This is a genomic window from Wenzhouxiangella sediminis, assembly GCF_003410055.1.
In the GTDB taxonomy this organism is placed as follows: domain Bacteria; phylum Pseudomonadota; class Gammaproteobacteria; order Xanthomonadales; family Wenzhouxiangellaceae; genus Wenzhouxiangella; species Wenzhouxiangella sediminis.
Genome location: NZ_QUZK01000051.1, coordinates 1 through 57,671, shown reverse-complemented (window position 1 = coordinate 57,671; position 57,671 = coordinate 1). Strand labels below are relative to the sequence as shown.

43 protein-coding genes and 1 tRNA gene (1 of these 44 running past the window's edge) are annotated in these 57,671 nt (G+C 64.8%); 24 read left to right on the top strand and 20 right to left on the bottom strand.

Features of this window, described 5'->3' with window-relative positions; all coding sequences use genetic code 11:
* Together DZC52_RS14000 and DZC52_RS13995 are read right to left on the bottom strand one after the other, a co-directional pair.
* On the bottom strand, positions 1 to 352 hold the beginning of the coding sequence (locus tag DZC52_RS14000) for an efflux RND transporter periplasmic adaptor subunit (RefSeq protein WP_116651769.1). 893 nt of this gene lie to the left of the window's left edge; 352 of the gene's 1,245 nt are visible here — the first part of the coding sequence; the start codon lies at positions 350 to 352; its stop codon lies off the left edge, out of view.
* Between the two features lie 116 nt (positions 353 to 468).
* On the bottom strand, positions 469 to 1,917 hold the full coding sequence (locus DZC52_RS13995; protein ID WP_116651768.1) for a sodium:solute symporter family protein: 1,449 nt from the start codon (positions 1,915 to 1,917) through the stop codon (positions 469 to 471).
* Between the two features lie 135 nt (positions 1,918 to 2,052).
* Between DZC52_RS13995 and DZC52_RS13990 the strand changes: the two genes are divergently transcribed.
* Positions 2,053 to 2,748 (top strand): esterase/lipase family protein, encoded by a 696-nt coding sequence (locus tag DZC52_RS13990; protein ID WP_116651767.1) that lies wholly within the window; start codon positions 2,053 to 2,055, stop codon positions 2,746 to 2,748.
* Between the two features lie 78 nt (positions 2,749 to 2,826).
* Here DZC52_RS13990 and DZC52_RS15410 read toward each other — a convergent pair whose 3' ends face one another.
* The 6 genes from DZC52_RS15410 to DZC52_RS13965 form a co-directional block, all read right to left on the bottom strand.
* Positions 2,827 to 3,105 carry a hypothetical protein gene (locus tag DZC52_RS15410; RefSeq protein WP_147307715.1) on the bottom strand — a complete coding sequence of 93 codons (279 nt, stop codon included), beginning with the start codon at positions 3,103 to 3,105 and terminating at the stop codon, positions 2,827 to 2,829.
* Between the two features lie 87 nt (positions 3,106 to 3,192).
* The gene (locus DZC52_RS13985; RefSeq protein ID WP_116651766.1) at positions 3,193 to 5,019 is read right to left on the bottom strand and encodes a DUF885 domain-containing protein; all 1,827 of its coding nucleotides are present in this window, start codon (positions 5,017 to 5,019) and stop codon (positions 3,193 to 3,195) included.
* A gap of 111 nt (positions 5,020 to 5,130) precedes the next feature.
* A complete protein-coding gene (locus DZC52_RS13980) occupies positions 5,131 to 6,105 on the bottom strand; it encodes an NADPH:quinone oxidoreductase family protein (RefSeq protein ID WP_116651765.1) in 975 nt (324 codons plus the stop codon).
* A 97-nt stretch (positions 6,106 to 6,202) separates the two neighbouring features.
* Positions 6,203 to 6,769: a hypothetical protein gene (locus DZC52_RS13975; protein WP_116651764.1), complete on the bottom strand. Its 567-nt coding sequence runs from the start codon at positions 6,767 to 6,769 to the stop codon at positions 6,203 to 6,205.
* 119 nt (positions 6,770 to 6,888) lie between these two features.
* Positions 6,889 to 8,235: an ATP-binding protein gene (locus DZC52_RS13970; protein ID WP_116651763.1), complete on the bottom strand. Its 1,347-nt coding sequence runs from the start codon at positions 8,233 to 8,235 to the stop codon at positions 6,889 to 6,891.
* Positions 8,232 to 8,930 (bottom strand): response regulator transcription factor, encoded by a 699-nt coding sequence (locus tag DZC52_RS13965; RefSeq protein WP_116651762.1) that lies wholly within the window; start codon positions 8,928 to 8,930, stop codon positions 8,232 to 8,234. Before DZC52_RS13965 ends, DZC52_RS13970 begins: the two co-directional genes overlap by 4 nt.
* Positions 8,931 to 9,132: 202 nt before the next feature.
* Between DZC52_RS13965 and DZC52_RS13960 the strand changes: the two genes are divergently transcribed.
* The 5 genes from DZC52_RS13960 (at position 9,133) to DZC52_RS13940 (ending at position 14,878) form a co-directional block, all read left to right on the top strand.
* Entirely contained in the window at positions 9,133 to 10,614 is a 1,482-nt protein-coding gene (locus DZC52_RS13960; protein WP_116651761.1) for a SulP family inorganic anion transporter, read from the top strand.
* A 12-nt stretch (positions 10,615 to 10,626) separates the two neighbouring features.
* The gene (locus DZC52_RS13955; RefSeq protein WP_220338396.1) at positions 10,627 to 11,511 is read left to right on the top strand and encodes a universal stress protein; all 885 of its coding nucleotides are present in this window, start codon (positions 10,627 to 10,629) and stop codon (positions 11,509 to 11,511) included.
* A 167-nt stretch (positions 11,512 to 11,678) separates the two neighbouring features.
* On the top strand, positions 11,679 to 12,809 hold the full coding sequence (cfa, locus tag DZC52_RS13950) for a cyclopropane fatty acyl phospholipid synthase (protein ID WP_116651826.1): 1,131 nt from the start codon (positions 11,679 to 11,681) through the stop codon (positions 12,807 to 12,809).
* Between the two features lie 3 nt (positions 12,810 to 12,812).
* Positions 12,813 to 14,150 carry an FAD-binding oxidoreductase gene (locus DZC52_RS13945; protein WP_116651760.1) on the top strand — a complete coding sequence of 446 codons (1,338 nt, stop codon included), beginning with the start codon at positions 12,813 to 12,815 and terminating at the stop codon, positions 14,148 to 14,150.
* A 203-nt stretch (positions 14,151 to 14,353) separates the two neighbouring features.
* Positions 14,354 to 14,878 carry a hypothetical protein gene (locus DZC52_RS13940; RefSeq protein ID WP_147307714.1) on the top strand — a complete coding sequence of 175 codons (525 nt, stop codon included), beginning with the start codon at positions 14,354 to 14,356 and terminating at the stop codon, positions 14,876 to 14,878.
* A 4-nt stretch (positions 14,879 to 14,882) separates the two neighbouring features.
* Here the strand turns inward: DZC52_RS13940 and DZC52_RS13935 are convergent, their stop codons facing one another.
* Both DZC52_RS13935 and DZC52_RS13930 read right to left on the bottom strand, forming a co-directional pair.
* Complete coding sequence (locus DZC52_RS13935; RefSeq protein WP_116651758.1) at positions 14,883 to 15,431, bottom strand: DUF1697 domain-containing protein; 549 nt, start codon at positions 15,429 to 15,431, stop codon at positions 14,883 to 14,885.
* A gap of 13 nt (positions 15,432 to 15,444) precedes the next feature.
* Positions 15,445 to 16,614, bottom strand: a complete 1,170-nt coding sequence (locus tag DZC52_RS13930; protein ID WP_116651757.1) for a choice-of-anchor D domain-containing protein — start codon at positions 16,612 to 16,614, stop codon at positions 15,445 to 15,447.
* 266 nt (positions 16,615 to 16,880) lie between these two features.
* Here DZC52_RS13930 and katG point away from each other — a divergent pair, with 266 nt between their 5' ends.
* Positions 16,881 to 19,073, top strand: a complete 2,193-nt coding sequence (gene katG, locus DZC52_RS13925) for a catalase/peroxidase HPI (RefSeq protein ID WP_116651756.1) — start codon at positions 16,881 to 16,883, stop codon at positions 19,071 to 19,073.
* A gap of 164 nt (positions 19,074 to 19,237) precedes the next feature.
* Positions 19,238 to 22,183: an AraC family transcriptional regulator gene (locus tag DZC52_RS13920; RefSeq protein WP_116651755.1), complete on the top strand. Its 2,946-nt coding sequence runs from the start codon at positions 19,238 to 19,240 to the stop codon at positions 22,181 to 22,183.
* Positions 22,184 to 22,235: 52 nt separating this feature from the next.
* Here DZC52_RS13920 and DZC52_RS13915 read toward each other — a convergent pair whose 3' ends face one another.
* Both DZC52_RS13915 and DZC52_RS13910 read right to left on the bottom strand, forming a co-directional pair.
* Entirely contained in the window at positions 22,236 to 22,982 is a 747-nt protein-coding gene (locus DZC52_RS13915) for a hypothetical protein (protein ID WP_116651754.1), read from the bottom strand.
* Positions 22,983 to 23,058: 76 nt separating this feature from the next.
* On the bottom strand, positions 23,059 to 23,634 hold the full coding sequence (locus DZC52_RS13910) for a glutathione S-transferase family protein (protein WP_220338395.1): 576 nt from the start codon (positions 23,632 to 23,634) through the stop codon (positions 23,059 to 23,061).
* A 65-nt stretch (positions 23,635 to 23,699) separates the two neighbouring features.
* Here DZC52_RS13910 and DZC52_RS13905 point away from each other — a divergent pair, with 65 nt between their 5' ends.
* Complete coding sequence (locus tag DZC52_RS13905; RefSeq protein WP_116651753.1) at positions 23,700 to 24,611, top strand: AEC family transporter; 912 nt, start codon at positions 23,700 to 23,702, stop codon at positions 24,609 to 24,611.
* Positions 24,612 to 24,680: 69 nt separating this feature from the next.
* On the opposite strand, the gene DZC52_RS13900 is transcribed toward DZC52_RS13905, so the two are convergent.
* Together DZC52_RS13900 and DZC52_RS13895 are read right to left on the bottom strand one after the other, a co-directional pair.
* The gene (locus DZC52_RS13900) at positions 24,681 to 25,811 is read right to left on the bottom strand and encodes a beta propeller repeat protein (protein ID WP_116651752.1); all 1,131 of its coding nucleotides are present in this window, start codon (positions 25,809 to 25,811) and stop codon (positions 24,681 to 24,683) included.
* 112 nt (positions 25,812 to 25,923) lie between these two features.
* Positions 25,924 to 28,821 (bottom strand): tetratricopeptide repeat protein, encoded by a 2,898-nt coding sequence (locus DZC52_RS13895; RefSeq protein ID WP_181918962.1) that lies wholly within the window; start codon positions 28,819 to 28,821, stop codon positions 25,924 to 25,926.
* 272 nt (positions 28,822 to 29,093) lie between these two features.
* Between DZC52_RS13895 and DZC52_RS13890 the strand changes: the two genes are divergently transcribed.
* The gene (locus tag DZC52_RS13890; protein WP_116651750.1) at positions 29,094 to 29,615 is read left to right on the top strand and encodes a DUF3592 domain-containing protein; all 522 of its coding nucleotides are present in this window, start codon (positions 29,094 to 29,096) and stop codon (positions 29,613 to 29,615) included.
* A gap of 255 nt (positions 29,616 to 29,870) precedes the next feature.
* Positions 29,871 to 33,878 (top strand): choice-of-anchor D domain-containing protein, encoded by a 4,008-nt coding sequence (locus DZC52_RS13885; protein ID WP_147307713.1) that lies wholly within the window; start codon positions 29,871 to 29,873, stop codon positions 33,876 to 33,878.
* A 245-nt stretch (positions 33,879 to 34,123) separates the two neighbouring features.
* On the opposite strand, the gene asnS is transcribed toward DZC52_RS13885, so the two are convergent.
* A complete protein-coding gene (gene asnS / locus DZC52_RS13880) occupies positions 34,124 to 35,524 on the bottom strand; it encodes an asparagine--tRNA ligase (protein WP_116651748.1) in 1,401 nt (466 codons plus the stop codon).
* Positions 35,525 to 35,580: 56 nt separating this feature from the next.
* On the opposite strand from asnS, the gene DZC52_RS13875 reads away from it, so the two are divergent.
* The 3 genes from DZC52_RS13875 to guaA all read left to right on the top strand — a co-directional run bounded on the left by DZC52_RS13875 (position 35,581) and on the right by guaA (position 39,292).
* The gene (locus tag DZC52_RS13875; protein WP_116651747.1) at positions 35,581 to 35,952 is read left to right on the top strand and encodes a HesB/IscA family protein; all 372 of its coding nucleotides are present in this window, start codon (positions 35,581 to 35,583) and stop codon (positions 35,950 to 35,952) included.
* 194 nt (positions 35,953 to 36,146) lie between these two features.
* Entirely contained in the window at positions 36,147 to 37,604 is a 1,458-nt protein-coding gene (gene guaB / locus DZC52_RS13870; RefSeq protein ID WP_116651746.1) for an IMP dehydrogenase, read from the top strand.
* 119 nt (positions 37,605 to 37,723) lie between these two features.
* Entirely contained in the window at positions 37,724 to 39,292 is a 1,569-nt protein-coding gene (gene guaA / locus DZC52_RS13865) for a glutamine-hydrolyzing GMP synthase (RefSeq protein ID WP_116651745.1), read from the top strand.
* Positions 39,293 to 39,307: 15 nt separating this feature from the next.
* Here guaA and DZC52_RS13860 read toward each other — a convergent pair whose 3' ends face one another.
* From DZC52_RS13860 to DZC52_RS13850, 3 genes are all read right to left on the bottom strand, one after another.
* Positions 39,308 to 40,774, bottom strand: coding sequence for a sulfatase (locus DZC52_RS13860; protein WP_116651744.1), 1,467 nt, complete (start codon positions 40,772 to 40,774; stop codon positions 39,308 to 39,310).
* On the bottom strand, positions 40,734 to 41,516 hold the full coding sequence (locus DZC52_RS13855) for a class I SAM-dependent methyltransferase (protein WP_116651743.1): 783 nt from the start codon (positions 41,514 to 41,516) through the stop codon (positions 40,734 to 40,736). Before DZC52_RS13855 ends, DZC52_RS13860 begins: the two co-directional genes overlap by 41 nt.
* 63 nt (positions 41,517 to 41,579) lie before the next feature.
* The gene (locus tag DZC52_RS13850; RefSeq protein WP_116651742.1) at positions 41,580 to 42,713 is read right to left on the bottom strand and encodes a sulfotransferase family protein; all 1,134 of its coding nucleotides are present in this window, start codon (positions 42,711 to 42,713) and stop codon (positions 41,580 to 41,582) included.
* Between the two features lie 98 nt (positions 42,714 to 42,811).
* Between DZC52_RS13850 and DZC52_RS13845 the strand changes: the two genes are divergently transcribed.
* Positions 42,812 to 44,434, top strand: a complete 1,623-nt coding sequence (locus tag DZC52_RS13845) for an alkaline phosphatase family protein (protein WP_116651741.1) — start codon at positions 42,812 to 42,814, stop codon at positions 44,432 to 44,434.
* Positions 44,435 to 44,452: 18 nt separating this feature from the next.
* Here DZC52_RS13845 and DZC52_RS13840 read toward each other — a convergent pair whose 3' ends face one another.
* Positions 44,453 to 45,511, bottom strand: a complete 1,059-nt coding sequence (locus DZC52_RS13840; protein WP_147307712.1) for a hypothetical protein — start codon at positions 45,509 to 45,511, stop codon at positions 44,453 to 44,455.
* Positions 45,512 to 45,514: 3 nt separating this feature from the next.
* On the bottom strand, positions 45,515 to 46,930 hold the full coding sequence (locus DZC52_RS13835; protein WP_181918961.1) for a GMC oxidoreductase: 1,416 nt from the start codon (positions 46,928 to 46,930) through the stop codon (positions 45,515 to 45,517).
* 139 nt (positions 46,931 to 47,069) lie between these two features.
* Here DZC52_RS13835 and DZC52_RS13830 point away from each other — a divergent pair, with 139 nt between their 5' ends.
* From DZC52_RS13830 to cysN, 9 genes are all read left to right on the top strand, one after another.
* Positions 47,070 to 47,330, top strand: a complete 261-nt coding sequence (locus tag DZC52_RS13830) for a hypothetical protein (RefSeq protein ID WP_116651738.1) — start codon at positions 47,070 to 47,072, stop codon at positions 47,328 to 47,330.
* A 3-nt stretch (positions 47,331 to 47,333) separates the two neighbouring features.
* Positions 47,334 to 49,259, top strand: a complete 1,926-nt coding sequence (locus DZC52_RS13825; protein WP_116651737.1) for an alkaline phosphatase family protein — start codon at positions 47,334 to 47,336, stop codon at positions 49,257 to 49,259.
* Complete coding sequence (locus DZC52_RS13820; RefSeq protein ID WP_116651736.1) at positions 49,256 to 50,053, top strand: hypothetical protein; 798 nt, start codon at positions 49,256 to 49,258, stop codon at positions 50,051 to 50,053. The genes DZC52_RS13825 and DZC52_RS13820 overlap by 4 nt, the downstream gene beginning before the upstream one ends.
* An 11-nt stretch (positions 50,054 to 50,064) precedes the next feature.
* Entirely contained in the window at positions 50,065 to 50,523 is a 459-nt protein-coding gene (gene tadA / locus DZC52_RS13815; protein WP_181918960.1) for a tRNA adenosine(34) deaminase TadA, read from the top strand.
* Positions 50,524 to 50,736: 213 nt separating this feature from the next.
* Entirely contained in the window at positions 50,737 to 52,965 is a 2,229-nt protein-coding gene (locus tag DZC52_RS13810) for a M3 family metallopeptidase (protein WP_220338394.1), read from the top strand.
* 118 nt (positions 52,966 to 53,083) lie between these two features.
* Positions 53,084 to 53,168: transfer RNA gene (locus DZC52_RS13805), tRNA-Leu, on the top strand.
* An 81-nt stretch (positions 53,169 to 53,249) separates the two neighbouring features.
* The gene (locus tag DZC52_RS13800; protein WP_116651822.1) at positions 53,250 to 54,602 is read left to right on the top strand and encodes a UDP-glucose dehydrogenase family protein; all 1,353 of its coding nucleotides are present in this window, start codon (positions 53,250 to 53,252) and stop codon (positions 54,600 to 54,602) included.
* 46 nt (positions 54,603 to 54,648) lie between these two features.
* Positions 54,649 to 55,560: a sulfate adenylyltransferase subunit CysD gene (gene cysD / locus DZC52_RS13795; RefSeq protein WP_116651735.1), complete on the top strand. Its 912-nt coding sequence runs from the start codon at positions 54,649 to 54,651 to the stop codon at positions 55,558 to 55,560.
* 3 nt (positions 55,561 to 55,563) lie between these two features.
* Entirely contained in the window at positions 55,564 to 57,462 is a 1,899-nt protein-coding gene (gene cysN, locus DZC52_RS13790; protein WP_116651734.1) for a sulfate adenylyltransferase subunit CysN, read from the top strand.
* Positions 57,463 to 57,671: the final 209 nt, after the last annotated feature.

Below are 57,671 nucleotides of genomic sequence, written 5' to 3'. Positions count from 1 at the left end.
CCTCGGTGTCGAATCGCGCAAGGACATCGCCGACGGCGACCCTGTCGTTCTCGTCGACATTCACTTCGCGAATCAGGCCGGAGATTTCGGCGCCCACCGTGACTTCCCGCCGCGGTTCGAGGTTTCCGGTGGCGGTCGCCGTGAGCAGCATGTCGCCGCGATCGATGACCTGGGCCTGCCATTCGATCGACTCCTCGTGGGGCCACAGCCACCAGGTGATGAATGCAAGGAGGACGACAGCGGTCAATATCCAGGCCAGCTTGCCGATCCAACCGCGGCGCTGTTGCGAGCGGATCGCCGAGCGAACCTCGTCGGCCATGTCGTCGGGAGCCGGTTCGTGCGAGACGCTCATGGTCTTGCTCCGGTGAGATGCTTCTGGAAGATGGCGTGCTCAGGACCGTGACGATCCGGGGCGATCGCCTCCACCGCGCCAATGCCTGCACGCGCGAGTATACACCCGCCTTGCGATCAGCCCACGTCATCCAGGGCCGGGTCGCGAGCGCCCGGCGGCGTTATCAGGGAAACCACGACGTACAGCAGCAGCGAGGCCAGTGCACCCGTAGCGATAACCGGGAATCCACCGATCAACGGCAGGCTCGACAGCTCGATCCAGTCGAGTTCTCCCGCTACGCCCAGACCGGAGCCGCCGAGGATCCCGGCGATGGCCCCGGCAGCATTCCCGCGTTGCCAGTAAAGGCCGAGCACGACCGGTATGAACACGCCGGCTGCATAAAGCGTATACGACATCAACAGCAGGTCGATGATCGCCTCGAAGGCCAGGGCCATCCACAGCGCCAGCACGCCTATGATGACGGTGACGATGCGAGAGATGAGGAGTAGGCGGCGGTTGTTCCGTTCGGCCTCAGGGTTGATGAGCTGCACGTAGAGGTCGTTGGTCACGTGGGCCGTGCCCGCCATCAAGAGTGAGTCGGCCGTCGACATGATTGCGCCGACGATGGCCGCGATCACGATCGCCGCGGCCGCCGACGGCAGGACTTCGGTGATCAGTTTCGGAATGGCCTGGGCGGCCTCGATCTCGCCGCCGAACAGGGCCCGGGCGGCCATGCCGGTGATCACGGGAAAGACAGCGAACAACACCAGCAACACCCCGGCCAGGACGGCCGCTCGCCGCGCGGTGTTCGCGTCGCGGGCGGCGAACAGGCGCTGGTAAAAGTCCTGGCCGATCAGGGTGTACATCATGGTGGGTACGATGGCGGCGAGCACCATGCCCAGGCCCGCACCGAGCGGGTGAAAGAAGGCGTCGGTGGACACGGACAGGTCCAGGCCTTCGATGCCCGCCCGGATGCCCTCGAGGCCGCCTGCTTCACCGAGCGCCATGACCGCGGCAACCGGCACCCCGACGAAGATGATTGCAAGCTGTACGGCGTCGGTCAGTGTCACACCCCACAGACCCGAAAGCGCGGTGTAGACGATGAACAGCCCGGTGGCGGCAATGGCCGCCCAGGTCGGATCCAGGCCGACGATCGACAGCGCGCCCTGCGCCGCCCAGACCTGGGCACCGATGATGCCGATGATGGCCACCAGCGAAAGCACGGCGCCCAGCACGCGTACGACCTGGCTGTTGTAGCGCAACGCCAGGTAGTCGGGCACCGTGAACATGGCCAGCTGCCGCATGCGGCGCGCCGCGACCAGGCCGAGGACGATCAGCGAAAGCCCGACGCCGGCCGCATAGGCCATGCCGGTCAGCCCGAAGTCGAAACCCCATTCGCCCGAGCCCATGACGAAGCCGCCGCCGAAGTGGGTCGCACAGAGCGTCGCCGTGGCCAGCAGCAGCCCCAGGCGGCGGCCGGCCAGAAGGAAGTCGGTCGTGTCGTCGATGAATCGGGTGGCGTAGACGCCCACCCCGAAGATCACGATGAAGTAAGTGACGAGTACGGCGATTTGGAGGTCGGGCATGATCGGGATCCGGGTAGGGCGTCGTCGCCCGCGCTTTTCTTTCAGAGTACACGCTCCACCCCTCCCTTTGGTCCAATTGAGCGAAGCGGGCGGGCGGCGCGAAGCTGTCGTGGAACTCAATCGAGGGAGAGCGCTATGAAGTATCGATCGATCAGCCTGCTGGCGCTGGGCCTGCTGGCCCTGGCGGCCGGCCCCGCCCTGGCCTGCAAGGACGCCGTCGTGCTGGTTCACGGCAATGCCGGATCACCGGGAGACTGGAGCGAGACTTACGGCGAGTTGCTTGCATCGGGTTATGCAGCCGGTGAAATCCAGCGGCCGGACTGGGGAAGCAAGACCTGCGCGGCCTGCAACAACCACAGCGGGAGCGAAGAGGAACCGGTGGTCGACGCCATCGTCGAAGCGTTGGCTGTGTCCTGCTCGGGCAAGATCGACATCATCGGTCACTCCATGGGTGCAACGCTGGCGGCCAAACAGGTCGTCGACTACGGCCTGGCCGACGACGTGGATGCGTTCGTCGGTGTGGCCGGCGCCTTTCGCGGCTTGTGGACCTGCGGCACCTATCCCTGGAACGTCTGGAACAGTACCTGCGGCTACTGGGGATTGTCGGTTGGCAGCCCCTTCCTCGATTGGCTCGACGGCAAGCCGCTCGGCAATCGCGTCTACTCGATCAAGTCCTGGTCGGACCAGGTCGTCTGCACGACCGGCGTGTGCACGGTGGGTGGCGTCCACAGCTCGCGGATCTCGGGCGAAGATGCAAGCTACAGCTTCCCCTATGGCCATTTCGGCCTCCAGGCCTACACGGCCGGTTTCCAGGTCGACCTGGTCGACTAATCGCCCCCGCCCGGGTCGGGGCGGCTCGCCCCGGCTTGGGACGAGCGGCTACGCAAATAGCGCGCGTGTCCGCGAGGCTCAGCGAGTACCGATCAGGACCGCTCCGTCCGGCAAGGCGGCCTGAAGCGCCCGGCAATCGCCGGTGTTCGACATTCTTGAGGTGGACGGGCCGGGATCCCAGGCCGGTGTCCGGCCCGGTTGAGGTTGGATCGGCACCCAGATTCGGCAAGGCCCGGCCGACTCCCACCAGGGCGTATCCTGCGCCAGTTCGACCGCGCTCGGGGGCGAGGTCGCGCAGCCTGCTGCCAGCAGTGCGGCGGCCCCGATCAGTAGTGCTTTCGTCATGCGTGCTTGCATGGGTGACTCCTGGTAAGACTCCCCTCGTATCCCAGTGTACGCCTGTTCCGCCGCTCGCCCCTTGACGGAGCGAGCGGCAGGTCGTCGTCAGGCTGCGCGCTTGCGCTCGATCCAGTCGTCGACGACGCGCTCGAGAAGCGTCAGGGGCAGGGCGCCGTTGCCGAGCACCTGGTCGTGGAATTCGGGCAGGCTGAAGTCCTCGCCCAGTTCGCGACGGGCCCGTTCGCGCAGCTCCAGGATCTTCATCATGCCGACCTTGTAGGACAGCGCCTGGCCCGGCATGACCAGGTAGCGCTCGATCTCGGCGGTGACTTCGCCTTGGCCCATGCCGGTGTTGGCCAGCATGTAGTCGATGGCCTCCTCGCGCGTCCAGCGCTTGTGGTGCATGCCGGTGTCGACCACCAGGCGGACGGCGCGGAACATCTCGGCCTGGAGGCGTCCGAGGTTGTCGAGCGGGTCGTCCTGGAATCCGATCTCCCAGGCCAGACGCTCGGTGTAGAGCGCCCAGCCTTCGGAGTAGGCGGTGAAGGGCACCAGGCGCCGGAACATGGGGATGCCCTCGAGCTGCTGGGTGATGGCGATCTGGAAGTGGTGGCCGGGGATGCCCTCGTGATAGGCGAGGGTGCGCATGCCGAACTTCGGCACTTCGGAGACATCGCGCAGGTTGGCGAAGAACGTACCCTTGCGCTTGCCGTCCAGGGACGGGCGCTGATAATAGGCGCCGGCCGAGGTTTCCTCGGCGAATTCCGGCACGCGCTTGACTTCGACGCCGGTCTCGGGCCGCAGGTTGAAATACTCGTCCATCGCCGGATCGATCTCGTCGAGGATCGCCTGGTAGTCGGCCAGGATCTGTTCCCGGCCGGCTTCGGTGTCGGGGTAGAGCTGGTCCGGCCGCTTGGCCAGTTGCTGCACGCGCTCGCCGATGGTGCCCTCGGTCAGGCCCTCGGCGCGCAGGATGGCGTCCATCTCACGACCGATTCGCTCGACCTCGGCCAGGCCGATCTCGTGGATCTCCTCGGCCGTCATATCGGTCGTCGTGTGCTGGCGAATCGCCTGCTGGTAGAAGGCGTCGCCGTCGGGCAGTCGCCAGACGCCGCCGTTGCTGGTGGCCTTGGGCTCAAGCTCGCGCAGATAGGCGAGCAGGTCTTCATAAGCCGGGTAGACCGAGCGCTCGACCGCCTCGACGGCCTGCGCATGCAGTTCTTCGCGGCGTGCGGCTTCGAGCTCGGCCTCGTCGATCTCGTTCATTTTCCCGTCGAGGCTGGACACCAGCAGGTGTTCTTCGGGCGCGCTGTCGAGGAAGCCCTCGATCTGCTCGATGACCTTGGTGACGGCGAAGGAGGGCGGCAGGATGCCGCGCTCTTCGCGAATCCGCAGGCCTTCGAGTACGCCGTCGAATTTCTCGTCGAACTGGTTCAGGCGCGCAATGTAGTGCTCGGCGCCGAGTTCGTCCTCGACGACGTGTTGCTGCACCATGAAGTCGGGCAGGTTGCTCTGCACGCCGAAGAGCTGGTTGACCGGGAAATTGTGGAAGCGCCAGCGGTCGGCATCGGCCATCTGGTTGGACATGAAGAAGTCGAACACGTCGTAGGAGAGCAGCCCCTGGCCCTCGTAGTCGGCGCGGTCGTAGCGCTGGAAGGTTTCGTACTCGTCGCGCCAGTAGGCCAGCATTTCCTCGCCGGCCTCGGGCGAAGCGTCGCCGAGCTCGGCGTTGTGGCCGCGAATGCCGAATTGGTCGAGAATGCGCAGCGAAGTGAGCATCTCGGGCTGCTGAAGGCTGAACTTCAGGAAGGCCCGGCTGTAGAACCAGTCGATGGAAAGCGGCTTGAAGTACCAGAAATTGACGAACAGCAGGCCGCCGATGAGCATCAGGGCTGCCAGGCTGACGCCGCCCCACTTGAGGAATTTTTTCATTGTCTTCCCGGTTTTTGTTGACTCGACCGGAAACTGTAAACTCCCGGCGCAGGCAAGGGCATGCGCCAGAAGTCATGTTTCGACCCCGGCCCGGAGCGGGCCAGTGAAGCCTCAGGGCCTGACGACCAGGCTGCCGGTCGAAGTGCGGCCGAACAGTGCTTCGAAGGCCTGGCCGGCATCGGCCAGGTCATAGACCCGGGTCGGCGTGGGATCGATCCGCCCCGACAAGGTCCATTCAGCCAGCGTCTTGATGACCGGCGGGACCACGGTGGGATCGGCCATGACCGTGCCGCCCCAGTTGACGCCGTGGATGGAACAGCGCTTGAGCAGCGGCAGGTTCATCGGGAGCTTCGCCATGCCGGCGACGAAGCCCACGACCAGGAAACGTCCGCCGGGGGCCAGCAGTCGCAATGCGGCCTCCGAGGTATCGCCGCCGACCGGATCGTAGACGATGTCGACGCCGCGCTTGCCGGTGATTGCCTTGACTTCGTCGCGCCAGCCGTCGGCCGTGTAGTCCACGACGGCATCGGCCCCGTGGGTCAGGCAGTGATTCCTCTTGTCCTCGCTGGAGGCACAGGCGATTACCTTTGCTCCCAGCGCCCTGGCGCACTCGATGGCCGTGGTGCCGGTGCTTCCCGATGCGCCGAGAACAAGGACGGTCTCACCTTCCTTCACGTTGCCGATTTCGCGCAGGCCGAAGAGACTCGTGGCCCAGGAAATGAAGAAGTTGGCGGCCTGCACCGGCTCAAGGTCCGGCGGCAGCGGCGCACAGGAAGCAGCCGGCAGGGTCACCTGCTCCGCCAGGCCGCCGTGGAGGGCGAAAGCGGCGACCCGGTCGCCGGGCCTGACATGAGCGACGCCTTCACCCACCGACTCGACGGTGCCCGCCATCGAACTGCCGGGCACGAAAGGCAGCTCGGGCCGGATCTGGTAGTCGCCGCGGATCAGGAGACCGTCGAAGAAGCCGACACCCACGCCGCCGACGTCGAGACGGACCTCGCCCGGGCCCGGCTCGGGCGGCTGCGGCAATTCGCTGACGCCGATGGCCGCCGGATTTCCGAATTCCGTGATCTGAATCCCTCGCATTCCTCAACTCCCGAAACAATGTGTCCGGCCATTATCCATATCGGGAATGCGGCGGGCTTCGCACGCCCAGTGGACGCGCGAAGCCCGCGGTTCGCGTTCAGCGGTTGCGGCGTCCGCGATGCGCTTCGCGCATGGTCTCGAGTTCGGCCAGCTGTTCCTCGGTCAGGATCGAGGCCAGCTCGGATCGAAGCGCTCCGCGCTCGTGCATGCGCTCGGCTCGGTGCTCGGCCATGAGGGTCTGGATCGCCTCCTTTTGCTGGTCGCTCAGGTCGAGCTGGCCCAGTGCATAGGCCAGGCGATTGCCGCGACGCTTGTCGTGACCTGCGCGTGCATGGCGGCGTTCCCGGTGCTCCTTCATCTGTTCGAAGCGGGCCGCCTGCTCCTCGTCGAGCACGGCCAGGATCTCCTGGTGCAGGGCTTCCCTGGCCGCGCGGACTTGTTCCCGGGCCTCCGGATCGGGATTGCCGTCGGCGTCGCGCCACTGGATCTCGTTGTGCATGTAGTCGCGGTGCTCGTCGAACAGCGCGGTGATCGTCGCGACCTGCTGTTCATCCAGGTCGAGCCGCTCGGCCAGGTTGTCCACCGGGCCGCGGGCGAGAGCCAGCGAGGACAGGCAGAGCAAGGCCAGGCCGGCGATGGTTTTGGTCAGTCGGGAAGTCATCATTGCGCTTTCTCCATGGTTCGGGTTTGGGGCGTGACCGAACGTTGTCCGATCACGATTCCAGTCTGCGCGCGGCGCGCGACAAGTTGGGTCAAGCGGTTGTTCGAAGTGTCAAGAAACGTCTACTGCGGCAAGTCCAGCGTGACGACCAGCCCGCCGTCGGGCGCGTTCTCGGCGATGATCTCGCCGCCGTGCCGCTCCACGGCCGCCCGGGCGATGGCCAGGCCGATTCCGCCGCCGACGCCGGATTCGCTCCGGCCCGGACTGAGCCGCACGAAGGGTTCGAAGATTCGTTGCAGGTCGCCCGGATCGACGCCCGGGCCCCGGTCGGTCACCCGCAAGCGGATTCGATCTCCATGCTGTCGCAGCACGACGTTCACGACGGCATCCGCGGGGCTGTGGCGGACGGCGTTGCGAATCACGTTCTCGATGGCGTGACGCAAGGCTTGTTCATCGCCTTGGGCCGGCAGCCGCTCCGGGGCCTCGAACTCGACCCCGACCTTTCGCGCCCGGCCTTCCAGGCGGGCGTCGGCGACGATATCGGTAACGCACTCGACCAGGTCGAATGTCCGATCCGCCAGCGGATCGGCATGCTGCAGCCGCGCATAGGCGAGAATTTCGCCGACCAGTAGGTCCAGGCGCTCGCCCTCGACGCGGATCCGTTCAAGGTGGCGGGGATCGTTGTCGCGCTCGGCCAGCGACAGCGCCACCTGGATCCGTGCCAGCGGCGAGCGCAGTTCGTGCGAGACATCGCGCAGCAACTGCTGCTGGCCGCTGATCATTTGTGACAGCTGGTCGGCCATGCGGTTGAAATCGCGGGCCAGGCCGCCGATCTCGTCGCGTCTTCGGGTGAGCCGCCCGGGCAGGCGCGCGGCCAGGTCGCCGCTGCCCAGCGCGCTGCCGGCTTCGCGCATGCGCTGCATCGGGCGGGCGATGTAGCGGGCCAGCGCGAAACTGATCAACCCGCTGATGAAAATCGCGACGACGAGCAGGCCCAGTGGACCGAAGGGTCCGAACAGGCGGAAAAGGAAAGGTCGGGGCGGTCGCGAGATGATCAGCAGGTAGTCGCGGCCGCCCGGTGCCTGGAGTTCGCGCACCCAGCGGTGGGTGCCCCCCGCATGGCCCAAATCCCGTCCGGATCGCCAAGCCTCGACCAGTGGACGGCCGTGCCTGGGCAGCCGCTCGCCGAGCAGTTCCACGCCGTTTGCGTTCACGACGTGCAGGTCCAGCACGCGGGAGCGGGCCCTTGCGGCCATCAGCCATCTTTTCAGGCCGCGCTCACCGTGCCGGTTCAGCGCCGCCCGGGCCGGGGCAACGACCCGCTCTTCGATGAACTCCGTGCGCTCCTGTTCGAATTCCTCTCCGCGTTGGTAGCGGTGGATCTGGGAGTTGATCAGGACCACCGAAACCAGGGTCAGGACGATGACCGCCCAGAAAGCCAGGAAGACGCGGACCGAAAGCCGGTTCACGGCGCATCCCCGTCCGCCGTCAGGCAGTAGCCGCGCCCGCGGACGTTGCGAATGCTGACGCCGGCACCCGCTTCCTCCAGCTTGTGGCGCAGCCGGCTGACGTGCGTGTCCACGCTTCGATCGAAGGGCATCGCCTCGCGCCCCAGGGCATACTGCGACAGCGCGTCCTTGGAGTGGACTTCGCCGGGTGTGCGCGCCAGCATTTCCAGCAGTGCGAACTCCGCGCCGGTAAGGACGATCCGGCCGGCGGCCCCCTCGGCATTCCGGTTCTCCGGATCCAGGCGCAGGCGGCCGACCTGGGCGGGACCTTGTTCTGCCGGACCGGGTCGGCCGCGCCGCCACACGGCGCGCAGACGCGCAGCGAGTTCGCGCGGATTGAAGGGTTTGGGGAGGTAATCGTCGGCACCCAGCTCGAGCCCGACGATCCGGTCGGTGTCGTCGCCCCGGGCGGTGAGCATGATCACCGGCACGTCGCCGTGGCGCCTGATCTCGCGCAGTACATCGAATCCGTTGGCGCCGGGCATCATCACGTCGAGGACCACGGCGTCGGGTGGCTGCGGCTGCGTCGCCCGGGTGCGGCCCGTTTCGCCATCATGGACACTGGTGACGCTCATACCTTCGCCCGCGAGAAACTCCTCGAGCATCGCGCAGAGCTCGACATCGTCGTCGACGATCAGGACGCTGGGCTGCTTCATGGCGCCAATTTAGCGCGATCCGGGGCCGATTGTCCGTCCCGAAGTGTCAAGAACCGCAAACTGGTTTACAATGCGCGCCGCTTCGATTGCGGTTCACCCGGGTCCGGTCATGGCTTCTACAGTCGTACCGTTCCGCTGAACCAGCTCCCAGACCTATCCCACAGTCCGGACATCGCTGTTCGGGCCATAAGGTTTTGCCCGAATGAATGTCCTCTATGCCATCCGGCGCGACTGGCTTTCCAATGTCCGTGCCGACGTACTGGCCGGCCTGGTGGTTGCGCTGGCCCTGATCCCCGAGGCGATCGCCTTTTCCCTGATCGCGGGCCTGGATCCCCGGGTCGGGCTGTACGCTTCTTTCTGCATCGCCGTGGTGATCGCGTTCACGGGCGGCCGTCCCGGCATGATTTCGGCGGCCACGGGCGCCATGGCCTTGCTGATGGTGACCCTGGTCCGCGACCACGGCCTGCAGTACCTGCTGGCCGCCACGGTGCTGACCGGCCTGCTACAGATCGTCGCCGGCTACCTCAAGCTGGCCGATCTGATGCGCTTCGTGTCGCGGTCGGTCGTGACCGGTTTCGTCAATGCGCTGGCGATTCTCATTTTCCTGGCCCAGCTCCCGGAGCTGATCGGTGTGCCCGGGATGGTGTACCCGATGGTTGCCGTCGGTCTTCTGATCATCTATGGCCTGCCGTATCTCACCCGCGCCGTTCCGTCTCCGCTGGTGGCGATCGTGCTGCTGACGGCTGCGGCGGTCGCCATGGGCATCGAAGTGCCGACCGTGGGCGACAAGGGCGAGCTGCCCGATTCCCTGCCCACTTTCCTGCTGCCCGACATCCCCTGGACGCTCGAAACCTTGATGATCATCCTGCCGGTCTCGACGACCATGATGGTGGTGGGACTGCTCGAGTCCTTCCTGACCGCGCAGATCGTCGACGACCTGACCGACACGCCCAGCGACAAGCACCGCGAGGCCAGGGGGCAGGGGCTGGCCAATATCGTCTCCGGTTTCTTCGGCGGCATGGCCGGCTGCGCCATGATCGGGCAGTCGGTGATCAACGTGAAATCCGGCGGGCGCGGGCGGCTTTCGAGCCTCGTCGCCGGTGTCGTCCTCCTGCTGATGGTGGTCTTCCTGGGCGACTACGTGGGCATGATTCCCATGGCGGCCCTGGTGGCGGTCATGATCATGGTGTCGATCGGGACTTTCAGCTGGCAGTCGATCGCCAATCTCAGGCACCATCCCAGGACATCGAGCCTGGTGATGATCGGAACGGTCGTGGTCACCGTGTTCACTCACGACCTCGCCAAGGGCGTGCTGACCGGTGTGCTGCTCTCCGCGCTGGGCTTCGCCCGCAAGGTCGGGCAGGTCCTGGTCGTGGCCAGGCACCAGGAAGACGAAGGGCGCACCCGCCGCTATACCGTCACCGGGCAGGTCTTCTTTGCTTCCGCTGCAGAGTTCCTGGGCGCCTTCGATTTCCGGGAAGTGGTGGAGCGGGTGCGAATCGACGTCTCCAACGCGCACTTCTGGGATCTCAGTGCCGTTGGCGCGCTGGATCGGGTGATACTGAAATTCCGGCGCGAAGGGGTCGAGGTCGAGGTTGTCGGAATGGACGAAGCCAGCCGAACGCTGGTGGACCGCCTGGGTGTGCACGACAAACCCGATGCCGAGAAACTGCTGGGGCACTGAGGAGACGCCGCGATGAGCAACACTGACTACACCATTCCTCAAGACGGCAAGGTCATGGCCTGCCTCGATACCTCGATCTATGCCGATTCGGTGATCGACTATGCCGCCTGGGCTTCGGCACGACTGGACGCCGCGCTGGTCTGCCTGCACGTCCTCGACCGGGAAACGTCCGGAGCGGTTTCGGCGGACTACAGCGGCAATATCGGCGTCGATACACAGTCGGCCCTGCTCGAGGAGCTCGCCGAACTCGACGCCCAGCGCTCGCGCTTGGCCATGCAGCAGGGCCGCGCGCTGCTGGAGCGCGCGACCGAACGCGCTGCGAAGGCGGGCGCCCGGGAGCCCGAGAGCCTGCAGCGTCACGGCACCCTCGTCGAAACCGCCACGCAGCTGGAGCAAGACGTCCGCCTGTTCGTGATCGGCAAGCGCGGCGAGTCGGTGGATTTCGGCAAGGGCCACCTGGGCGCCAACCTCGAGCGCACCGTCCGCGCGGTGCATCGTCCCTTGCTTGTCGCCTCGCGGCGGTTCCGTCCGGTCCGGTCCTTCGCCATCGCTTACGATGGCAGCGACACCAGCCGCAAGTGCGTGGCCATGGTCTGTCAGAGCCCGCTTCTGCATGGGCTCGACTGCCACTTGATCGTAGCCGGCAGCGAAGACGGGCCGATGCGCGACAGGCTGGAGCGGGCCTGCCGGGAACTGGAAGCCGCCGGCTATGCGCCGCAAGTCGTGGTGCGTCCGGGCAATGCCGAAGACGTGATTGCAGAACAGGTCGAACTGTTCGACATCGACCTGCTGGTCATGGGTGCCTACGGACACTCGCGCATCCGCCACCTGATCGTCGGCAGCACGACGACCGCCGTGCTGCAGAACTGCACGATTCCCGTGTTGCTGTTGCGTTGATTGTTTGATGACACCGCCGCCTCGTCTGCCTGGATCGTGGCAAACCCGGCACCTTGACCGGCCCGGCCCGGACGACTAGGCTTTCTGGCAAGTGCCGATCAGGCGGAAGGGGGTTGTCTGGCGGTTGCGATTCGACTGGAAACCACCGTGACAGAGGGAGCGGCGTGGTGTCAGCGAAACGGAAAGTGGCAGAACTGCTCGAGTCGGCCGATGTGCAGATCGACGGCGATCGTCCCTGGGACCTGAAGGTTCATGACGACCGCTTCTATCGGCGTGCACTGGCTGAAGGGTCGCTCGGCGTGGGCGAGGCCTACATGGACGACTGGTGGGATGTCGAAAAGCTCGACGAGTTTTTCGTTCGCGTTCAGCGCGCCCGCATCGAAGACCGTATCCGCACGCCGTCGACCATCGCCCAGGTCCTGCTGAGCAAGCTGGCCAACCAGCAGAGCCGCCGGCGCTCGCGCCAGGTGGCCGAGCAGCACTACGACCTCTCCACCCGTCTCTACGAAGCGATGCTCGGTCCGACCATGCAGTACACCTGCGCCTACTACGGCCGGGAAGGGCAGATCGGGTCGCTCGATGAGGCTCAGCGCGCCAAGCTGGCGCTGGTGGCGCAGAAACTGGATCTGAAACCGGGCATGCGGATTCTCGAGCTCGGCGGCGGTTTCGGCGAACTGGCGCGCTACCTGGCCGCCGAGCACGACTGCGAAGTGGTGAGTTTCAATATCAGCCGTCGACAGGTCGAGTATGCCCGCCGGATCTGCCAGGGGCTGCCTGTGGACGTGCGCCTGCAAGATTACCGGGAGGCCATCGACGAGCCCGAGACCTTCGACCGGGTCGTCAGCGTCGGGCTGATGGAGCACGTCGGCCCCAAGAACTATCGCGGCTTTTTCGAGCTGGTTCGTGCGCGGCTCAAGGCCGGCGGCCTGGCCCTGCTGCACACCATCGGCGGCAATGTCAGCCGAACGACCGCCGATGCCTGGATCCGGAAGTACATTTTCCCGGGCGGCGTGATTCCTTCCGAAGCGCAGCTGACTCGCGCCAAGGAAGGTCTCCTCGTCCTCGAGGACTGGCACAATTTCGGCCCGGACTATGATCGAACCCTGATGGCCTGGGAGTCGAATTTCCTCGGCGCCTGGCCGGAACTGTCCGAACGGGACGGCCTGGACGAGCGCTTCTATCGGATGTGGCGCTTCTATCTCAACTGTTCCGCCGGCGCCTTTCGTTCGCGCGGTCTGAATCTCTGGCAGCTGGTGCTCAGCCACGGCGATATCCCGCGCTATGTTCCGGTGCGCTGAAGCATGAGCACGGATGTCCGGGAGGCACATCGTCGCCGCACTGAAGCGCTCTCGAAGGCGTTGACCGGCTCGCGCGGTCCGGTTCGCCTGCGCAAGCGCACCAGCAATCTCTTTCGTCCACGCGAGGAGATCGAGCGCACGCAGCTCGACGTGGCTTCGCTCGATCACGTCATCGAGATCGATCCCGACGCGCGCGTCGCCGAGGTCGAAGGCATGACGACCTACGCCGACCTGGTCGACGCGACCTTGCCTTTCGGGCTCGCGCCGGCCATCGTGCCGGAATTGAAGAGCATTACCGTCGGGGGCGCGATGACCGGCCTGGGCATCGAGTCCATGGCTTTCCGACACGGCCTGGTGCATCACACGGTCAGTGAAATGGACGTGCTCGTCGCCGACGGTCGGGTGCTGACCTGTTCTCCCGACCAACGAAGCGAACTGTTCTTCGGTTTTCCGAATTCCTTCGGCAGTCTCGGCTATGCCATGCGCCTACGCGTCGAGCTGGTGCCGGTGGCCCGTCACGTTCGCCTGGAACACACGCGCTTCAGCGATCCGGGCTACTTGTTCGCCGCGATCGCCGACGAATGCGAGCAGCCGACTTGCGACTACCTTGACGCGGTGTATTTCGCGCCCGGCGAATTCGTGCTGACCAGGGCGGGATTCGTCGAGGAGTTGCCGCCCGACACGGCCCCCAGCGACTACACCTGGATGCAGCAGTACTGGAAGAGCTTGCGGGACAAGCGCGAAGACTACCTCTCGATCCACGATTATCTGTGGCGTTGGGATACCGACTGGTTCTGGTGCAGCAAGAACCTGGGCATGAACTTCAAGCCCCTGCGTTTTCTCATGGGGCGCAAGCGGCTCAACAGCATCACCTATCAGAAAGTCATGCGGGCCAGCAATCGCTGGCCCCTGAGCATGATGTGCCACGTCCGTCCCCGCACCGAATCGGTCATCCAGGATGTCGACATTCCGATCGACAATGCCGCGGCCTTCCTGGTCGAGTTCGAAGCCCGGATCGGCATCCGCCCGGTCTGGATCTGTCCGTTCGTCGTGCCCGACGGCCGCTTCTCGCTTTTCGAGCTGCGCACGGATACGCCCTACATCAACTTCGGTTTCTGGGACATGGTGCGCAGCGACGAGCCCGACGGCCATTACAACGCTTTGGTCGAAGACCTGGTCGCCAGGCACGGCGGCAAGAAGAGCCTGTATTCGCGCAGCACCTACGACGAACAGCGCTTCTGGCAGGAGTACAACCGCGAGGCCTACGAATCCCTCAAGCGGGAATACGACCCCGAGGGTCGGTTCCCGGGGCTCTACGAGAAGGCCGTAAAGAGCCGATAGCTGCATTGCTCCCACCGACGCGCCAGGATGGCGCGCGGAAAGGGTTGGTTGGAAGCGGTGCGGGTGGCATGGCTCATCGCCGGGCAGTTTAATCGCTGCGAGTTACCAAGCGGAGGGCTGAACTCGGTTGGCCGATGGCTGAACTTTTTTGGTAGCTTGGGGGCATTGGGCTTTTGCACAGGGAGAAAGTAGTGGAGAAGGGAGTGGCTCTCGACTTCGATGGTCTCGTTCGTGTCGTCTTGAAATTGTTCGGGCTCGTCCTCGCTGTCTATGGCATCTCTACCTTGGCAGCCTATGCACCCTTGGTTCTGTCCAGCTCCGGCGCATTGCAGTTGCTCAACTTTCTGAGCGGCCCCGCCGTATTCATCGGCGCGGGACTGTTCCTGTGGTTCTTTCCCGCCCCGATAAGCAATACGGTGATTCGAGGGGGTGGAGAGCAAGGTGAAGAGTCGGTGTGGGTAGCCAGACTGGTCGAGGCGGGATCAGTGCTCATTGGTTTGTGGCTGTTCGTGGTGGCGATCTCCGATCTAGTGTTTCAACTGCTCGCAGAGCGCAGCCAGGCCGAACGATTGCCGTATGAGCAGGGTCCCAGCGAATTCGGGGCTTACGTCAGCGCCACGCTCGTAGAGCTCGCGCTGGCGCTCTTTCTCATTTTCGGAGCCCGCGGTATTGCCGTACTGGTGCGTCGCGTTCGATACGGCGGCCTGGAAACGAGTCGAAGGCAATAGACGGTCAGCTGCCGGCGCCTTTGAGCATCTCCATCAGTTTCAGGGCAGTACGCCAGTTTCGCGTCGTCACCGGCGATCCGGCCAGCCGGTCGAGGGCGACCGGGGTGAGCTTGCTGCGCGCAGAGCCGTTCGGGAAGTGAAGCCACAGGGCCCCGTTGCGCTGCTCGGCGCGTTCGTCAGCCGTGGCGCGGGCCTGGAGCGCCTCGGCCGCGCGCGGGTCGAGCGGCGCTTTGGAAAGCCCGAGCATGACCCGGTTGGCCTCGGCCTCGCTGGCCTCGGGAAACGGGTTGGAAGACAGAAGGCTGGTCCATTCGCGGCCGGTGCGAACCAGCGTGTGGACATCGTGCCCGAAGCGATCGCGAATTGCGGCCTGGAGTTCGTCCTCGAGCGTGCGCGCTTCCCGGTCGGACGCGAAGACGATATTGCCGCTCTGGATGTAGGTTGCCACCTCACCCCAGCCGATTTCGGAGCACAGCTCGCGCAGATCGGCCATCGGGATGCGGTTGTGCCCGCCAACGTTGATCCCCCGCAGCAGGGCGACGCGCCGATTCATGCCGAAGAAGCCTTCATGGCTCGAAGCGGTCCGAGAAGATGAACAGGCCGGGCGCGCTCAGCTGGTATTCGAATTCGGGCAGGTCGAGCGCGTTCGATTGACAAGTGATCGTGGCGGTCTGCTCCTCGCCGCTGGTCGGCGTGAACGTAAGCGTGAAGTCGACGCTGTCCGAAGGTGCGACATCGGAGAAGCTGAGGGGAACGGGGACTGTCTGAAAGTTCTCATCGGCCGGTGCCAGGCTGCAGTCGATGTCCAGGGGCGCGCTCCCGTCATTGGTGAACTGCCCGTCCACGGTGGCGCTGTCGCCGACGCCGACCACGCCGAAATCGATCGTTCCGGGTGCCGGGGTGGGGGCCAGGCCCGCCGCAGTGCCGGTTCCGGTCAGGGAAGCGGCGATGGTGCCGACATTGGTCGCAACCGACAGCGAGTCGTTCAGGGCGCCGTCGGTGGTGGGCGCAAAGACAACCTGGACCGAGCAGAATTCTCCCTGCGCCAGGCTGGTCGATGCGCAGTCATCCTGGCTGATGGCGAAATCGGCGCTTGCAGTCGATACGGTGCTGATCTGCAAGCCGTCCGCGTTGCCGCTGTTGCTCACATGGACGGTCCGGGCCGGGCTGGACTGGCCGGCTTCGATGTCGCCGAAATCCAGAGATGACGGTGAGAGGTCGACCTGCGGCCCGTCGCTGATGATCGAAACCAGGCCGTCGACGCTGGCGCTCGGTGTGAACAGCAGATCCTGATCCTGGGGCGCATTCCATTCCAGCAAGACATCGGTGCCGCCCGGGGCATCGGGCGCAATGCTGAGTTCTAGCGTGCCGGTGAACGAGGCGATCGGAGTGCCCGACAGGTTCGCGGCGGATACGACCAGTCGGTTCGTATCGTTGAGCACGCAACTGACGATCAGGGCGGCAGACGAGTCGCAGAGATTTCCAACGTCGACCGCGCTGAAGGCATCGATGCCCTGGATGCGGGCGCGGGCTTCGAGTACGTCGGCGTCTTCGGTGTTGTCGAACTCGAATGCGACGGACACCGTGGTGCCGGGCGCGCCGCTTGCCGTTCCGAGACTGACGCTGCCGCCGCCCTGTTGGGCCAGGGCCGGACCGACTGTCAGGGCGAACGTGACCAGCACCAAGGCCGAAAGCGCGGGGAATTGCCGGGGTAAGGGGCGCTTAGCAGGGGGCATTCCGAATCTCTCCGTTTAATCCCCCTTGGTCTCGGAGAAACCTTAGCACTTTCTGATTCTTGGTCCCGTGATGCGGTTGGCGAAACCGGAAAAAAGCCCGGCTTGTTTTCTATAAGCGCAGACTATCGAAGACATGAAAACAATGTATTGTAGAAATTCACGCTGAGCCGATATGATCACAGGGCTGATCCGGATGCAATCCGGCCCGAACTCGTATCTCAGGCCCCGCGGGGCCGCGTGAAGTTGCTGACAAGAGAGGAGAGACTATGGATACCGAAGCCAAATGCCCGTTTGCACCGGCAAAATTCCGACACACCGCGAGCGGAAGTCTTTCGAACTCCACCTGGTGGCCTGAAAGCCTCAACTTGAGGATTCTCAACCAGAACTCGCCCAAGGTGGACCCGATGGGCGAGCGGTTCGACTATGCCGAGGAGTTCAAGAAGCTCGACTACGATGCGGTCAAGAAGGACTTGCACGCCCTGATGACCGATTCCCAGGACTGGTGGCCGGCCGACTACGGCCATTACGGCCCCTTCTTCATCCGCATGGCCTGGCACGCCGCCGGCACCTACCGCGTGGCCGACGGCCGTGGCGGCGGATCGACCGGTAACCAGCGCTTTGCGCCGCTCAACAGCTGGCCGGACAACGGCAACCTGGACAAGGCGAGGCGCCTGCTGTGGCCGATCAAGCAGAAGTACGGCAAGCAGCTTTCCTGGGCCGACCTCTACATTCTCACCGGCAACGTCGCCCTCGAATCGATGGGCTTCAAGACCTTCGGTTTCGGCGGCGGCCGAGAGGATATCTGGGAGCCGGAAGGCGATGTCTTCTGGGGCCCCGAGAGCGAGTGGCTGGGCAATGAGCGCCACGAATCCGACGGCGAGCTGATGGGCAACCTGGCCGCCGACCACATGGGCCTGATCTACGTGAATCCCGAGGGCCCGAACGGCAATGGCGACCCGGAAGACGCCGCGTTCTACATCCGCCAGACCTTTGCCCGCATGGCGATGAACGACGAGGAAACCGTCGCGCTGATCGCCGGCGGCCACACCTTCGGCAAGTGTCACGGGGCGGCCCCCGATTCTCACCACGGCCCGGAACCCGAGGCGGCACCGATCGAACAGCAGGGCCTGGGCTGGAAGAGCGACTACGGCACCGGCATGGGCAAGGACACCATCACCAGCGGCCTGGAAGGCGCCTGGACGATGGAGCCGACGAAGTGGGACATGAATTACTTCGAGAACCTGTTCAACTTCGAATGGGAACTGACCACCAGCCCGGCCGGCGCCAAACAGTGGAAGCCGGTCAATCCGGAAGCCCAGGACACCGTTCCCGACGCGCACGATCCCAGTGAGCGACACGCGCCGATGATGGCCACGACCGACATTTCCCTGAAGGTCGACCCGGCGTATCGGGAAATTTCCTTGCGATTCTGGAAGAACCCCGAGGCGTTTGCCGATGCCTTCGCGCGAGCCTGGTACAAGCTGACCCACCGCGACATGGGCCCGATCGATCGCTATCTCGGCCCCGAAGTGCCGGACGAAGAGCTGATCTGGCAGGACCCGGTGCCGAAGGTCGACCACGAGTTGATCGACGACTCCGACATTGCCGAACTCAAGAGCAAACTCCTGGACAGCGGCCTGTCGGTCTCCGAGCTGGCTTTCGTGGCCTGGGCCTCGGCTTCGACCTACCGTCACACCGACAAGCGCGGCGGCGCCAACGGGGCACGCATCCGTCTGACGCCGATGAAGGACTGGGAAGCCAACCAGCCCGAGAAGCTCGGCGCCTGGCTCGACAAGATCGAGGGCGTGCAGAAGGCTTTCAACGACGCCCAGTCGGGCAACAAGAGGGTCTCGCTGGCCGACCTGATCGTGCTGGGCGGTGCTGCCGCCGTCGAGAAGGCCGCGAAGGACGCGGGCTTCGACGTCACCGTGCCGTTCCATCCCGGTCGCACCGACGCCAGCCAGGATCAGATCGATGTCGATTCCTTCGAATGGCTGGAGCCGAAGGCGGACGGTTTCCGCAACTATCTCGGTCACGGACATGATCGTCCGCAGGAGGAAATGCTGGTGGACCGGGCCCAATTGCTAGGGCTGACCGCACCGGAGATGACCGTGCTCGTCGGCGGCATGCGCGCCCTGGGTGCCAATCACGACCAGACCTCGCACGGCGTGTTCACCGACCAGTCGGGCAAGTTGACCAATGAATTCTTCGTCAACCTGCTCGACATGAAAACGGAATGGAAGGAATCAGACCGCGAAGGCATCTACGAAGGCCACGACCGTGAATCGGGCCAGATCAAGTGGACCGCCACGCGCAACGACCTGATCTTCGGTTCCAACTCGCAGCTGCGGGCCGTCGGCGAGGTGTACGCCAGCGAAGACGGCAAGGAAAAGTTCGTCCGCGACTTCATTGCCGCCTGGAACAAGGTGATGGACGCGGACCGCTTCGATCTCGCCTGATCCAGCGAGATCTGTCAGCAACTTGACCCCGGCTCCCCCTGGGTGCCGGGGTCTTTTTTGTCTCCTGGATCGATCTCGATGCCGGCGTGTGCTTTCGTTCAGAAGGTCACCTGCTCACGCCGTGATCAACTTCCGTGAATCCGGCTGCTGTAGATGCCGGTAGAATGTTGCGCTTTGCCTGGCAGGTCGTTTTCTGCATGCCCGTCAACCGTCTCGGTCTGATCGCTCTGTTCATCTGCTTTTGCGATTTGATGACCGGCGCGCCGGCGCAGGCGCGGCCGGAGTGGCTGTCCGAGGGATACCTGCTGGATCGCTGGACCAATGCCGACGGGCTGCCCGTCAACGGGACGACCGACGTGCTGATGGGCAAGCACGGCTATCTCTGGGTCGCCACCTTCGATGGCCTGGTCCGCTTCGATGGTCACCGATTCAAGACATACAGTGCCGGCAGCCATCCGGGTCTGCCCGGCAATCGTCTGACCCGCCTGATCCAGCAGGACAATGGCCTGATCTGGCTGCTCACCGAGCAGTACGCACTGGCCAGCTTCGATGGCCGGGAGTTTCACGCTGCCGGGACCGAGCAGGGGTTGCCTGCCCCGCGTGTGCTGAAGCTTCATCTCGACCGTCGGGATCGACTCTGGTTGGGCACCGAGCAGGGATTGGCCCATGCCTGCGGCGGTGCCTGTTTCCAGAGCGTTGGCGAATCCGCGCTGCAGGGCGAGGCTGTCCAGGCCTTTGCCGATGCCCCGGAGGGCGGCATCTGGGCAGGAACCGGCACGGGCAGGGTAATTCGCGCCGGCATTGGCGGCGTCGAGCAGATCCTGAATGCCGAAGACGGCATTGCGCTGCGTGATGTTCGCGCACTGGCGGTCGATTCAGACGGGGTCGTGTTCGCAGGGGGGCAGGGCGGCCTGGTCCGAATCGAAGGCAACAAGGGCCGTATGCTGCGCCTCTTCGAGGGCAAGACCGTCAACGATCTGGAGTTTGCCCCTGGCGGCGAACTGATCGTGCAGTCCTACGAGCGCACCTGGCGCTCGAGCGATGACGGATGGCGCGTCGTCAACGAGGGGCCGATTGCAGGCTACGTCCGCCTGGTGGCTGACGGTCCGCATGGATCAGAGTGGCGGGTGCGCCAGTACGACCTGCTCGAGAACGGCGAGTCGGTAGTCCGGGCGCCATGCCCCATCCGGGACTTCGCGTTCGACTCGACCGGCGGCGTCTGGCTGGCCACGCTCTGTGACGGGCTGTGGCGGGTCAGTCAGCGTCGATTCGACACGATTACCACGCAGCACGGACTGCCTGAGGGTCCGGTATACGGCATGGCCCAGGGCGCAGACGGCACAATCTGGGCCAGCGTGGGCGCGGGAGCCCTGGCCGAGATTCGCGGTGGCGTGGTTCGGGGTGTTCACGCTGCCGGTTCTCCCGGGCAGGTCGTGGGCACGGTGACCGTCACTCGGCAAGGGCGCGTGCTGGTGGGACAGGGTGGCTTCTGCACGATGCAGGCGGGTGAATGTGAAGTGCCGGAACGATTGCCCCGGGTGCTCGGGAATGTTCTTGTGCGCAGCATTTTCGAGGACCGTTCCGGCGGACTCTGGATCGGCAGCCAGACCGGCGTTTGGCTCCGATATGACGGCCGCTGGCGAAGCATGCAGGAAGCGCTGGCCCTGCCGGAGTGGGTTCAGGTGCAGACCGTTTACCAAGCCGAGAGTGGCAGTCTCTGGTTCGGGACGGACTCCGACGGTTTGCGTCGCCGGTCGCCCGGTGGTGAAGTGTTGGCGTTCGGCCGGGGTGACGGTCTGTCAAGCGACCGGATTCGCGATCTCTACCAGGACTCGAGCGGCCATCTCTGGGTCGTAACCGCCGACAGCGGTGTTTGCCGCTCCGATCGACGCGAGCATCGCCCCGGGCTTGTTTTCGACTGTCTCGACAGCCGTCAGGGTCTCTATGCCGACAGCCTTCATCGCCTGCTGGCCGACGGCAAGGGACGATTCTGGTTCAACAGCAACAGCGGCGTGTTCTGGCTGCACCGACAGTCGCTGGAGCGCGTGCTCGAAGGGCGTGCGGAGCGCGTCTATTCGCGCGTATTCACCGAAAGCGATGGCCTCCCCGACCGGGAAGGCAACGGCGGTGTGCAGAACGCCGGCATTCGACTTCTCGACGGACGCCTGGCGTTTCCCGGCCAGGGGGGCATTGCCATATTCGATCCAGGCGTCGTGGAGGAGCACCAGGGGGCACCGCGCGTGATCATCCAGCAGCTTCGCCTGGCCGACGGGACCGCCCTGCCGGCCGGAAATCGCGTCGAATTGCCGCTTGGCGAACGCGTGTTCTCGGTGCAGATCACCGGTATCAAGCCCGGCTTGACCGGGGAGATCTACTTTCGCTACCGCTTCGACGACGGATCCTGGATGGAGGTCGGCGAAGACCGTAACCTGGGTTTCGACAACGTTCGGGCCGGCCGGCATCGGCTCGAAATCGCAGCCGTCGACGCCAACAGCGGCTTGTCGGGTCCGGTCGCGAGCATGGATATCGAGGTGCCGCCTCATTTATACGAGCGGACGAGCGTTCGCGTTGCGAGTATCGGAGCGATTGTGCTGCTGGCGGCTGTCTGGCTCGCACGACGTCATCGCGCGGCCATTCGGCTGCAGCAGTACCTGCATCGGGAAGTGGACCGCCGGACGAGCCAGGTGCTGCGCGAGCGGCACCGGGCCGATGCGGCCGTGGCAATCGCGGGTGAACGATCGGAAGGCGCAGAGGCGTCGACTGCGGAGAGCGCCGTCGCCACGGCAACCACCGAACCCCTGCTGGCCGACGATGTGCGAACTTGGATCGAACGAAATGTGCAACACGGTGGTCTTTCGGTGGCCGCCCTGGCAGAGTCGATGCACATGTCGCGCAGCAAGCTGCACCGGCGCCTGGTCCGGGAGACTGGCCGTTCGCCCGGCGAGTTCATTCGCGATGTGCGGCTCGGGCTGGCTCGCCAGATGCTGCAGGGTGACGGCAGGAGTGTTTCAGACGTCGCTTATTCTGTCGGTTTTTCGAGTGTTTCCGGTTTCAGCCGCGCCTACCGCAATCACTTTGGCGAGTCGCCTTCCCAGACCGGAAGCGAATGAGGGCTCCACGGCAGCGGGCCCGGGCACCCGGCCCGGGCCCTGCAGGTTTTCGTCACTCGGTCATGTGGCTGAGTTCGTCGACGCGGACCCAGACATCGGCGTAGTAGTCAGCGATCGCTGCGCGATCGATCTCGCGCATCCTCTTGAACTCCTCCTCGCCGAAGTGCTCCTCGAGCATCTGCCAGAAGCCGTTATCGCCGTCGAATTCGCTGAAGCTCGCCGCCGGTGACACGACATAGATGCCGCTGTGGTGCTCGCCGCCCACCGACGAGTAGAAATAGAAGGGCTCGTGCCAGTCTTTCTCGCGGGCGGCTTCAGCATATTTCTTGACGTTTTCCAGGAAGGCCCTGGAGTCCTCGAGCTCGAAGGTCGTCACCCAGGCGATCTTGCGGTCCTTGTCGTCATCCACGTGGTAGCTGTGCTCGTCCATGTAGATATCGAACGAGGCGTAGACCTTGTCCACGGCAGCGTGATAGCGGTCCTTGAACTGCTCGTAGCAGGCGTCCAGTTCCGGGGTCTCTGAATCGAATTCGGACCATCGCTGGTTGCCCAGCACAAAGGCGTAGCGGTTCATGTTGCCGGTCTCCGCGCGGAAGACCCACCACTCCATGCTGTCATCGGCTTCGGTGATGCATTCGTTCCAGTCGCCGACGACTTCACGATATTCGTCGTGCATGTCGCCCTTGACGTATTCCAGGTAGACGCGCTGAACCCAGTCTTCAGCCTCCCCGTTCTCGTCGGCGAAGGCCGGAACGAAAGCGAGTGCAAAGCAGGCAATGCCGATCGATGCGAATTTCATGGTTTCCCTCCCGAAAATGATCTTGTGGAAGGGGCAATTCAGCACCGAAAGCCCGGAAATACCTGTCGAAAGTCTTTCAGGTCACCCTGGGCGGTGTGTTGGCGAAGCACGGGTATTCCTTCATGCGCTCGAGGAAGGCGGCTAGCTCGATGTGCTCGGTCAGGGTGATTCGCTCGCGGAAGAGGGCCCAGTCCAGGAAGCAGCCGAGTCGCAGCTCGCCGTCGGTAAAGCGGTCGGTTTTCGCGGGCAGTGCGCCCGCTCGCCCTTCCAGCGCCTCCAGAATGTCGTGTACCCGCGCGGCTTGTCGGGCCAGATAGCCGCTCTGCGCGGGCCCGAGTCCGTCTTTCTCGAGCAGGAACAGGTTGATGGCCGTGTCCAGGGCCGTGTTGGTCAGCGCGAACAGGTCGCAGTCCTCCACATCGGGGAGGAATGCCCGGCGTGCCGACTCGCGGATGAACTTCAGAATGGACAGGGAGTCGTTGAGTACGAGATCGCCGGCTTTCAGGAACGGTACCCGTTTTGCCGGCGCCAACCGGGCGCTCTGCGCGTAATCGGTTTCGATCAGCTCGTAATCCTGTCCCGTCTCGGCCAGGGCAATGCGGCAATGGCGCACGTAGGGCGAGGTGTAGGTGCCGTAGAGTTGGATGGTCATGAGATTTCCCGCTTTGTGCCATGGGATTGCCTTGCGACGGCCAATCTACCGTATGATCTGCGGCCATGTCGGCCTATTTCGTCATCATCTCGCTGATCGTCGTCGGTCGCCTGTTGGCACGTGTTTTCCCGGCGAGTGCGCCGGAAGTGCTCAACCGCGTGGTCATCATGCTGTGCCTGCCCGCGCTCATTTTTATCCACGTGCCCACGCTGGAGGCCAGCACGGCGCTGTTGCCGCTGGTGATCGTGCCGTGGACCTTGCTGGCGGTGAGCGTGGGCCTGGTGCTGCTGCTCGCGCGCTGGCTGGAACTGCGGCGCGAGGCGGTCGCCGTTCTGCTCCTTCTGCTGCCGCTGGGCAACACTTCGTTCCTCGGGTTTCCGTTGGTCGAGGCGCTTCTGGGCGAGGAGCAGGTGCGTTACGCGGTGGTCTACGACCAGTTCGGATCCTTCCTGATCGTATGCACGCACGCGCTGTTCGTGCTGGCCTGGTTCGGCACCGGCCAGCGTCCGGCCGTGGGCGACATGGCCCGGCGAATCGTCACCTTCCCGCCCTTCATTGCCCTGGTGGGCGCACTGCTGCTCGGCAACGCCTGGTTCCCCGACTGGCTGATGGAGCTGGCGCGGAATTTCGCCGACATGCTGCTGCCCCTGGTCACGCTCGCCATCGGCATGAGTCTCCATTTGCGGCTGGTGCACGAGTACCGCCGGCCGCTGTTCATCGGCCTTGCCAGCAAGTTGCTGATTTTGCCGGCGGTCGCGCTGGGCCTGATCCTGCTTCTCGGGACCCGGCCGGACATCGCCCGGGTCGCCCTGCTGGAGTCGGCCATGCCGCCGATGATCACCGCCGCGGCCCTGCTCTCCTCAGCCCGCCTGGCACCGCCGCTGGCCTCGGCGCTGGTGGCCTGGGGTGTCCTGCTGTCGGCACTCACCGTGCCTGCCTGGTACTTCGTGGCTGAATGGGTGTTTGGAACGGCCTAAACGGGGCCGCGCAGTGACTTTGACGCGCGAGTTCCAGGCTTGGTGGCGGGATGACATGGGGTGGATGCCTTACTGGAATCGATCTGCAAAAAGGACATCACCCGCCACCAGGCCGTCGAAGACGCCGATGAAGCCACCGGACCCGAATACGGTCAGCTCACCATCCGGGGCGATAACGCACTGGCTGAGGAGGGCGCCGGAGCCTGTCGGGGAGATGTCGAAGAAGCTCAAGCCGCCGTTGGTCGAGGCCAGGGCGCGTGATCCCGACGGGAAGCGCCGGCCGACGACCACTATGCGGTCGCCGCGCATGCACACGCCGTGCGCCCAGCTGTCGCCATCGTCTCGGAACTCGTGCACGGTGTAGTTGGCCGGGTTGTAGGGGTCGCCGCTGCTGACGTAGATCTTGCCCAGGGTCGGGGTGGTCTGCCGGCCCACGGCGACGACGCGCTCGTTGCTGACCGCGATGCCCCACAGCTCGCCATCGTAGCTTGGGTCGAGGATCACTTCGACCAGATCTGAAGGCAGGGCACCGGGTGTCTGGGATGGCAGGAAGATCCGCGGCGCGACGCTGTTGCGGCTGCCCGAGCCGTAGAAGCCGCCGTCGTGGGCAATCAGGCTGGTGAATGGCTCGATGCCGTCCAGGCGGGTCCAGTCCTGGGCTGAACTGCCGACGGTGGAGTCGGGGCGGAACAGCTTGGTCCAGCCGGTCTGCGAGGCGGTCAGGGCTGCGCCGCTGTCGAGTTCGGCGTAGTGGCCGATGGTGTCGTTGAGGCCGGCCACCGGCGCGCCGATCAGGGCGGCCTCAGCAGGGTAGGGTTGGGTACCACTCGTATCGAGTCGGATGATGCGGTATTGAGTGCCGGCATCGGAGATCGTCCCGGCCAGGTACAGGGCGCCGTCGTGGCCCCGTTCGATATCGTGAACACGAAAGGTATCGATGATGCCGGCGGGGTTGGTCGTCGGTACCTGCCAGCTCTGACCGCCGTCGGTGCTTCGGTGCAGCCCGAACCCGCTGCTGCCGGTGCCGCAGCCGACCCACAGGGTGGCGTCGTCGTCGCGGTGCAGCGCGTGCTGTTGGGAGGCATCGCAGCCGACGTTGTGGATTGACCAGCTGCCGGGCCCGGCCTGTGTGGTAGTGGTGGGAAGCAGACAGGCCGCAAGCAGGACAAGCTGAACGAGCGATGCGGAACGATGGGTCATGATGCGATCTCCGGAATGATGAACAGAACAGTCGTCATCATTCCGGGTGGGGCGTCCGGCAGGGTGAAATCAGCTTGAAAGTTGCTTGAAAACGCGCCGGGTCGGCGCGCTTTCAGTCGACTTTCGTCAGCAGTCCGCGAGCGCGCTGCATCAGCGGCAGAAAGCCCTGCCGGCTTGCGGTTTCCTCGACCCAGGCCAGGCGCTCGCGGGCCAGCTCGGGCGGGGCAACCCGGCTGCGCAGCAGGCCGAGGCGCAGGGTCTGCTCGGCATCGGGCGAGCCGACCAGCAGTTCGTCGGCCTGGCCGAGCACGCCGGCGGCGTCGTCGTGCCGGTCTTGCTCGATCAGCGCTTCGGCCAGCAGCAGCAGGGTGTCGATCTGGCGGTTGACCATGCGGATCTCGCCAAAGGCGAAGGCCAGGCGGCGTGCGGTCTGCTCGGCGGCGACGGCCTGGCCGTGCGCCAGGTCGGCGCGCGCCAGGTGCATTTCGGTGACCAGCATGTGGTTTTCGGCGTTGATCCCGGTCATCAGGTCGTGGGCGCGCTGGAATTCGTTGCGGGCGCCCTCGGGGTCGCCCTCGATCAATGCGTGCTCGCCGCGAACGATGTGGGCCACCGCAGTCTCGGCCGGGTCTTCGATGTCGAGCGTCTCGATGGTCTGCATGACCGCCTCGAGTTCCTCGAAGCGGCCCATGCCGACCAGGATGGCGCCAAGGGTAGTCAAGGCGCGCATCTGCATCAGTACCGCACCCTGTTCGGCGAAGGCCTCGCCCGCCTGGCGGATGCGGCGCTCGGCGCTGAGCAGCTCGCCCTGGCGGCGGTGGATCAGCGCCAGGTTGTAGGACACCCGGGCGATATCGGTTCGGGCGCCGAGCATCTCGAAGATCCCCAACGACTCTTCGGCCAGCTCGATCGAACGGGTCATGTCGCGGCGGTCGCCGGCGATCGCGGCCAGGTTGCCCAGGGCCATGGCCTGTCCGCGCAGGTCGCCGGCGTCCTCGAAGGCTTCCAATGCGCGCTGGAAGATCGGTTCGGCGTCCGGCAGGCGACCGGAACGGGCGAGCAGGGTGGCGTGGTTGATCAGGGCCGCGCCTTCGCCCTGGCGGTCGCCCAGCGAGCGGAAGCTGCGCGCCGCCTGGTGGAGGTGGTCGATTGCCTCGTCGGGCCGGTTGGCGCGCATCAGGGTGTTGCCGAACTGGACGTGCGCCCGGGCCACGCGGCGCGGGTCGGCGACGGTCTCGAAGCGGGTCAGGGCCTGTGCCAGGGCCCCGATCGAATCGTTCAGGCGACCTGCCCGTTCGTGGATTGAGCCGCGAAGGAGGGCGGATTCGGCCAGGCCCACGGGGTGGGGAATGGCTTCGAACAGCTGCTCGGCGAGATCGACGGTTTGAAGGGCCGGCTCCAGGTCGCCCTGCAGAAACTCCAGTCGGGCCAGCTGCAGCAGGGCACGGGCGTGGTCGCTGTCGGACAGGTCGCTGTCGCCGGCGGTCAGCCGGGCGAGCCGCTCGCGCGCAGCCGACCATTCACCCAGTTCGATCAGGGCTTCGCTCTGAGACAGCTGGGCCGTGGCCAGTAGCGCCGGGGTGGATTGGTTGGTGGCCAGTTCGGCGGCCTCGCGTGCGGCTTCGAGCTGTTGATCATGCTGCTTCTGGAGTGCGGCCAGTTCGGCGTCGAGCAGGGCAAGTCGCGGGTCCTCGGGCTGCTTGAGCCGGAGCGACTGGAGCGCTTCGGTGGCAGCGTCGAAGCGTCCGGACTGGCTCAACGCCCGGACCAGGCGGCGGCTACTGCCGGGGTCGGGGAAGAACTGCGTCAGCGCCTGCAGGCGGTCGGCGGCGCGCTGCCAGTCGAAGGCCAGCATCGCTGCAGTGGCCTCGATGTCAAGCCGGTCGCGTCGCGGCCACAGGCGGGTGGCGGCCATGGCACGTTCGCTGAACTTACGCGCGGTCGCCAGGTCGCCGCGCCGTTCGTGCGCCAGGGCGCTGAGCAGGTCGAGACGCGGGTTGTCGGGCTCGTGCTCGCGGGCGCGGTCGAGCGATTCCAGGGCGGCGGCCGTGTCGAAGCGTTCGAGTGCCTGAACTGCGGCGAAGTAGGCCTGCTGGCTGGCGGGGCGGCGCGGTAGCCGGGCCCGAATGGCTGCGTCGTCGGCTTCCGGTGGCGGCGCGAAACCGAGCCGGTCGCGGATGGCGTTGGCCATGTCGATGCTGATCGACGCGATATCCCAGTCGCTGCGGCCCGACTCCAGGCTGGTCAGGATCTCGTTCGAGCCGGGCCGGCGCAGGCTGGCCAGCAGGCGCGAGCCATCGACCCCGGCGCTGAGGTAGCGACCCTCGACCAGGTAGTCGATGCCTTCCATGCCGGACTCGCTGGCCGCCGCGGCCGAATCGACCGCCAGGACGCGAAACCCGCCCAGCTCGACCAGGGCGTGTCCCAGGTAGGTCTCGAGTGCCGGTCCGATCCAGTTGAGTTCCGGGTCCTCGCTGGAGTTGACCATGCCGGCCACCGCCAGGGTCGGCAGCTGGCCGCGGTCGCCCACCGGGCTGGGTGTCTGGATCCACCACAGGGCGACGACCAGCAGGGTCACAAGGGCAGCCGCGGCCGCAGGCCAGGGCCAATAGCGGCTGAGTCGATCGGCCGGCAATTCCGATACCGGGGGGGCGATGACGGCCGCAGTGTCATGCTCATCGCTCGCCTCGCCATCGTCGGAAACCGCGCGCACGCTGGCGATGAACTGGTAGCCGAGCCGACGGCGCGTGGCAATCAGACGCGGTTCGCTGCTGGAATCGCCCAGCGCCTGGCGCAGTTCCTTGATGGTCTGGGCGACCGAGCTGACCGAGGTGGCCTGGTGCCCCCACACGGCGTCGAGTAGTTGGTCGCGGCTGACCACGGCCGGTGCCTGCTCGATGAGATGGCAAAGCACGGCGAAGGTCTGGGGCCGGAGAATGACGGGGCCGTCGGGCCCGCTGACTTGCTTCTGCTCGGTGTCGAGCTGGAAGTTCTCGAATTCGATCCTCACACGTATCCCCGCACGAAGGCGCCCGGGCGGTCCTGGTCGACCGCGACAGGCACCACAGATGGTCAATCCGACAGGACTTCTTTATATCAGATTGCCATCAAACCTCAGCGCTGTCATGTTCGCTGGGTGATGCCTCGACCCGAGGGAGCGGCTTTCACGCAAGTTTCAAGCTGATTTCAAGTCTGCACAGGACAGGCGGGAGATGCTGACCGAAGTGCTCGGCCGGCTGGGCCGGGCCCGAAGTCCATCGCTTTGCCGGGAGAACGTCAACGATGCAGGGTTCCCGCTCCACTCGGGTTGAAACGGCCGCGGGCAGCGCGGGAATGGTCCGCGGCTGCAGCCCGGCCGGCCGTCTGCTCGTGTGGCGGCTCGCATGCCTGGGCGGCTTTTTGCTCGTGGCGATGAGTGTCCTGCCGCAACTGTCCCATTGGCCCTCGGACTATTCCGTGCCGGTGCGCGCCCAGGTTACCGAAGCGCATTTCGATCAGGGCGCGGGTTGGCTGCCGCCGCTGGCCGCGCGTGCGGTGTTCAGCTATCGCTATGTTCACGACGGCCGGGTCTTCGCCGGGTCGGCCTATCGCGCCTCGGGTGGCCGGGCCGAGGCCGTGCGGCGTTTTCTGCCCGGTGCCGTGATCACCGTCCATGTCGATCCATCCAGGCCCGGGCGCGCGCTGGTCCAGCCCGGCCTGTCGCGCCACGATGCCGGCCGCATTCTGCTCGGCCTGCTCTTGCTGGCCTTCGCCGCCATCCGATTGATCCTCATTTCCAGGGAGAACACACCATGTCGCCGGTAACAGCAGCCCGGCCGGCAACCTGGACGTTCTGGCCTGCGGCAGCTCGGCTTCGACCGCGACCGGCGCGGCCAGCCCGAGATCGGGGCTTTCGAACTCCAGGCCGATGGTCTGTTCGGCGATCGCTTCGAGCCTTGAGCAACGAATTTTCACGCGCTTTTCAAGTTGATTTCATGCAGCACCGGCCCGCCGGAGAGATGTTTGCGTTCGGGATTCATGGTTCAAGGTCAGCACCAGGCTGGCACGGGAGAGATGGAAATGAATAGACAGCAATGGCAGGTTGTAATGGGGTTGCTTCTGACCGGGCTGCTGGCCTGGGCCGGCCCGGTGTTGGCGCTGACCGAGGACGACGGCTACCAGCCCAATCCCAACGGCATGGTCTACAGCCTGACCAGCACGCCCTACGGCACCCTGGTGGGCGGCAACTTCACCAGCATTGCCGGGTCACCGCGCTCGCGCCTGGCGATGCTCGACGCGGCCGGTCGGAACACCTCGTTCTTCGCAGGGCCGAACCTGAGCGGTGGAGACGTGAACGTCAGCCTGCTGGCCGGCGGTACCGATCTGGTCGTTGCCGGCAGTTTCAACGGCCGCATCCAGCGCCTGGACGGCGACGGTGCGCCGCTTTCGCCCTGGTCCGGTTCGAATCCCGATGGCGATATCCATGCCCTGGCCGAAAAGCCCGACCCTATGACCGGCAATTACGGCATCTACATCGGTGGCAGTTTCGCCAACGTCGGTGGCCAGGCCCGAACCGGCGTGGCCCGGCTGAACTACAACGGCCAGCTCGATACGGGCTTCGTGCCGCCGGATTTCAGCGGCAGCGTTCGCGCCCTGGCGGTGCAGGACGACGGCAAGCTGCTGGTGGCCGGCAGCATCGGCATCACCGGACAGATTCCGGCCCGGCGCCTGTACCGGCTCAATGAGGACGGTTCCGTCGACAACAGTTTCCAGGCAGCCGGCCTGGCCAGCGGTGTGCGCACGGTCCAGGCCCTGCAGATCGAGGACGACGGCCGCATCCTGGTTGCCGGCGAGGTCGACGGTGATGGCTTTGTCCTGCGCCTGAACGCCGACGGCAGCGTGGATGGGGCCTACGAGCCGCCCAGCCTGAACGGCCCGGTCTACGCGCTGGATCTTCTGCCCGACGGCCGCGCCCTCATCGGCGGCGATTTCACCAGCGGCGTGGGCCCGCGCAGCCGAATCGCCCGCCTGAACGAAGACGGCGGCGTCGACAACGGCTTTGCCCCACTGGTCAACCCCAACGCTGCAGTACGCAGGGTGCTGGTTCAGGACGATGGCGCAGTGCTGCTCGGTGGGGCCTTCAATCAGATTACCGGCCTGGGTCGGAATCGCCTGGCACGGCTGGATGCTCAGGGGAGGATCGATCAAGCGCAGGCGGAGGTGGAGTTTGCCCCGTCGGGCCTCCTCTCGCCGAAAACAATCGCACTGCAAGCCGACGGTCGCATTCTGGTCGGGGGCGTATTTACCCATATCAACGGCACCAGCCGCAGATCTCTGGCGCGCCTGCATCTCAACGGCAGCCTGGACAGCAGCTTTGCGCCCTTGATCGACGGCGTGACAATAAATGCTATCGCCGTACAACGCGATGGTCGCATCCTCGTTGGCGGGTGGTTTGAAACTGTCAATGGCACGCCACGCTCCCGGCTGGCCCGTCTGCACCCGGACGGTAGTCTGGACACCAGTTTCAATGCGGAAGTCGGAGGAGATAATTCCCCCCTTGTCAATTCGATCCATATTTTCGATGACGGCAAGATTCTGATCGGTGGGCGGTTTTCTGAGGTCAACGAACAGGCGCGTCTCGACCTGGCGCGCTTGCACCCGGATGGCAGCCTGGATACCAATTTCTCACCCAGTTGGACCGAGTCGCAGGCTTCTCTCAATAGTTTGGCGGTGGATGACGATGGTTGGGTGTACACATGTGGCGAAGGTTATGCCAGCCAAGATAGACTAATATTCGCCCGCTTCACCCCAAGCGGACAGCTCTGGTCAAGCTTTGATCCGCCGCTTGCCATTGGTGCTGGGCGGCACCTCTGCCGATCAATAGTCATCGACGATCACATCGTTGTGGGAGGGAGAATCCAATACTCCTTCGGTGGCAACCAGTACGGTTGGTCGCTGATTGATCAGAACGGCAACCATACCGTGGCCAGTCCTTTCGAAGGAGGCGGCGCTTCGCTTGATCGTAGCAGGGTTATTTCGATCCAGAAGAGAGGTTCTGGTTATTTGGCCGCTGGAACTTTCCTGTTGAACGAGGAGAGCAAGCATCTTGCCCTGCTGAATCACGCCGGCAATGCCTTGTGGCCGGGCGTACAGCCGTGGTCCGCAGGTAGTGTTGAGTTAATCCGTGATAATACTGCCCTGCAAATGACCCTTGATGGTCGGGTATTGCTGGGAATAAATGACCACCTGCATCGCTTCGCCAATCCCGACGGCCTGCCGCTACGCCAGCGCATCGTCTGGGGCACGCCGGGCCAGCCTGAGCGACTGGTCTGGGATCGGCTGACCGGTTTCGGCTCTGCGCCGGCCGTGCTCGGCACACCCCGGGTGCTGGTCTCGCAGACCTGCTGCGACGCGGACGACTTCGTGCCGGCCGCCGGGGGCGGCTGGATGAGCCGCGACGGGGATGACTGGCGCCTGGACGGTTTTGCAGGTCTGCCGGGCAAGTTCTACGTGCGCATCGAGTATCGGATCGGAAACGCCCAGAGTTCATCAACCCTGGTCACCCCGATCCAGCGACTCTACGGCGAGATCCCGCCGGCCGTGGACACGGCCGATCTGTCGCTCAAGCTGGTCATCGATCAGGACCCGGTCGAACCGGGCGATGTGGTGATCGTCGATGTGCTGGCCGGCAACGCCGGTCCCGACCTGGCCGGGATGCCCGCGGTCACCATCGATCTGCCGGCGGGATACACCCTGATCGACTTCGACGACTCCGATCAGGGCACCTTCCTGCCCGGCGACATGCTGTGGAAGCTCGACGACCTGGCCGGCAGCGGTCCAGGCGCCGGAGCGCAGCTGCGCCTGCAGCTGCAGGTGACGCAACAGACACCGTATGCGATCGAGGCGCAGATCTTCGCCCCGGAGTTCGATCCGAACCTGAACAACAACGTGGCCACGCTGACCCCTGATGTCCTGCGCAGCCGCTCCGACCTCAAGCTGGTTCACAGTGTCTCGCCCGCCGCGGCGCTGCCGGGCGATCAGGTGACCTTCGCAGTGCTGGTCGACAACCTCGGCCCCGAATCGGCCGATGGCGTCGAGGTGGCCCATCTGCTGCCCACCGGCTACAGCTACCAGGGCCACAACAGCAGCCTCGGCAGCTACAACTCGGCCACCGGCCAGTGGCAGCTGGGCAGCCTCGACGTGGGCGAGGGCGCGCTGCTGGAGGTTGCGGCCCTGGTCAACGGCTCGGGCGGTTTCATGAGCTCGGCTTCGGCCAGCAGCTTCTCGGAAGACCCCGAGCCGCTCAACAACCTGGCCTTCGCCGAGGTCGATCCGTTCACCGACCTGGCCGTGAGCATCGAGGCTGACGCCGAATGGGCGGGGATGGGCGATGCCCTGACGATGACCGTGGAGGTCGTCAACAACGGCGCGCGCGCGGCGGATGCCGTCAGCGTGCAGGTGACGCCCCTGTCGGGCGGGTTCATCCCCCAGGATTATTTCGCCTCGAGCGGCGACTACGAGCCGAACTCGGGCCTCTGGACCGTGGGGTCGCTGCAGCCGGGCGAAACGGCAGTGCTGGTGATCGACGGCACGCCCGGCTTTCATGAGGACACCGGTGTCGGCGCCACGGTCAGCAGTGCCGCATTCGATCTGGACCCCTCGAACAACAGTGCCGAAGTCCTGGTTCGCTATCAGTTCGACGGCCCCTTCGGCCAGTTCAGTCCGGCCTCGATCGACTTCGGTGAGGTCCAGGTCGGCCAGTCCAGCGACTCGGTGGTGATCACCGTGACCAGCGTCGGCGATGAGCCGCTGCAGATGGGCTTCACGACGCTGTGGGGTGATGACGATCTGCACTTCGTATTCGACGGCGGCTCGTGCACCTCCAGCTCGCCGCCGCTGAATGTCGGTGAGACCTGTATCGTTTCCCTGCGCTTCGTCCCCGAGGCGGCAGGCACGTGGACCGATGCCGAGGTTCGGATCGGCTCCGATGATCCCAACGGGACCTACGTCATCCCGGTCAGCGGTATCGGTTTGTCCGACAGCGTCGAGGACGCGATCTTCTCCGACCGATTCCAGGGGTTCCAGTGACTGGAGAGCCCCGCCGGCAACCGAAAGTTGGCCACCCCGCACCTTGTCGTCCCGGCCCCCGAGCCGGGACCTTCCAACCGCCGGTGCCGGCATCAGAAAAGGCCCCGGATCAAGTCCGGGGCGACGAAATTGGAACGGCCACCCCACACATCGTCGTCCCGGCCCTGAGCCGGGACCTTTCAGCCGCAGGCGCCAGCGTCAGCTAAGGCCCCGGATCAAGTCCGGGGCGACAGGGGTTGCCTGGTTTAGAACGGGGCGTGACCCGGCGTGCGCGGATAGGGGATGACGTCGCGGATGTTGGTCAGGCCGGTGATGTAGTTGAGCAGGCGCTCGAAGCCCAGGCCGAAGCCGGCGTGGGGCACCGTGCCGTAGCGGCGCAGGTCCACATACCAGCTGTAGGTCTCGGCATCGAGGCCGTGCTCGGCCATGCGGCGCTTGAGCACGTCCAGTCGTTCCTCGCGCTGCGAGCCGCCGATGATCTCGCCGATGCCGGGGGCCAGCACGTCCAACGCGGCGGCGGTCTTGCCGTCGTCGTTGAGGCGCATGTAGAAGGCCTTGATCTCGTCGGGGTAGTTCATCACCACCACCGGCGCCTTGCAGTGTTTTTCCGTTAGATAACGCTCGTGCTCGGTCTGCAGGTCCAGGCCCCACTCGGCCGGGTATTCGAAGTTCTCGCCGCTGTCGGCCAGGATGCTGACCGCCTCGCGGTAGTCCATCCGCACGAAATCGGTTTCGATGAGCTTCCTCAGGCGCTCGATGGCCTCCGGGTTGATGCGCTCGGCGAAGAATTCCATGTCCTCGCTGCAGCGATCCAGCACGCGGGTGAATACGAACTTCAGGAAATCCTCGGCCAGGCGGGCCAGGTCGTTCAGGTCGGCGAAGGCGATCTCGGGCTCGACCATCCAGAATTCGGCCAGGTGGCGCGCCGTGTTGGAGTTCTCGGCGCGGAAGGTCGGGCCGAAGGTGTAGACCTTGCTCATGGCCAGGCAGTAGGCCTCGACGTTGAGCTGCCCCGACACGGTCAGGAAGGCCTCGCGGCCGAAGAAGTCCTCGCGGAAGTCGATCTTGCCCTCGTCGGTGCGCGGCAGGTTCATCAGATCCAGCGTGGACACGCGAAAGAGCTGGCCGGCGCCCTCGGCATCCGAGGAGGTGATGATCGGGGTGTTGATCCAGTAGTAACCCTGCTCGTCGAAGAACTCGTGGATGGCCCGTGCCGCGGCGTGGCGCACGCGAGTGACCGCGCCGAAAGTGTTGGTGCGGGGCCGGAGGTGGGCCACCGTGCGCAGGAACTCGAAGCTGTGCTTCTTGGGCTGGACGGGGTAGGTGTCGGGGTCCTCGACCCAGCCGACGACTTCGACGGTCCCGGCCTGGATTTCGACGCTCTGGCCGCGGCCCTTGGATTCGACCACCTTGCCCCGACAGGTGAGCGAGCAGCCCGAGGTCAGGTGGCGGATCTCGTCGTCGTAGTTGGGCAGGTCCTTGTCGGCGACCAATTGCAGATTGCCGAAGGTCGAGCCGTCATTGAGGTGAATGAAGGAAAATCCGGCCTTCGAATCACGGCGGGTGCGTACCCAGCCCTGGACGGTCACCTCGGAACCGACGGCGATTTCGCCGCCGAGCACCTGTTTGATGCTGGCAGTCTGCATGGTGTTGAGAATCCTTGTCATTGAAACGCGAACGGCGAGCCGCAATAATACCCAACATGGCAACGGCAACCCAAGAAAATCAGGCACAAACCGCCCCGGATCGGGGGATTCGACTGACCGAAGCCGCCGTCGAGCGCGTGCGCGGGTTCCTCGAGCGCGAGGGCGGCCTGGGACTGCGTATCGATGTCCGCCGCACCGGTTGCTCGGGTTGGGCCTATGACGTGGGCCTGGCCGAGGCAATCGAAGAGTCCGACCACAGCTTCGAGCAGGACGGACTGACAATCGTCGTCTCCGACAAGGCCATGCCGATGGTGGCCGGCACGACCGTCGATTTCGTCCACGAGGGCCTGGTGCGCGAATTCCGATTCCGCAACCCCAACGTCACGGGCGAGTGCGGCTGCGGAGAGAGCTTCACCGTCGGTCAGTGACCTGACCGACGGAAATTCGGAATCCGAAACCCGAAATCCGAAGCAAATTCAAGATTCGAAAACCCAAACGGCTCGAAACCCATGGGTTTTCTGTTCCGGATTTGCTGCTTCGAGTTTCGAATTTGATCCGCGAATTGCCTACCGTAAGCCTAACGCGGTAAAATGGCGGGATTTACCCGCCGGAGCCCGCCAATATGCGTCTGATCGAAGAAGCCCTCACGTTTGACGACGTTTCACTGGTCCCGGATTACACCGAGGTCCTGCCCAAGGACGTCGACCTGTCGACCCGGGTCACGCGCGACCTGAAGCTCAACATCCCCCTGCTTTCGGCGGCCATGGACACGGTGACCGAGGCGCGCCTGGCCATCGCGATGGCGCAGGCCGGCGGCGTGGGCATCATCCACAAGAACATGTCGATCGAGCGGCAGGCCGATCACGTCCGGGTGGTCAAGAAGTACGAGGCCGGTGTGATCAAGGACCCGTTCACCGTCGGGCCGTACACGACCATCCGCGAAGTCATCGAACTGACGCGCCAGCACAACATCTCCGGCGTGCCGGTGGTCGACGGCAACGAGCTGGTCGGCATCGTCACCAGCCGCGACATGCGCTTCGAGCGCAAGCTCGATGATCCCGTGCGCAACATCATGACGCGCAAGGACAACCTGATCACGGTCCGGGAGGGCGCCAGCCAGGACGAAGTACTCGAGCTGCTGCACAAGAACCGAATCGAAAAGGTCCTGGTAGTCAACGACAACTTCGAGCTCAAGGGCCTGATCACCGTCAAGGACATCCAGAAGTCCCGCGATTTCCCCAATGCCGCCAAGGACAGCGCCGAGCAACTGCTGGCGGGCGCGGCCGTGGGCACCGGCGGCGACACCGAGGATCGCATCCAGGCCCTGGTGGCCGCGGGCGTCGATATCGTGGTGGTGGATACCGCGCACGGCCACTCCAAGGGCGTGCTCGACCGCATCAAGTGGGTCAAGAGCAACTATCCCGACGTGCAGGTCATCGGCGGCAATGTCTCCACCTCCGAGGGCGCGCGAGCGCTGGCCGAGGCCGGAGCGGACGGCGTCAAGATCGGCCAGGGGCCGGGCTCCATCTGCACGACCCGCGTCGTCGCCGGCATTGGTGTGCCGCAGGTCAGCGCCGTGGCCGCGGCCGCCGAAGCACTGCTCAAGCACGATGTGCCCGTGATTGCCGACGGCGGCATCCGTTTCTCCGGCGATGTGGCCAAGGCCCTGGCGGCCGGCGCTTCCACGGTCATGATCGGTTCGCTGCTGGCGGGTACCGAGGAAGCGCCCGGCGAGGTCGAGCTCTACCAGGGGCGCTCCTACAAGAGTTACCGCGGCATGGGTTCGCTCGGCGCCATGGAGATGGGCTCCAAGGACCGCTACTTCCAGGCCGAGGCCGACGCCGACAAGCTGGTGCCCGAAGGCATCGAGGGCCGTGTGCCCTACAAGGGCCCGATCGGCGGCGTGGTTCACCAGCTCATGGGCGGTGTTCGCTCGGCGATGGGCTACGTGGGCTGCGCCAGCATCGAAGAAATGCGCACCAAGCCGCGTTTTGTTCGTATCTCGGCGAATGGTGTGCGCGAGTCGCACGCCCACGACGTGGCCATCACCAAGGAAGCGCCGAATTACAAGCTGGGTTGACCGGCCCTCTGCCGCGGGTCGGAGCGGGGCGGCTGTTCGTGCCAACGAGCTGAAACCGTGCCTCGTCGTGGAAGGTTTCAGGGTTCAGGTTTCAGGGTTCAGGAAAAGCGCATAGTCATATGGATATTCATCGTCATCGGATCCTGATTCTCGACTTCGGATCGCAGTACACCCAGCTGATCGCCCGGCGGGTGCGCGAGATCGGGGTGTACTCCGAGATCATGCCTTTCGACGTCGGCGACGAGGCCATCCGTGATTTCGCCGCCAGCGGCATCATCTGTTCCGGTGGACCGGAATCGGTGGCGCTGGAAGAGAGCCCGCGAATTCCGCCCCTCGTGTTCGACCTGGGCGTGCCTGTGCTTGGCATCTGCTACGGCATGCAGGCGATGGCGGCGCATTTCGGCGGTGCGGTCAGTCCTTCCGACGAGAAGGAGTTCGGCTACGCCGAAGTCGCGCTGGCCGAGCCGGGCCGCCTTTTCGAGGGGATCGAGGACCGCGTCGAGGACGGGCAGGGCCTGCTCGAAGTCTGGATGAGCCACGGCGACAAGGTCACCGGCCTGCCCGAAGGCTTCGTGACGACTTGCACGACGACATCCGCACCGATCGCGGGCATGGCCAACGAGGACCAGCGGCTCTACGGCCTGCAGTTCCACCCCGAGGTCACGCACACCAGCCAGGGGCGGCGCATACTCGAGCGCTTCGTGCTCGACATCAGCGGCTGCGATGCCACCTGGACCACCGAGGCGATCATCGACGACCAGATCGCGCGGGTGCGAGAGCAGGTCGGCAAGGACACCGTGCTGCTCGGTCTGTCGGGCGGAGTCGACTCTTCGGTCGTGGCTGCGCTGCTGCATCAGGCCATCGGTGACCAGCTGCTGTGCATCTTCGTCGACACCGGTCTGCTGCGATACCAGGAAGGCGACGAGGTCATGGCGATCTTCGCCGAGCACCTGGGCGTGCGCGTCGAGCGCGTCGACGCCCGCGACCAGTTCATGAATGCGCTGGCCGGCGTGTCCGATCCCGAAGAAAAGCGCAAGATCATCGGCCGGGAATTCATCAAGGTCTTCGATGCCGCCGCCAAGGGACACCAGGAAGCCGGCTGGCTGGCGCAGGGCACGATCTATCCCGACGTGATCGAATCGGCGGGCGCGAAGACCGGCAAGGCCAAGGTCATCAAGTCTCACCACAACGTCGGCGGCCTGCCCGAGGACATGAACCTCAAGCTGGTCGAGCCGCTGCGCGAGTTGTTCAAGGACGAAGTCCGCAAGATCGGCATCGAGCTGGGCCTGCCCAAGTCCCTGGTCATGCGCCACCCTTTCCCGGGGCCGGGCCTGGGCGTGCGCATCCTGGGCGAGGTCAAGCCCGAGTACGTCGAACCCCTGCAGAAGGCCGACCATATCTTCATCTCCGAGCTGCGCTCGGCCGGCCTGTATGACAAGGTCAGCCAGGCCTTCGCCGTGTTCCTGCCGGTCAAGTCGGTCGGCGTCGTCGGCGATGCGCGTCGTTATGAGTACGTCATCGCGCTACGCGCGGTGGAAACCATCGACTTCATGACCGCGCGCTGGGCCTACCTGGACCATGACTTCCTCGACCACGTCTCGCGCCGCATCATCAACGAATGCGACGGCGTTTCCCGCGTGGTCTACGACATCTCGGGCAAGCCGCCGGCCACCATCGAGTGGGAGTAGGCCGGGGCCGTCGGTTTACTGGATGTAGCCGAGTGATTTCAGCGTTTCGATTTCCTTGTCGGTGAGCTCGACTTCGTTGGGCTTGACTTCGCCGGCGAGAAATTCCTGTCGCAGGGAATCGAGATAAGCCATGAGCGCTTCGCTGACCTCCGGGGCTTCCAGGCGGGTCTCGCTGGATGGCCGGATCCGGGGGTCGAAGACCTCGGTCTTTCCGTGCTGCGTCTTGAACTTCAGCCCATCGACATAGACCGCGATCGACTTCTCGTCGTACCAGTCTGGAGTGTTGTCCATGTCGTGCCAGAGCCGGATCTCGGCAAACACTTCGCGTTCGGCGTCTTCCCCTGTCTCGTTACTCAGATGAGACATGAGCGATCGACCCTGCACGCCGGGCAGTTCGATTCCAAGCGCTGCATTCGCGATGGTGGGAGCCAGGTCAATTACGCTGACGGTTTCGGATACGCGCCGGCCAGCCTGGCTTTGTCGGAAATCGCGAATGATCAGCGGCACATGCAGCACGTCCTCGCGTAGCGTGGGTCCGTGACCCATATTGCCGTTTTCTCCCAGTCCCTGGCCGTGGTCCGAGACGACGATCACGATAGTGTTGTCCAGCCGACCGGTGGATTGCAGCTTGTCCAGTACTTGCCCGACCAGTTCGTCGGCCAGCTCGATTTCGCCATCGTAGAGTGCATTCATGGCGGCGATGTGCTCGGGTGAGGCGAGAATCCTGTCTCGTTGCCCTCGCAGCTCCTCGCCGCTGGCGCCGTCAGCGAGGAATCCGTCGTAGCCCGTTTCCTTCATCCATGTCCGGGAGTGTTCTGTCAGGTCATATGGGCTGTGCGGTTCGAATAGGTGCAGCCACATGAATGCCGGTTCGACGGCGTCTGATCGCTGCTCGAGCCAGTTGAGTGCCATTCCCGTTGTGTCTATGCCGTTGCGGATCGGGTCGTCGCCGTCCGGCGGAAACTCACTGTCGCTCGCGACATCGAAACCGCGATCGAGCTTGCCGCGAAAGTGCATGCCTTTATAGCTGACGAACGATCCTGTCGAGTATCCCGATTCCAAGAGTAGTTCGGTCACAAGCGGAATATCCCCGTCAAGCTCCAGGCCATTACGTCGTACGCCGTGGTAGCGCGGATACAGGCCTGTGAGCATCGAGGCGTGCGCCGGCCAGGTTGTTCCGGCGCTAGTAACAGCACGTTCGAAAACGACGCCTTCCTCAGCGAGGCGATCGAGATTGGGCGTGAGATCTCGTCCGTAACCGTAGGCGCCGAGGCGGTCAGTGCGTAAGGTATCGATCGAAATCAGGACGATATTTGGTCGGTTGTCGTCTCCGCTAGTACAGGCCGTCGCACCAGTGAGAACGATGACGATGGCCAACAAGAAAATTCGGATGGGGTGTCGTGTCGCCTTCATGGGCCAGGTCTCCGCACAATCACAAGAATCATCGGTATCGGCTTTCCAGAGCGAGGAACATTCGCTCATCGTGATCAGCCGAACTGGGGTCTGATTTTTTCGTATCGCCCACTCGATAGGTTGCTCGAACGTTCCAACCGGTTCGTTCTGCCAGCCTGATCAGGCCGGGGGCAGAAAAGATCCAGTAATTGGTCGGATCGTCGTTGCATTCTTCCGGAGCCAGTAAATAAGCCAGGGGGGCTTCCTCCAGCTTGAGGCGGCGGTCTGCCGTGCGACGTGCGATACGAGTGCTAAGGAAACAGAATCGACTGTGCCGTGCCAGCGTCTCTAGAATATAGAAGGGGTTCTTTAGGTGGTACAGGATCCCCAGGAAGAAGACAAGATCGTAGCGCTCCGAGGGGAGCTGGAATTGCGTGTCGAGGTCTACTTCGTGAATCGAGACCGTTTTCGATTCGAGCCTGCTCCCCAATTCACGAGCGCCGATCAGTCCGTTCCAGTTCGTGTCCGGCCAGTCAATCAAGTCGACTGAGTTGCCGATGCTCTCGAGAAAATAGGACAGGTCGCCGTCGGCAGCCCCTATGTCTGCCACGTGCCCTGAGCCGAACAAGGACAGTATTTCATCGGGCAGCTGATCCATCAGGTTCTGTATGTGCCAGAGATTCGACAGGATGTCGTAGGCATACCAGGTTCTCTCGGGCGCGGGCGGGGCGGACTTGACCTTCTCAAGGCCCGATTTCCATTGGGCCGCATGATTGAGAAGTTCCGCGTAGTCCTTAAATCGCGCCTCTGTGGAATTTGTTGCTTCGGGCATGGTTCAGTAGTCCTTGAAGGTCGCTGGTTGGGCGAAGGCCGGGCTGTTGGGTCCAATTTCCAACTAGACACCGCCTCGCAGCGAATAGCCAAGCTTGCGTGCCGCGGGTTGGCAGATCGAGGCCAGGTCGTCAAGCTCCGCGGTGGAGAAATCGGGTTGGTAGTATTCCGGTTCGCTGATCCGCTCTGCATACTCGGCGATGAGAGATGTGGCGCGGTCGACGTCGAGTCGTGCATGGTCAAGAACCTTACTGATGACCGCTTCCGGATCGGCGCAGAGATCTTCGTAGCGCAGGAAGTAAACGGCCGGCTCCAGTTGAGTGTCCTGTGCCATGGACTCCAGGACGTGGCTGTAGACGGAATTCCAGTAAAGCGCCCAGCCAGCCACTGAACGGCCGGCCTCCCAGTGCTCCTTGATCCTGCGAGCGTCCTTGCCGTCGCCAATGCAAACGGCTCGTCGACCCGGGCCGAACTCGAAGTGACCCGACATCCCCAGCTGCCGAGCCACGCGCGGGTCTTCCTCGTTGGCCTGGCGGAAAAGACGATCCTGCTTGATCAGCGAAGCGACCTGATTGACGGGGTTGCGAACCGGTACGATGAATCGCGCATCCGGCAATAACTTGCGGATGTAGCGAATGCGTGTCGTGTTGTAGTTGCCCTTGGCCAGATAGCGGCTTCTGTTCCGGGCGAGCAGGAGCTTCCGGATGTGGTCGCGATAGAAGCCTTCGAACTCCGGGTTGGACGTATTCTCGGTGAGCACCTGGTCGCGAGTCGGGTCGTGCAAGCGGCCGAAGAACTGCATCCAGATGACTTCTTCGACGGCCTCCGGACTCTCGTTGCTGACCATGATGCGGTCGCGGTGCGCTCGTTCGACCATCTCTGCCTGCTGCCGCCCGCTGCGCTGGGCGAGCCAGTTGCGCCAGTACGGCGTGTAGACATTGGGAAAATCGCTGTACCGGTGACTGGTGACATCCGGATGGCGTGACAGCAACTCCGTCAGGATGGTGCTGCCTGCTCTCGGCACGCCGGCGATGTAGATGGGCTGTTCGATGCCGATCTTCTCGATTTCGTCGCGCAGCACCGAGGACTCGAGCCGGGCCAGGTGTCGCCAGGCAGGGGCGGTACGTTCGAAGAAGCGCGCACGCCAGTGCAGTGACTTGGGGACGTGACGGCGCTGTTCGCGGACGGTCTGGGTCATTGCGTCAGAGATCGAGACGATTGCGGGGGCGCGGCGGACGTGCTTGTCAAACGAGCTAGAATACCCGACACCCCAAAGCCAAGACGGAACACCGCGTAATGTACCAACTCTCGTCGCGATTGCTCGGATTTTTTTCCCTTCTGGCGCTGGCTGCCTGCTCGGACGCTCCGCAGACCGGCCGGCCGACCGACGATGTCGACCCCGGTGATCCGCCGGAGGTGATCGTCATCGGCGTGGACGGCGCCGAATGGCAGGTGATCGAGGACATGGTGGGTCGGGGCGAGTTGCCGGGGTTCGCGCGCCTGATGGAAGAGGGCGCCTACGGGCATCTGATCAATCCTGGGCCACAGGTTTCACCGGTCGTCTGGACGACCTTCGCGACCGGGCATTTCGGCTCCGAGCACGGCATCCTCGACTTTGTCTATCCGTTCAACGGGGACTCCGGCAAGCAACCGGTGGATGTGTCGCTGCGGCAGCAGCCCGCGCTGTGGAATGTGCTCGATGCGCATGGCAAGCAGTCCACCGTGATCGGCTATTTCGTGTCCTGGCCGGCCGAGGCCATCGACGGGCGAATCGTCTCGGACCGGGCTTTCCAGAACATCGACCACAAGGTGTGGCCGGAGACACTGGAGTCCCTATCGCAGGAGGTTCGCCGCTCGGTGTTCCGGGAGGAGTCCGAGCTGTATCAGCGCTTTTTCCCCTGGCCTTACGAGGACGCGCAGGCCGAGGACGAGTCCAGCCCGTACTACCGGGCCGCCAGGATGGTCAAGGGTCGGGTCGACAATCGGATTCGTTCCGACGAATACGTGCGGCGCATGACCGATCGGCTCTTCGACGAGCCCGCCGATCTGTTTATCAGCTACTACCGGATTGTCGACATCGTCAGTCACTCGCTATGGAAGTACTACGATGCCAGCGACTGGGAGGAAAAGCCCGATCAGCGGCAGGTCGAATTGCTCGGGGATGTCCTCGAGGAGTCGTACCGCTACGTCGACGAAGTCATCCAGCAGGCTTTCGAGAAGTACGGCGACCGCTCGAACATATTCGTGATTTCCGATCACGGTTTCGGCTCGGGCACGGGACGCTACCAGCCACAAGCCAGCGATCTGCTCACGGGCAACCATCGTCCCAACGGCGTGGTCCTGGCGCACGGTCCGGATATACAGCCGGGGCGCCTGGAGCCGATCACCATCATGGAGATCTTCCCGACCCTGGCCTACCTGCTCGATGTGCCGATCGCCGATACGATTCCCGGCTCGGTCGCCTATTCCATGCTGTCGGAATCGTTTACGGCCGACAATCAGCCTCGTTTCGTCGAACGCTATGACATCGGCTGGAGTGCCCCGGAGGCTCAGGAAGCCGGTGCCGAGGCGCAGGCCGAGGAAATGGAGTCGCTGCGAGGGCTGGGTTACATCGGGGAAGGCGTGACCCTGGCGGACAGTTCGGCCGAGAGCCAGTTCGATTTCTGGGCGGTGGACGCCAATCTGCTCGCCGGCAATCTGCACGGCAACGTGGTCTATCACTTGATCCGGGAGAACCGGGCGGCGGCCGACGCTGCCACTAATGCGCTCAAGCGCAATCGCCCCGAGCTGCTGCCCCAGCTCCTGGCCCGGGTTCGTGCAAAGGTCCACACGCTGCGTGAAGAGATTCCCGATGGTGAAGGGCTGGCGCCGGGGACAGACGAGTACGTGGACGCACACAAGGGCACGGCCTCGCGCTGACTGACCTGGCCTGGTAGGTCAGTTGACCCTGAAGGTGCCGACCTGCAGGGTCTCGCCGGAATCCGGGTCGTGAATGTCGAGCACGTAGTCGCCAGGCTCGAGCTCGGCGTAATGTGGCACACGCGCGGTCACCAGGCTTGTGCTGACGGTTGTCGGTAGCGGTCTGCCATTCAGCCTGAGCCGAGCGTTCCTGGGGGCACAGCCGATGCGGACCCAGAAGGCGGCCCCGCCGTCGGGTTGCTCGTTGAATGCCTGGCCCTGGTTGGCGTGGTCCGGCCCCCAACGTTCCACCTGGCAGAAGACCGCTGACTGGCTGCCATCGGCGAGTGTGGCCGCCGGCGGCCGGGGGCGAACGGTCAGGTAGCCGACCCTTTGGGCGATGTTACGTGCGGTATCGACCATGAGCAGGGGATACATGCCCGGCTTGGCGATGACTTCGTCCATGTAATCGGGTTCCAGGCTGGCGGTCACCACGCCGGGTTCGAAGTGCGTGGCCAGCAGGACACCGTCCAGCATCAGACGCGTGGATCCCGGAACGGGTTCGGCAACGCGGATCCAGAAACCGCCCCTGCCATTGCCGATCGGGTTGAAGATCCGGCCCTCGATCGTTTCCTCGGGCCCCCAACGTTCGATTTCGGCAAACTGCTGGAACTGAAGTTCACCCTGCTCGGTCCGTCGAGGCTCGCTCATACCCTGTTCGTGAGCGCCCGCGGCCAGCAACAGGCACTCGGTCCGGCTGAGTTGCCACCCCGCGATGTCGAGGCGTTCGCCGTTGGCGAAGTCGCTCGCGATTCGGGTGAGCAGGGCGGCCTCGAGCGTTGTCTCGGGGGTGTCCCGCAGTTGCTGAAGCAGCGCCTCGAGCGGTTCGGCCTCTCCGATTTCGGTCGCGCAAACCGGTCCCACGAATTCGATTCCGTTCAGCCTCCCGGCCAGCTCACGGAGCGCCTCGCGGGCGCCCGGGTCGGACGGGGGCGTTGCCAGCTCGGGCGCCGAATCGCGTCCGCAGCCGCTCAGCAGGCCGAGCTGCAAGCCGACGAAACTCAGGCCGGCGGTCTGTAGGAGTGTCCTGCGTCGCATGGCTCAGCCCTCCAGTTGCCGGTGCAGGTGTTCGGCCATGCGGGAAGCCAGCGCCACGATGGTAAGGGTAGGGTTGGAAAACCCGGCGGCAGGATAGACCGAGCTTCCCGCGATGTAGAGGTTGTCGCGATCCCACACGCGCCCGTCCGGGTTCACCACGCCGTGATCGGGGCTGGAAGACATTCGGGTGGTGCCCATGTGGTGGTAGCCCACGCCCACGAAGTCGTCCGGTCCGGGCGCATCCTTGCGGTTCCACTTGATCCGGGCCTGATTCCTGGCGCTGAGCGCGTCCATCCAGCGTTCGAAAAGTGCGATGACCGGCCTGAATTCCGTCGACGGCAGGTGCCAGTGCAAGTTGGGTCGACGCATGCCGAGCGCGTCGCGTTCCTCGGTCAGCGTGATTCGGCTTTCGGGATGCGGTGTGGGCGCGTTGATCATGCTCAGGGAGTAGTGTCCGGCTGAGTCCCCGCCGATGGCCGGGTTGGTCCAGTAGGCCGGCGGCAGCACGTCATCCGGTGCGGTGGCCTGGACCAGCACGCAGGAGTTGGGGCCTTCGGTGCCGGGTTCCGGGGCCATCACGGTCATCAGGTCCTCGCCGGGAATCTGGCCGCGCTCGTACTGTAGGCCTTCGGCGGCCAGCATCAGGCCGGGGGTGAAGCCGAAGTGGTCCATGAAGCAGCGCCCCACCAGGTCGGACTGGTTGCCCGGCACGACTTCCTGGTCGAGCAGAAAGCGGGCGTTCTCCACCCCGCCCATGGCGATCACGAAATGATCGGCGCGCACCGTGCAGGCCTTGCCGTCTAGCGTTACCGCGCGGGCACGGCGGACCCGGCTGTCAGACTGCTCGAGATCCACGAGATTCAGGTTGACGCGGCAATCGACCTTGTCGGTCTGCTCCAGCGCTTCGCGGTAGCGCGTGCCGAAGCGCGTCGGCGGACTGAAGCGGAAGATGCGGTGGCGGAAGCCGGTGTCGGTCAAGTCGAGCAGCCGGGCGCGGTCTTCCAGGCCGATGCGTTCCGGATCGTACTTGTCGCTGCCGACCTCGCACCAGTCGGCCGCCTTGCGGTACCAGCCGCCAAGTTCCCCGGCGCCGATCGGCCAGCCCGGCATTTCCCCTGTTGGCTCGTCGCTGAAATCGCGTTCATCGAAGGGGCGCACCCAGCCGCCCCAGTGGTTTGTCGTGCCGCCGAGCCAGCGCAGCCGCGAGCCGGTCAGGGGATAGGAGCGACCGCTGGTCGTGTTCTGGTACAGAGACATCCCGCCTTCCGGTGAGTTGCGGCCGCCGCCTTCGATAAGCAGGACCTTCCGGCCTCTTTCGGCCAGTTCGAGCGCCAGCACGATGCCCGCGGGGCCGCCGCCGGCGATCGCCACCTCGGCTTCCAGCACCTCGGGCAGGTTTTCTCGGGCGTCTGTGATCACGGTTCGCGCCAGGCCATTGCAACAGCGAGGCAGTATACCCAAGCAGGCGTTGATCGTTGGCGACCGGTTGTGGGGTGGGGCGGGCGCGACAAAACGTCTATAATCCCGCCCCTGTTGGCTAGAAAACCGGAGTGATTCCATGCGGATGAAGATCGCCCTCGCCCTGGTCCTGCTGCTGCAGGCCTTGCCGGCCCTGGCCTACATCGGCCCCGGTTCGGGCATCAGCCTGCTGGGCGGCCTGTGGGGTGTGCTGGTCGCGATCGTGCTGGCCGTCGGCGCGGTGCTGATCTGGCCGATTCGTTACGTGTTCCGCCGGCTCAAGCGCAAGTTCGGCGGGGCGCCTGCGAGCGAGGCGGCCGAATCCGTCGAGGCCGAGCGCTCGACCAGTCGGTCCGAGTAAGCCATGTTTCAATTGCGTGATCTGCGGCGCCGCGCGGCGCTCTGTGCGGCGGTGCTCGGGGTTGTTGCGCTGGCCGGTTGCGGTGGTGATCCGGAGCCGGTCGATTCCCGTGTCGTGGTGCTCGGTTTCGACGGCATGGATCCGGTGCTGGCCCGGCGCTGGATGGATGAGGGCAAGCTGCCCAACTTCAGCCGCCTGGCCGAAGAAGGCCATTTCCAGGAGCTGGGTACCAGCAATCCGCCGCAGTCGCCGGTGGCCTGGTCGAGCTTCGCCACGGGCAAAGGGCCGGGTGAGCACGGCATCTTCGACTTCCTGCGCCGCAATCCCGAGACCTACACGCCCAACTTCTCGATTTCGGAGAACATTCCGCCGGATCGCTTCATCAAGTTGTTCGGCCTGCAGGTGCCGCTGGGTAGCGGCGAGGTGCTAAACCGCCGCCAGGGCGAGGCGTTCTGGGTCAAGGCCGAGCGCGACGAGGGCGCCCGCGCCTCGGTATTGCGCATCCCGGTCACCTATCCGCCCGACGACATCCATCGCATGCTCTCGGGCATGGGCGTGCCCGACCTGCTGGGCACGCAGGGTACCTACACCTACTACACCACCACGCGCCTGGGCGACGCCGGCTCGAGCACGCGCACCGTGCGCGTCCGGCCCGATCGCCAGGGACGCATCGAATCCGAATTCGAGGGCCCGCCCGATCCGCTACTCGAGTCGGGCGAGCCGATGACCGTCCCCCTGGTGCTCGAGCCTGCCGAGGGTGGGGCCCTGGTTCAACTGGGCGACGATGAAGTTTCGCTCGAACCCGGCGAATGGTCGGACTGGATCCGCGTGGCCTTCGACGTGACCGGGCCCGTCAGCGTGACCGGCACGGTCCGCCTGTTGCTGGTTCAGGGCTATCCGAGTCCGCGCCTGTATGTCTCCCCGATCCAGATCGATCCCGAGAACCCCGCGGTCGAGATCGCTTCGCCGTCCGGCTATGCGGCCGAACTGGTCGAGGACATCGGCCTGTTCCACACCATCGGCATGCCCGAGGAGACCTGGTCGCTCAACGAGGAGCACATCTCGGATGCCGCCTGGCTGGAGATGGAGAAGACCATCCTCGCCGAGCGCGAGGCCATGTGGTTTGAGACGCTCGACAAGAACGACAGCGAGCTGGTGGTCGGCGCCTTCGTGCAGACCGACCGCGTCACGCACATGTTCTACCGCGGTCTCGATGAGCAGCATCCCAGGCATGCAGACACCGCTCCGGAGCACCGCGACGAGGTCGAGTGGATCTACCGGGAGGCCGATCGCATCCTGGGCGAGACCATGGATCGCCTGGGGCCGGACGACCGCCTGATCGTGATCAGCGACCACGGCTTCGCGCCCTTCCGCAAGGCCGTGCACCTCAACCGCTGGCTGGTCGACAACGGCTACCTGGTGCTCGAAGAGGGCGCGACGGAATCCGACGTGATCTTCTCCAACGTCGACTGGAGTCGCTCACGCGCCTATGCGTTGGGGCTCAACGGCCTGTTCCTGAACCTGGCCGGGCGCGAGGGGCAGGGCATCGTCGCCGCCGACGAGGTCGAAGCCCTCAAGGCCGAAATCTCCGCCGGCCTGGCCGAGTGGACCGATCCGGAAAGCGGCGAGCCCGTCGTGCGCCGCGTCTTCGACGGCGAAGCCGCCTATCGCGGCCCCGAGCGGGGCGACGCGCCGGACATGGTGGTCGGCTACCACCGCGGCTACCGGGCGTCCTGGCAGACCACCCTGGGCGCGATTCCGAAGCCGCTGATGGAGCCCAACCGCCAGAAGTGGAGCGGCGATCACTGCATCGACCCGGCGCTGGTTCCCGGCGTGCTGTTCTCGAATTTCACCCCCGAAGTCGAGATCGGCGGCATTCGTGATGTGTGGCAACTGACCCGCCGCCAGATCCGGGAGGATGAATCGTGAGCAATCTCGGTATTCTCGACTGGCCGGGCGTCCTGTTCGGCCTGGTCAACGACCTGCTGCTGTTCGTCCTGCCTCTGCCGCTGACCCTGGTCTTCTGGGCGGCGGTGTCGGGCTGGGCCACCATGTGGGTCTATCGCGCCACCTCCAACCAGGAAAAACTCGCCGCGCTCAAGCCGCAGGTCAAGGCGGTGCAGGAGAAGCTCAAGCGCTACGACGGCGAGTTCTCCGGACTGATTCCGCTGATCAGGGAGAATTTCCGGCTGTCGGGCCGCCATATCGGGCTGGCCATCGGCCCGGCACTGATTGCCGGCATTCCGGTGCTGTTCGTGCTGGTCTGGGGATCGAACGAGTTCGGCGCGCACTTCCCGGAAGCCGGGGCCCGCGTCAACGTCGAGGTCTCGAGCGACAGCGTCGAGCGCGATGCCGAGAACTGGCGCTGGACGGGAACCGACGCCCGGCAACTGCCTTCGGCCGTCGACGAGCCCCTGCGCTGGCGCCTGAGCTGGCCTGACCAGACCGCGGCGCTCGAAACGGCGACGGGCGAGCCGGCCGTGGAGCTGCCGCCCGAAGTGCCCACGCCGATGCTGCACAAGCGCAAGTGGTGGAACCTGCTGATCGGCAATCCCGCCGGCTACCTCGCGAGCGACAATCCGGTCGACTCGATCCGCATGGGCCTGCCTTCGCACGAAATCCTGCCCGTGGGGCCGGGCTGGATGCGCGGCTGGCTGTTCACCTACTTCGTGGTCCTGATCGCTGTCTCCCTGGGTTTCAAGTTCTACTGGAAGGTCCACTAGGCCGCTCCCGCATGGCCCCGGAAGACGACATTCGCTGGATGCGCCACGCCCTGACCCTGGCCGAGCGCGCCGAGGCCATGGGCGAGGTGCCGATCGGGGCCGTCCTGGTCGACGCCGAAGGCCGGATTCTCGGTGAGGGCTGGAACCGCGTGATCGCCGATGCCGACCCGACGGCGCACGCCGAAATCGTCGCCCTGCGCCAGGCGGCGCGGGCTCTCGACAATTACCGGCTGCCCGACACCACGCTCTACGTCACCCTCGAGCCCTGCAGCATGTGCGCCGGGGCCCTGATCAATGCCCGCGTTAAGCGCGTGGTCTACGCCGCCGACGACCTGCGAGCCGGTGCGCACCATTCCATCTTCGAAGTCCTCACCTGCCCCGAGCTCAACCACCGCTGCGAGGTCACCGGCGGCATCCTCGCCGAGGAATCGGCCGAGATGCTGCGGGCATTCTTCCGGGGCCGTCGATAATCTCACTCATCGTCCCGGCCTCGAGCCGGGACCGATCCGAAGAAGGCGCCAGCCTCAGGGAAGGCCCCGGATCAAGTCCGGGGCGACACAATGGTGGCCAACCAGCCAACCAGCCAACCAGCCAACCAAGGCCCATGACCCATGGCATAGGCATCGCCCCGGGCATCGGTGCTACCATTTCGAGTTCTGTTCAACTCAAGCACGAGGCAATACGTGAACAAGTCCCTGAATCTACTGACGCTGGCGATCGCCGCCAGCCTGATGGCGGCCTGCTCGGAGCAGGCGCCGCCGCCCCCGGAGGCACCCGAAGCGCCGGAAGCCGCCGCTGAGTCCCAGGCGCAGCCGGCGCAGGAAGCCGAGGCTTCGTCCGAATCCGAAGAGCCCGCCCAGAACCCGCTGCTGGCCGAAAGCGAGTTGCCCTACGGCATGCCGCCGTTCGACAAGATCGAATCCGAGCACTTCATGCCGGCCTTCGAGTCCGCCATGGAAGAGCACATGGCCGAGATCGAGGAAATTGCCGCCAGCGAAGCGGCACCGACCTTCGAAAACACCATCGTCGCGATGGAGCGCGCCGGCCTGAAGCTCGATTACGTCGGCCGCGTCTTCTCCAACCTGACGAGCACCGTCATCGACGACAAGCTCAAGGAGACCCAGCGCGAGATGGCGCCGAAGTTCTCCGCGCATAGCGATTCCATCTATCTCAACGGCGATCTCTTTGCCCGCATCCGCGCGCTCTATGAGCAGCGCGACGAGCTGGAGCTCGACGCCGAGAGCCTGCGCCTGCTCGAGGAGTACTACAAGGACTTCGTCCGGGCCGGTGCGCTCTTGAGCGATGCCGACAAGGACAAGCTCAGGGAAATGAACTCGCGCCTGGCCCAGCTGACCACGCAGTTCAGCCAGAACGTGCTCGAGGAGGTCAACGACTCGGCCGTGGTCTTCGACAACCGCGAAGCCCTGGCCGGACTGAGCGATGCGCGCATCGAAGCGGCCGCCCAGGAAGCCGCCGACCGCGGCCTGGAAGAGGGACACTACGTGATCACCCTGGTGAACACCTCCATCCAGCCGCCCCTGGCGAGCATGACCAACCGTGACGCCCGCGAGAAGGTCAAGAAGGCCTCCCTGGCCCGCGGGTCGCGCGGCAACGAGTACGACAACACCGGCGTCGTGGCCGAAATCGTCGGCCTGCGCGCTGAGCGCGCGGCGCTGCTGGGCTACGACACGCACGCTGACTATGTGCTCGAGGATCGCACAGCCCAGACCGTCGAGGCGGTCAACGGCATGCTGGGCGAACTGGCCCCGATTGCCGTGGCCAATGCCCGGCTGGAAGGCCAGGACATCCAGGAGATGATCAACGAGACCGAAGAGGAGCCCTTCGAACTCAGGTCCTGGGACTGGTTCCACTACGCCGAAAAGGTCCGCCAGGACCGCTACGCCTTCGACGAAGAGCAGATCAAGCCGTACTTCGAGATGAACAATGTGCTGGTCAACGGCGTGTTCTTCTCGGCCGAGAAGCTGTTCGGCATCACCTTCGAGGAGCGCCCGGACCTGCCGACGCAGCACGAAACGGCCACGGCCTGGGAAGTCTTCGACCAGGACGGTTCGGAACTCGGCATCGTCATCACCGACTTCTATGCCCGCGGCACCAAGCGCGGCGGGGCCTGGATGAACTCCTACCAGGTCGAATCCGAGCTGCTCGGCGGCCACCCGGTCATCGGCATGCATCTCAACGTGCCCCAGCCGCCGGAAGGCGAGCCGACCCTGCTGACCTGGGACGAGACGACCACCATGTTCCACGAGTTCGGCCATGTCGTCCACGGCCTCTTCTCGGACGTTCAGTACCCGACCTTCGCCGGCACCGCCGTGCCGCGTGACTTCGTCGAGTACCCCTCGCAGGTTTACGAAATGTGGGCTTCCTGGCCGGAAGTGCTGGCCAACTATGCCCAGCACCACGAGACCGGTGAGCAGATTCCCCAGGAGCTGCTCGACAAGGTGATCGAAGCGCAGACCTTCAACGAAGGCTTCGCCACCACCGAATACCTGGGCGCGGCCATCATCGATCAGGCCCTGCACCAGCTCGGCCCGGACGAGACCCCGTCGGCCGACGAGGTGATGGATTTCGAGGCGAAGGTCCTGGCCGATCACGGTCTGGATTACGAGGCCGTGCCGCCGCGCTATCGCACGCCGTACTTCTCGCACTCGATGGGCGGCTACGACGCCGGCTACTACTCCTACATCTGGAGCGAGGTGCTCGACGCCGACAGCGTGCTGTGGATCAAGGAAAACGGTGGCCTGGACCGCGAAACCGGCCAGCACTACCGCGACACGATCCTGTCGAAGGGCGGCAGCAAGGCCGCGATGGAGCTTTACCAGGACTTTGCCGGCCGTGAGCCCTCGATCGAGCCGCTGCTGGAACGTCGCGGCCTGATCATCGACGCCGAGTAGGCCAGCGCAGTACCCGGTCTCAATCGGGAAGTCGATACAAGCCCCGGCCTCTGCGCCGGGGTTTGTCGTTTGGGCAGGGTCCAAATCGCGGGCCCGACCCGCTACAATGCCCGCTCGTGCCGAGGTGGCGGAATTGGTAGACGCGCCAGGTTTAGGTCCTGGTGGGGCAACCCGTGGAGGTTCGAGTCCTCTCCTCGGCACCATGAGTCCGGCTGTCGGTCCGGGCAGTGTCGGGGGATGTGCTGGCCGGCCTCGTTCGGCCCGATCAGGAGCTTTTTTTCACAATGTTCAGGGTATGCATTTTCGGCACGGGCTATGTCGGACTGGTCACGGGCACCTGCCTGGCCGAGGTCGGTCACCACGTCACCTGCGTGGATATCGACGCCGACAAGATCGACGGCCTCAACGAAGGCCGGATTCCGATCTACGAGCCCGGGCTCGAGCCGATGGTCCGTGACAACGTCCGCGATGGCCGCCTTCATTTCACCACCGATGCCGCTGAAGCGGTTTCCGATGCCGAGGTGCTCTTCATTGCCGTGGGCACGCCTCCGGACGAGGACGGCAGCGCGGACCTCAAGTACGTCCTCAAGGTGGCCGAGACCGTCGGGGACAATATCCGCGGGTCGGTAATCGTGGCCAACAAGTCCACGGTTCCGGTGGGTACCGCCGAAAAGGTCGACGGCGTCATTCGCGAGCGGCTGGCGGCGCGCGGCGAGGAGTTCCCGGTCGAAGTCGTCTCCAATCCCGAATTCCTGAAGGAGGGCGCTGCCGTCGATGACTGCATGCGGCCCGACCGGATCATCGTGGGTACGCGCTCGAAAGAGACGGCCGACAGGCTCAGGCAGCTGTATGCGCCCTTCAATCGCAATCACGATCGCTTGATCATCATGGACGTTCGCTCCGCTGAGCTGACGAAGTATGCGGCCAACGCCATGCTGGCCACGAAGATCAGCTTCATGAACGAGATGGCCAACGTCGCCGAGCGCGTCGGCGCCGATATCGAGATGATCCGCAAGGGCATCGGTTCGGACCCCCGCATCGGCTGGCATTTCATCTATCCCGGCGCGGGCTACGGCGGCTCCTGCTTTCCCAAGGACGTTCGCGCCCTCGCCAGCACCGCACGTGAGCATGACGTCGAACCGGAGTTGATTTCGGCCGTCGAGTCGGTCAACGAGCGGCAGAAGAAGCATCTTTTTGAGCTGGTCGCTCGACACTACCACGGCGGCGAGAATCTCCGCGGCAAGACTTTCGCACTGTGGGGCCTGTCCTTCAAGCCCGATACCGACGACATGCGCGAGGCCTCCAGCCGCACCCTCGTCGCCCAGCTGCGGGAAGCCGGCGCGTCGGTTCGGGCCTACGATCCGGAAGCGATGGACGAGGCCCGGCGCGTGTTCGGTGAGCCCGAGGGCCTGGCCTTCTGCGACAGTTCAGAAGCGACCCTGGAAGGCGCCGATGCGCTGATCGTGCTGACGGAGTGGAAGCAGTTCCGCAGCCCCGACTTCCGCTTGCTCGCGCGCTCGCTTTCCGATCGGGTCGTGTTCGATGGTCGCAACCTCTACGAGCCCGCTGACGTGGAGTCGATGGGCCTGGCCTACTACGCGATCGGTCGCGGGCGCTCCTGTGCGGCGGTCTCGTGATTGACGGAAACAACCCACTGGCGACCCGAATCGGGACACTGCGACAATGAGCGACAAACTCAGCAACCACCTTCGCCGGCTTGAAGCGGAGTCGATTCACATCATCCGCGAGGTGGCCGCGGAATTCTCCAATCCGGTCATGTTGTATTCGATCGGCAAGGACTCCGGCGTGATGCTGCACCTGGCGCGCAAGGCCTTCTACCCCTCTCCGCCGCCGTTTCCGCTGCTTCATGTGGACACGACCTGGAAGTTCCGGGAGATGTACGAGTTTCGCGATCGCATTGCCGCCGAAGCGGGGATGGAGCTGATCGTGCACACCAACCAGGAGGGGGTCGAGCAGGGAATCGGACCGTTCACGCACGGTTCGAAGGTGCACACCGACGTGATGAAAACCCAGGCGCTCAAGCAGGCCCTGGACAAGTACGGTTTCGATGCGGCCTTCGGCGGCGCCCGCCGCGACGAGGAACGCTCGCGCGCCAAGGAGCGCGTGTTCTCCTTCCGCGACCGCAATCACCGCTGGGACCCGAAGAACCAGCGCCCCGAACTGTGGAACATCTACAACGGGCGCGTTCACAAGGGCGAGTCGATCCGCGTCTTCCCGCTGTCCAACTGGACCGAGCTCGATATCTGGCAGTACATCTACGCCGAGGACATCCCGATGGTGCCGCTGTACTTCGCGGCCGAGCGTCCGGTCGTCGAGCGCGACGGCATGCTGATGATGGTCGACGACGAGCAGCGCATGCCTCTCGAGCCCGGCGAGAAGCCGGAGATGCGGATGGTTCGCTTCCGGACCCTGGGCTGCTGGCCCCTGACCGGTGCCGTCGAGTCGCAGGCGACGACATTGCTGCAGGTCATCGAGGAAACCGTTTCCGTACGGCATTCCGAACGGCAGGGCCGCGCCATCGACAAGGATTCGGGCGCGAGCATGGAAGAAAAGAAGATGCAGGGCTATTTCTGACTCATGGCTGAAGTCGATATCGAAAAGGTACTGGCGGCGGACTCTCGCAAGGATCTGCTGCGTTTCATCACCTGCGGTTCGGTCGACGACGGCAAGTCGACGCTGATCGGGCGCTTGCTGTTCGATTCAAAGCAGGTCTACGAGGACCAGCTTTCGGCCGTGACGCGCGACTCCCGGAAGTGGGGCACGACAGGGGACCAGGCGGATCTTGCCCTGCTCGTGGACGGCCTGCAGTCCGAACGGGAGCAGGGCATCACGATCGACGTGGCTTACCGCTACTTCGCCACGGCGCGCCGCAAGTTCATCATCGCCGACACGCCGGGCCACGAGCAGTACACGCGCAACATGGCCACTGGAGCATCGACCGCGGATGCGGCGGTCATCCTGGTCGATGCCCGCAACGGCGTCCAGACCCAGACCCGCCGGCATTCCTATATCGTCTCCCTGCTCGGCATCGAGAAGGTCATCGTGGCGGTCAACAAGATGGACCTTGTGGACTATGATCGCGGCCGCTTCGAAGAGATCTGGGCGGAATACGAGGCGTTCTGCAACAAGCTTGATTTCGAGGAAGTCCACTGCCTGCCCGTGGCGGCCCTGGGCGGTGACAACGTAACGGTCCGGGGCGAGAACCTGGCGTGGTTCGACGGCCCGACTCTGATCGAACTGCTCGAGACCCTGCCTGTCGACGAGGGCCGTTCGGACGCGGACTTCCGCATGCCGGTGCAGTACGTCAATCGGCACCGTTCCGATTTTCGCGGTTTTGCCGGCACGGTTTCCCAGGGCAGAATCGCGCCTGGTGACCCGATCATGGTGATGCCCTCCGGTCGGCAAAGCCGCGTCGAGCGCATCGTCACCTTCGGCGGCGATCTCGATGCCGCTTCGGCCGGGCAGGCCGTGACCCTGACCCTGTCCGACGAAATCGACATCAGCCGCGGCGACCTGCTGGTCAGGCCCGAAGCCAGGGCCCGGGTGGCCGAGGCGCTGGACGCCCGCGTGGTCTGGATGAACGACACCCCGCTGCTGCCGGGCCGCCAGTACGACATCAAGATGGGCCCGAAGACGCTCAGTGCGATCCCGGAACTCGTGCACCATCGCATCGACGTGAATACGCTGGAGCACCAGCACGTCGAGCAACTCGATCTAAACGAAATCGGCCTGGTGCGCTGGCGCCTGGGCGGCCCCGCGGCCTTCGATTCCTACCAGCACGATCGGCAGACCGGTGCATTCGTCGTCATCGACCGGATCAGCAACCTGACGGTCGGCGCGGGCATGATCGTGCGGCCGGTCACCGATACCCTGGCCGACAAGTCACGAGACGTCGTCTGGCACGAGCACAAGATCAACAAGACGCAGCGCGCCGGCCAGAAGGCCCAGCGTCCCGCCGTGCTCTGGTTCACCGGCCTGTCGGGGGCCGGCAAGTCCTCCGTGGCCAATGCGCTCGAGCAGGCGCTCTTCCAGCGCGGTCACCACAGCTACCTCCTCGACGGCGACAACGTGCGCCACGGTCTCAACCGGGACCTCGGATTCACCGACGAGGACCGCGTCGAGAACATCCGGCGTATCGGCGAGGTGGCCGGCCTGATGGCCGATGCCGGCCTGGTCGTGCTGACCGCCTTCATTTCGCCGTTCCGCTCCGACCGCGCCATGGTGCGCGAGTTGATGGAGCCGGGCGAGTTCGTCGAGATCCACGTCAAGGCCAGCCTCGAGACTTGCGAGAAGCGCGATCCCAAGGGGCTCTACGCCAAGGCGCGGGCGGGCGCCATCCGGCACTTCACCGGCATCGATTCGCCCTACGAGCCGCCGGAAGATCCGGAGATCGTCGTCGATACCGAGAAGCTTTCTGTCGAAGAGGGCGTCGACGTGGTTTTGGAGTACCTCAAGCGTCGCGGGATCCTGCACTGAGCCTGTCGCTGGCGTGATCCTGTGTGACGAGGGGGTCGAGGGAGGTGCCGAGGGGCACATCCTTTCGGATACCAGCGTTCAAGGTGCTCCGAGCGCGCTTCTTTGCGCTGCGCGCAAAACCGCCCGCTCTCCGCGATCTATCTGAGTCGCTTCAGGTGCACGAGGCTGGGGGAAGTGCGGGAAATGAGATGGTGCCCAGGGGGAGACTC

What these genes read in the sequence shown, in the direction of transcription:
- DZC52_RS13995 (WP_116651768.1), bottom strand. Translation starts at nt 1,917, where the DNA reads ATGCCCGACCTCCAAATCGCCGTACTCGTCACTTACTTCATCGTGATC.
- DZC52_RS13990 (WP_116651767.1), top strand. Translation starts at nt 2,053, where the DNA reads ATGAAGTATCGATCGATCAGCCTGCTGGCGCTGGGCCTGCTGGCCCTG.
- DZC52_RS15410 (WP_147307715.1), bottom strand. Translation starts at nt 3,105, where the DNA reads ATGCAAGCACGCATGACGAAAGCACTACTGATCGGGGCCGCCGCACTG.
- DZC52_RS13985 (WP_116651766.1), bottom strand. Translation starts at nt 5,019, where the DNA reads ATGAAAAAATTCCTCAAGTGGGGCGGCGTCAGCCTGGCAGCCCTGATG.
- DZC52_RS13980 (WP_116651765.1), bottom strand. Translation starts at nt 6,105, where the DNA reads ATGCGAGGGATTCAGATCACGGAATTCGGAAATCCGGCGGCCATCGGC.
- DZC52_RS13975 (WP_116651764.1), bottom strand. Translation starts at nt 6,769, where the DNA reads ATGATGACTTCCCGACTGACCAAAACCATCGCCGGCCTGGCCTTGCTC.
- DZC52_RS13965 (WP_116651762.1), bottom strand. Translation starts at nt 8,930, where the DNA reads ATGAAGCAGCCCAGCGTCCTGATCGTCGACGACGATGTCGAGCTCTGC.
- DZC52_RS13960 (WP_116651761.1), top strand. Translation starts at nt 9,133, where the DNA reads ATGAATGTCCTCTATGCCATCCGGCGCGACTGGCTTTCCAATGTCCGT.
- DZC52_RS13955 (WP_220338396.1), top strand. Translation starts at nt 10,627, where the DNA reads ATGAGCAACACTGACTACACCATTCCTCAAGACGGCAAGGTCATGGCC.
- DZC52_RS13945 (WP_116651760.1), top strand. Translation starts at nt 12,813, where the DNA reads ATGAGCACGGATGTCCGGGAGGCACATCGTCGCCGCACTGAAGCGCTC.
- DZC52_RS13935 (WP_116651758.1), bottom strand. Translation starts at nt 15,431, where the DNA reads ATGAATCGGCGCGTCGCCCTGCTGCGGGGGATCAACGTTGGCGGGCAC.
- DZC52_RS13930 (WP_116651757.1), bottom strand. Translation starts at nt 16,614, where the DNA reads ATGCCCCCTGCTAAGCGCCCCTTACCCCGGCAATTCCCCGCGCTTTCG.
- katG (WP_116651756.1), top strand. Translation starts at nt 16,881, where the DNA reads ATGGATACCGAAGCCAAATGCCCGTTTGCACCGGCAAAATTCCGACAC.
- DZC52_RS13920 (WP_116651755.1), top strand. Translation starts at nt 19,238, where the DNA reads ATGTTGCGCTTTGCCTGGCAGGTCGTTTTCTGCATGCCCGTCAACCGT.
- DZC52_RS13915 (WP_116651754.1), bottom strand. Translation starts at nt 22,982, where the DNA reads ATGAAATTCGCATCGATCGGCATTGCCTGCTTTGCACTCGCTTTCGTT.
- DZC52_RS13910 (WP_220338395.1), bottom strand. Translation starts at nt 23,634, where the DNA reads ATGACCATCCAACTCTACGGCACCTACACCTCGCCCTACGTGCGCCAT.
- DZC52_RS13905 (WP_116651753.1), top strand. Translation starts at nt 23,700, where the DNA reads ATGTCGGCCTATTTCGTCATCATCTCGCTGATCGTCGTCGGTCGCCTG.
- DZC52_RS13900 (WP_116651752.1), bottom strand. Translation starts at nt 25,811, where the DNA reads ATGACCCATCGTTCCGCATCGCTCGTTCAGCTTGTCCTGCTTGCGGCC.
- DZC52_RS13890 (WP_116651750.1), top strand. Translation starts at nt 29,094, where the DNA reads ATGCAGGGTTCCCGCTCCACTCGGGTTGAAACGGCCGCGGGCAGCGCG.
- DZC52_RS13885 (WP_147307713.1), top strand. Translation starts at nt 29,871, where the DNA reads ATGAATAGACAGCAATGGCAGGTTGTAATGGGGTTGCTTCTGACCGGG.
- asnS (WP_116651748.1), bottom strand. Translation starts at nt 35,524, where the DNA reads ATGCAGACTGCCAGCATCAAACAGGTGCTCGGCGGCGAAATCGCCGTC.
- DZC52_RS13875 (WP_116651747.1), top strand. Translation starts at nt 35,581, where the DNA reads ATGGCAACGGCAACCCAAGAAAATCAGGCACAAACCGCCCCGGATCGG.
- guaB (WP_116651746.1), top strand. Translation starts at nt 36,147, where the DNA reads ATGCGTCTGATCGAAGAAGCCCTCACGTTTGACGACGTTTCACTGGTC.
- guaA (WP_116651745.1), top strand. Translation starts at nt 37,724, where the DNA reads ATGGATATTCATCGTCATCGGATCCTGATTCTCGACTTCGGATCGCAG.
- DZC52_RS13860 (WP_116651744.1), bottom strand. Translation starts at nt 40,774, where the DNA reads ATGAGCGAATGTTCCTCGCTCTGGAAAGCCGATACCGATGATTCTTGT.
- DZC52_RS13855 (WP_116651743.1), bottom strand. Translation starts at nt 41,516, where the DNA reads ATGCCCGAAGCAACAAATTCCACAGAGGCGCGATTTAAGGACTACGCG.
- DZC52_RS13850 (WP_116651742.1), bottom strand. Translation starts at nt 42,713, where the DNA reads ATGACCCAGACCGTCCGCGAACAGCGCCGTCACGTCCCCAAGTCACTG.
- DZC52_RS13845 (WP_116651741.1), top strand. Translation starts at nt 42,812, where the DNA reads ATGTACCAACTCTCGTCGCGATTGCTCGGATTTTTTTCCCTTCTGGCG.
- DZC52_RS13840 (WP_147307712.1), bottom strand. Translation starts at nt 45,511, where the DNA reads ATGCGACGCAGGACACTCCTACAGACCGCCGGCCTGAGTTTCGTCGGC.
- DZC52_RS13830 (WP_116651738.1), top strand. Translation starts at nt 47,070, where the DNA reads ATGCGGATGAAGATCGCCCTCGCCCTGGTCCTGCTGCTGCAGGCCTTG.
- DZC52_RS13825 (WP_116651737.1), top strand. Translation starts at nt 47,334, where the DNA reads ATGTTTCAATTGCGTGATCTGCGGCGCCGCGCGGCGCTCTGTGCGGCG.
- tadA (WP_181918960.1), top strand. Translation starts at nt 50,065, where the DNA reads ATGGCCCCGGAAGACGACATTCGCTGGATGCGCCACGCCCTGACCCTG.
- DZC52_RS13800 (WP_116651822.1), top strand. Translation starts at nt 53,250, where the DNA reads ATGTTCAGGGTATGCATTTTCGGCACGGGCTATGTCGGACTGGTCACG.
- cysD (WP_116651735.1), top strand. Translation starts at nt 54,649, where the DNA reads ATGAGCGACAAACTCAGCAACCACCTTCGCCGGCTTGAAGCGGAGTCG.
- cysN (WP_116651734.1), top strand. Translation starts at nt 55,564, where the DNA reads ATGGCTGAAGTCGATATCGAAAAGGTACTGGCGGCGGACTCTCGCAAG.